The following is a 57,671-nucleotide window of genomic DNA, read 5'->3' as shown; positions in this document are numbered from 1 at the left end:
ATTACTGTGAACTAGTTTTACCCAACTTGAATTGAATCCCCTTGTTGTAGATTTTTATTTTATTATTAATAATTACGGTACATGAAATTATTAATAATAAAATAAAAAAGCTCCCCTGAAAGGAGCTCCTTACATTACAAAACACTTAAGAAATTCTTCTAATAACAGCTCTACTTAAGATTTGGAGTATGGTTATAACTCATCCCTCCCTGTTTGTTACGATAAATCATTGGCCGAAGACTATTCTTTTTCTATATATTATTTCAAATTCTTTAGATTTTTTCTTTTTGTGAAATTCACCTCAAAACAAATTAACTAGATAACAAAACGTAAAATAACAATGCTGCTGCCTCTTGTCGTTTCATACTTTGTTTTGATAGATAATCTGCTGATCCATCTTCATTATATATAACTTCAGGCCCTACTAAACGATGACCTACAATGTTTTTCACGGATTCTATTGCCCAATCATCAGTTTCTCCCTCTAATGTTGCATCTGCAGATGGCGCTCCTAACATTTTTAAATACTGCCAGGTAACCCATGCTGCTTCTTGTCTAGTAATTGCACGGTCTGGATGGAATTGTTCCCCTTCTTTTTCATATAAAATACCAATTTCATATAACTTTTGAATATGTGGTGCATACGGATGATTTTTCACATCAGAAAACACAGGTTCTTTTTTTGAAGGTGGCGTAAAGTAGGCAATTTGAGATAACCAATATGCAAATTCTGCTCGTGTAAGAGAAGATTCTGGAGTAAAATTCCCCTCCTTATTTGCTTGTAATACCTCGTATTGATGTAAAGGATTTATAAACTTAGCATATGGATGATTTTCATCTACGTCTTTAAATCTCTCAGGCTCACTTAACTTCATTGCTGAACTGCCCGAGTTCCAATGTATCATTTCTTTCACGGTACCATTTTTGTGAAGTTTAAACGCCATATAATTTCCTTTTTCATCCTCAAATAGTAAAGGGTCTATTTGTTTTAGCTCCTGTTTACCATATGCTTTATCACTTACATATAACTTTCCTTCACTTATGTTTACATGTGACATTAGGTTTTTTAATCTCAAATCACGGTAAACCCCTTCAAATTTCTTTAATTCTTCTTCATTAGGTTTTAAATATTCAGGCTTTGTCTTATCTGGGAAATATTGATTCATAAAATCATCAAATACTTCAACAGGTAGTGCTGAACTATCTTTATTTGTAACCACAAAAACTCCAATTTTATGTTCTGGAATTAACCACATTAAAGATGAAAAACCTGGTATATTTCCACCTTTACCAAACACATATTGTCCATTATGACTTTGCGGTGAAAAGAACTCAAATCCGTATGTCATATTAGGGTATTTGGGATGTAAAGCAAATTTTGTTTTTTGCATATCTTCTACAGTTTCTTTTTGTAGTATTTGGTTATTTTTAAATTTACCATCATTCAATTGAGCAATCATGAAATTGGCTACATCACTCCCTGTAGAAAACATACTCCCTTGTGGCATATCTGTTGGTCTAGTTTGATAAAATGGGATAACATTACCTTTAGCATCATATCCTGTTGCAAGCTTTTCTTTAATAAAATTAGTCATAACAAAACTACTATTATGCATTTCTAGAGGGTAAAAAATATTTTTGGCCATATATTTGTAAAAAGGTGTGTTTGTCAGATTTTGAACAATATACCCTTGAAGCATAGAGGCAAAATTATCATATGTATATGTATCTCCGGGCTTTCTCACTACAGTGGGCATATTATCTTCTACATAATCTTTAAGCATTGTATAATCATTTTCTTGATAATGGATGTCCTCGGGTCTAGGATCTACGTAATCAAACCCTGTTGTATGGGTAAGTAAATGCTCCATTGTAACTGGTTCACCCATGTTATTTTGGTACTTTAATCCCCCCATATAATTTACTATATCTTTATTTATATCAATTTTTCCTTGTTCAACTAACTGCATGACAGCACTAGCAGTAAAAACTTTTGATATTGACGCTAATCGAAAAACTGTTTTTTTAGGATCGATGGGAGTATTCTTTTCTTTATCGGAAAATCCGAATCCCTTTTGAAATAGAATTTGATTATCCTTTACAACGACAAGAGCTACACCCACTGCGTTTTCTTTTTTCATTTTCTCTGGAATTACTTTATTGGTGAATGCTTCTACATCTTTAGGATTTAATGTTATAGGTGCAACAGTTTCGGCTTTTGAATAATTGCTCCCCAGAAAAAATAACAAAAAACAAACACTTACAGCTATTAACCTTTCAAAATAAATTTTCATTCTTTTATTCCTATTACCCAAATTAATTCCCCCTTTAATACTAGATTTATTGATTAATCAGCTACAGGTTAATCAACCATATTCTACCATTACATGGTTATTTTTTCTAATCTTTCTTCTATTCCGTCATTTGTTAACTGTTTGTCTGAGGAATTAGTCTATATATAATTAGTTCTTATTTATAGAAAATGATTTAGCATACAAAAATCCTAGACAGTCTTTAATATAGATTTTTGTTGGGAAGTTTCCCCTAATATGCTATATACTGAAAACACCCATCCTTTATCATTAATAAAATTGGATGGGTGTTTTGTAACGCTTTAATTATTCTATTCTTACTGAGTATTAGGATATCTAAATGGATCAATTATTACAGTTGAAAAATCGTTCAAAAGCTTACTCTAATTGATTAGGCTATCCCCGCATCCCTTGCGGTTTGAAGCCTTATCGCTTCATTCTTTAAAATAAAAAATGTGAAATTTTATATCCTTATGTAAGACATTTAATATCAAATATATTACATTCACTATGAAATTAGTTTATTTATAGGATTTCTATAGATAAACAAGGCACTAAATTGACTCTTAAGAAGTCATAACATTATATTTATCTAAAAATTGAAAAATATGTGTAGATATATATCATCTTAAATACATATATAATTAATTTCGCAAATTCCATCCGAACCTAGTCCTTTATCTGGACAAAAAAATCGTTCTAGTCAAAACTTTAAATGTGATTTACTCCCATCTTACTTTTGTTAAACTCATATATGTAATAATACATATTTTCTTGATTGGATATTATGATATACTCTCATAGTGAGCTGATACATAATTTCTTTAGATTGGAAAACTAAAATCTCGTTTACCCAATTCGGGGGCGCCTTATGGCGTCTTTTTTTTGCTGTTGAAGTAACAAAACAGGACCTGAATATCATTGTTTAAAAAAATTGCATACTTTAACAAGAATTCCACCTATTAACCCTTATTTTATCCGGCTATTTATTTGTTTCAACATAATAATTTTTCATCTCGTATATGCAATAGACAATGATAGCTAAACTCCAACTGACACCATAGTAATCATGTGTGTAGAAGTCATAACCTGCCTTAATACCTTTCTCCATTACAACTAACGTAAATCCTAACGCCACCCACTTGTTAATTTTCATCTTAATATACGTTATCGCTATAATTATTAAAAATAAAATATTTGTAAGGTAGTTTATCATTAGCTCATATTTTTGAATGTATACTGCCATTATACAAGCAACGATATTAGTCGCAATGCCCAAGGCAACCACGGCTCCCCAAATCCTGTCCGAAATTCCCACCCCTGATTCAGTCCCTTCCTTAATTCATTCCTAAACCTTATTCAAGGTATGCTGTATTATCCTTGTCTGATGAATATTCCATTATCTTTTCATATAGAGCAAACAAAATTTCCACTCATAATTTTTTCTTTCTTAGGCAAACTAAGTTTAAGCCGTTTGAACTAGCGGCTTCACTCTTCTGGTAATGGGGTAGTAAATTTATAGTAATTGACTAACTCATTCAGTCCATTGGCGCTGGCAGGCGACAAAATTGTTGTCTGCCATTTTCATGTACACTTTTTCTGATTCCATTCCAAACCATATGTTTGCTGTACTGCTTTTGAAAACAACTGTATTTGATTTTTGAATAAGTAAAAAAGATACAGCTCAACCCACTTTTGGAATAGGACTTTTTCTTTATACATATACTATTTTTGAGCCTTTTTACCAATACGTGTCCTATTGGTGTCTTGAATTCCTCCTAAAGGGGCGGCAGATACAACTGCATGCCCTTTTTATTTATATCGCTGTTCTATATCCGATATAGTAATTGAAGACTAAAAATGCACTATTACATATTTTTTTCAATCCAGATTATGCTAAAATTTCTTAAGTTGTTTATTTCACAGTTGAATTATGGTTTCATATCTAATTCAGCAATATGTGAGCTGTACCCCAAAAGAAAAGACACTCAAAAGGTGTCTTTTGTTCTTTTAATTTAAAAACATTTTTCTTTTTCAGGAAGATTCAACTATTTCACTAACCTAAACCTCTTATTTAAAGACAATTTGATCATGGTGCTCGAGATTTTCCGTCTATATCAACATGTAAATTGTTCATTTCCGAATCATATTCCCACCACTATATTTGCTTTCTCAAAGATCTTCTGTTTTGTTCTTAATTTTGTCAAAATCCTCATATAGCTATACAAAAAATATATGCTATTATGTTTTTACAAAACTATGCGTTCCCTTAACCCTGTATCCGATCCTGTATTTTGTTACAGGGTCTTTGTTTATTTTATTTACTTTCATTAGCTTATAAGAGTTAATACACCCCATTTCAATTAAAACCGTTTAAATGTTAGTGAGAATTTGAAATGATAAATCTATTAGCTTTTTGACAATTGTAAGCTAATACTAGATTTCTAAATGTATACTACGCTAAACATCAGTTAACACTATAAACATAGTGTTAACTATCTTAATTGAATATTAGTAATAGTAAGTATAAAGATTATCAATTTACTATATCTTACATTTATATAAAAATAGATGTATGTTAAGCTTTTCAAAATCTTTCCCCTAATAAAGATTTGAAGTAGCATTTCATGATTCTCCTTACTGTTAATATGCCTTGAAAAAGAACCCAATAGGGTTCTTTTTCTTCTGATTACATCCTCAGTAATTACTTATTTAACATACAAAAAGGACTGACAATTACTTGCAGTCCTTTTTGCACCTTAATATACACTTGTATTAAGTACTTAACTCTTTATTTAGCATACATTATTATTTATATATAAAGCACTTCAAAATTTAGAAATACACAATAACAAATCTTTCCCAGCTTCCAGCTACATAACTATTAGCTGTTAATTCTCTACCGCCATTTGCTGATATGAATCTACCATTGCTTAGCGCTTGTAATACATATATCCTATTGTCTCCACCATTATATAAGATAAATTTTTCCCATGCCCCAATTGATGTACGATCTGCTACTACTTTACCATTTGGCTCAAACGAAACGTACTTTCCATTACTTTTCGCTTTTAAAGCAAACGTATATAATTCCCCAGTCGGAATTAATTCAAATTTCTCCCATTCATTAACTGCATTACGATTTGCTACTACATTGCCCGATGGCTCAGCAGACACATATTGTAAATTTGCAGCTTGTATAGCAACAGTCCAGCTTCCATTAAATAGACTCACACCTTTTAGTGAACCGGTATTTGATTGGACGGCTGCCAATGCACCATTCGATGGGGTTATCATCATTATCATTAGAACCATTGGCAACACCATTAAAACTAACTTTTTAAAGATCTTATCACCATTTGCATGAGTTATGAACCTCTTCATTCCCATTCCTCCCTTAATACATAGTACTTATATACATCATACCAAATATGTAAATTTTTGTAACAAAAGAGAGTCTTTATCAACAAATACCTTATTATTCTGTTTCTTTTTTATCAAATTTATCATTTTCTAAAAAAAAAGAATCCTTTGCGGATTCCTTTTTGCCTTGCACTCTTTTTCAAATAGTGCGTTTTTGCACCTACTTTTAACTTATAATTCCTATAAAATAAATAAGATTAAATGAAATTTACTGTTATATTTTCATAAAACATCATATTCCCTTATAATTTTACAAATAAAATTTCCCTTTTTGATAACATCATACAACGAGAAAAAGAAATAAAGCTAATGAAAGTAACAGAAACACATTGTTAGGCGGACACAAAGCATGAACAACGCTAATATGCCAAAAGGAAGAGGAATGGTATTAACAATAGTATAATATATGAGTAGAGATAACGTATACAACGATAGGTAGTTCTCTTTTTTTGTCTCTTTGTAGAAGCTATAATAATAGTAAAAAGAGATAGTATTTATAGTATAGATAGATTGAACAGTTGGAGGTGGAAAAATGTTTAAAGTACAAAGTATTATTACATCGTTTGGGGAAGAACGTTGGATGGTTTTACATAACAATGGTGAACCAGTTATTCCAATCATGAAATTTATAAAACATAAGGATTCTTTAGGAAAAGCACCTAATACACTTAAAACGTACTGTTATCATTTGAAAATATTCTGGTGTTTTCTAAACGAAAAGAATAAAGATTACAGAGAAGTGGATATAAGTTTATTAACAGAATTTATTCATTGGTTAAGAAAATCAACAGATGATATAAATACTATCTATTTAAATGACACAAAGAAGTTAGCGCACACTAAAAGAACTGAATCTTCCGTTAACTTAATCACTAATTGTGTTATCGAATTTTTGGACTACCAATGGCGTAGTGGTCAAATCTTATTTAATGTAAAATCCAAAGTTACAAAAGAAGTCCATAATACAAGGCGGAAGTATCGTAAATTTTTAGATCATATAACACATACCCCAACAACCAAAATTAATATTTTAAAACTTAAGGAACCTAAAAGAAAAATAAAAACCATTACTACTAAGCAGGCGGAATTGATTCATATAGCATGTAATAACATGAGAGACGAGTTAATAATTCGTATTTTATATGAAGGAGGATTAAGAGCTTCTGAGTTATTAAGTTTATGGATAGAGGACTTCAATATCAATGATGGTAGTATCACTGTTAGAGAATCTAAAACACAAGCTGGAGAAAAAAGAAAAGTATATGTATCAAATGAAACAATGAATTTATTCCAAGATTATATTATCGATTACCATACTAATGATGTAGATTCTAACTATGTGTTTATTAATTTAAAAGGGAAAAATAAAGGGCAACCAATGCAATATTGGGCTTTGCAAGCTGTTATACGAATACTGTCTAAAAAAACGAAAATAGACTTTACCGCTCATACACTTAGACATACATGTGCAACACATCTTTATGATTTAGGTATGGACGCTGGTATCATTCAAAAATTATTAGGACATGCCCAGGTACAAACTACTTTAAACATGTATATTCATCCATCAGAAGAAACTATAAGAAAGCACTGGGATGAAGCCCAGCGGCATAGGAGAATGAGAAAATGAGTATAGTATCTATTAATTCCAATAAAATACAACGTAAAGCTACGAGTGAACTTAAAGGTTATTGGGCTCTAGATGAATGGACTGTTGAAGCGTTTCCTATACCAGATAGAAGGGGGAAAATTAAAGACAATATAAAATCTGTTGATTTCAGTAAAATTAGCAACGAATTTATTAAAATGGAGATAAAGTACTACTCTTTTTATTCTTTAACCAATGAAATTTGGCATTTATCCAGCTTTATCCACATGCATTTTAGTAAAATGTACTTTCTTTCAAAATTTTTAAGCGGAAAATTTCCTCAAGTCACATCGATAATTGATATTCCTTACACTACATTATTAGATGAGTACAAATTATATCTAGCTGAAAATAATAAGCCGTTAAAACAATCCCATCATCGTGGAGGAGAATTTATTTCACCTTATCTTGGAGTATGTAAAAGTTTATACGATTTTTTCTCTAATTATTATGACGAACGACCTGAACATCAAAAAGATAAATGGAATGTAAAAAGATTAGGAATTCCATATAATATGTCTCGAAGAGACAGATTTCTTAATTTCACCAGTATAAAACTTCCCTTTCGGGAGTTAGTTAAAAAATATGTATATCAAACATTACTTGTCCATCAACAAATTACCTTTGCTACAGCCCAAAATATTTTAAAGAAAATGTATTTGTTTTTTGATTTCATTGTAGAAACTCACCCACAGTGGATAGATTTACAGAATCTTCAAAGGCAGGACATTGAAAATTTTTTATTCTATGTTAGAAATCGTAAGATGGGAGGAAAGAGTTATACGAAAAATCGTGTTCCTAGTAATCGTCATGTATTAGATTGCCTTTCAAATGTCAGAAGAATAATTGAATATATGCAAGGTTTTGAATGGAAAGAAGCACCTAAAACCCCTGTTAACAGATTAATATTTTCCGAAGACTTTCCTCGAAGAGAAAAGAAAAACTATCACGAACATATTAAACATGTACCAGATTTTATATGGGAGCAAGTGTTGGAAAATCTACATAATTTAGATTCTGAAATTGCACGATTAATAGTCATTATGGAAGCAACAGGATTTAGAGTCTCAGATGTATGTCAGTTACAATTAAATTGTCTAGCATATAAGCAAGATGGTTGGTGGTTGGTAGGAGATCAACGAAAAGTAAATGTAAAAGAACATATTGTTCCTATTTCAGAAGAAATTGTGGAAATCGTTAAAATACAACAAGAATATATTAACAATCATGAAAAGAAGCATAACAACTTAAATCAATTTTTGTTCCCTGTTCTTACTGGAAAAAATAGAGGGATGGCCTTTTCACAAAAATCGGTTACCTATGCATTAAATCAACTAGCCGAAAAATATAAAATCCTTGATAAAAATGGAGAAATATTTCTATTTAAGAACCATGCTTTTCGACATAGATATGGGGTCAATCTAATTAATAATGGTATGAATATTCTTCATGTACAAAAGTTAATGGCACATACTAGTCCTGAAATGACATTAACTTATGCAAAAATTTCAGATAACACTCTTCGTAGAGAATGGGAAAAAGTTCAAAACTCAGTGCGTATTGACATAACTGGAGAATTAATACAAGCCAGTCTCCCCGAGCAGGCAGAAGAAAACGGTTTGGAACTAGAATGGATTCGCCATAACATGGACTCTATTCGTTTAGATCATGGATTATGTATAAAAAGTCCTAAGGTTAGCTGTGAATTCTTAGATTATTCGTTAGAAACCCCTTGTATTAAAAATAATTGTAGAAGTTTTCATGTAGATACAACATTTTTAGATTACTATAATGCGCAGATATCAAAGATGGAAGAAGATATTATAAAGTATCAAACTAGCGGTCGTATTCGTTCTATTGAATTGATTCAACCAAAACTTAATAAGTATAAGGAAATTAGAGATTCATTGAAAAATGAAATTGGAATTTTCGGTATGCCGAAACATAAACGAGAATTTATAGGAGAGGAAAGAAAAATTGATGGCTAACAAACATCCGAATACAACGGGGTTATTGAATCATGCCTCTAAAAAAAAGAGGGAAACACAATATAGAGTGAATGAAGTAATACAGTTAATGGTTAAAGAAGGACAAAAAATTAATTTTAATTCAGTTTCAGAAAAAGCACAGGTTTCAAAAGCATATTTATATAGAGAACCCTTAATCAGAAAAACGATTGAAGATTTACGTCAACAGCAAGAAGGCATACATGATTTTAAGAATGTAAAAAGAAGGACATCGTATGCCTCCAAGGATGTAATCATAGAAACTTTAAAGAATAAGATCAACCTTTTAAAACATAAGAACAAACTATTAGAAAGTGAAAATGAGCACTTAAAAACACAACTAAAAAAAGATTTAGGAAAGGTTTATGAAAATTTATAAATATGTGATATCGTCCTATCAGTTTTTAAAATAACACCCTTAATAAAGCAGACTTTGAACATTTTTATTTTAAGAAATAGAATTTAAATCATAATGATACATATTAAAATCTTTTGCAAATACCTCTTGAACCAAATGAATTGTCTCTGCGTCATAAAAACTATTATAAGTAGGTAATCGTGGAAAAACAGGGGTTGTAATATCAGCGTCTGCATAAACTCCTTTGTAAATCATCTTACTTCCTTGATAATGCCAAGATTTTGATAATAGATCTAATGGTGATTTTTTCAATTTATATTCCTCTTCTAGTTTTGAAATCTCTGTGTTGAAATTTTCTAGATAAATATAGTTTGTAACAAACTCCTCTTCCCCTTGTATGTATTGTTGGGTAAAGTGAGGATCTATTTGATCTAATTGGGTCATGTGTGCTTTTAAATAATACAGAAATAGCTTAAATGAAATCGGCTTATTGCAGGTTTCGTCACCATACAGGAATAAGCGAATGGGCTTCCATGCAGGATTCTCAATATTTGGTGGTGGAATTAGAGCAATAAAAGAACTTACTGCTCTTTTATAAGGATTTCTTACTAGTTTATACGTATTTTTCTCCTTAGTTTGTAATCCATTAGCTAATCGTATTAAATAATGTGTAGAGTCCTTATATACTTCTTGCTCATAGTTATGAATGAATGAGTTGTATTTTATCGCTTCTTTAAATAAATTAATTTGATAAAAAACCAGTGCGCTAGCGAGGTACAACCACTTTTTTGGCTCCAAAATAAGATTAGGGGAAAATCTTTATGAAAATGAGGTACACGCCCTTGCTTGAGTATAAAATTAGATAGTTCTGTATAATTCATTTTGAACCTCCATTCTTATATAGCAAAAACATAAAATATTTTTAGTAAGGGATAACTAACTTTAGTCCACTAACACCAATAATGATAGCTAAAAATACTTGAAGAGGTTTAACAGGGATTTTAGTGGAGAATTTACTACCAAGTATGACACCTGGGATAGAACCAATGAGTAAGTGAATTAATAAGAGATAATCTACGTTTCCTAAATTTATATTTAGTATGCTTGCAACCGTCACTAATAAAAACGCATGTGTAATATCCGTGCCTACTAATTCGGATGGTTTCAGTCGATATAAATATATCATTGCAATAGCGAATAAAGAGCCTGATCCCACTGAAGTAAGTCCCACGATAAAACCGAGTATTGCACCAATAATAATTGTTAGGCTCTTTTTTTGTGTCATAGTCTGTTTTTGAAAATAATTTTGTGTAGATTCATTATAGAAAAATGCTTTTATAAAAATAGAGATTGCCGCAATAATTAAAACATAACCTAATATATATTTTATAATTCCCTCTCGATTATAATGAAAAATTGGTAAGAAATGAATTGTTACCACTGCGATAACCGCACTGGGTATACTTCCAACAGCTAGATATTTTACTAATCTAAAATTGATGGTCTTCTGTTTCCAGTGTTGTGATATGCCAAACATTTTAGTGATAGAATTATATACTAGATCCGTTCCAACAGCCACAGAAGGACTTATACCTAATGTTAGAAGAAATGGAGTCAGTAATGCAGCTCCGCCTATCCCTGTTACTCCAACCAATCCCCCTATAATGAAACCCATCATTATAATAGAAATACTCATTATAATTCCCCTTCCATACCAATGGCTTTTCATAGTGGTTATAGTTTTTAAAGAGACTCTATACATAGTGGGGTGATAGGTATATTAGTTAAAAATTAATTTCATTCTTCTTATATCCATATGCTTCAAAATCGTCAGTAAATATTTCTGAAACAAGGTTTAGAGCTTCTTCATCATAAAAACTTCGATAGGTTGGTAATGAAGGGAAGTGTGGGTTTGTAATATCATCATCTGCATAGTTTCCTTTATGAATCATTTGATGTGTCCTATGGTGATTGGAGTTTGTAAGGAGTGATATATCAGAAGAAAGTAATCCATATTCTTTCTCCAACTTTGGAATTATTGTATTAAAATTCTCTAGTTTTATATTTTGTTTGATGACCTTTTCTTCCCCCTCAATATATTGTTGTGAAAAATGTTGATCTAACTGATTAGACTTAGGGCCCATATCTTTTACATAATATAAAAATTGCTTAAATGAAATTCCTTTCGAATCATTTTTATCATTATAAAAATATTTTCTAATCTGTTCCCACTGTTTCAAGGCGTAAGGGTTGTCATAAAGTATTAAAAATGAGCTTACAGCTCTTTTATAAGGGTTGCGTACAAGTTTTATGGTATCCTTACTTAGTTTCAAGAGCTGCATTTCTAAATCTTTGTAGTAATCAATTTTATTTTTGTATATTTCAGATTCATAGTAATGAATGAACGGTGCATATTTCATTGCTTCCTCATATAACCCAATTTGGAAGAAAAACCAATTCGCCAGAGAAGTGCAACCACTTCTGTGACTCCAAAATAAAATTATAGGGAAATCCTTATGGTAGTGTGGAATACGTTCGCCATATTCAATCAATTCTTTAATATTGTCTTTCATAGCAAAGACTCCTTCGTTATTCATGGTATTTCGTACTGATATGAAAACCAAAATTCTACAGAACGCTAAAATACAATGGTAACCATTCATACCATTGTATTTAAATAGCAATGTAAAGGTACTTAAATTTGCATATAAAATCCCAGTGTCTTAAAAATTACCTATATATGTATCTGAATTTTCTGGGCATATCGAAACGTAATAATCGCTTATCAAATTTTAAAATATAGAAATGTGTTATAAGAAGAATTATGTATGAAGATATGTGTACAAAGATAGAGATATTAATATCTCTATAAGAACAAAAAAAATGTCTTGATAAGATGATAAAATGGACGCCATTTGCAGCAATGCCAGAACAATTCGTCGGAATACGTGAAATGGTCAAAGAGAAAAATAAAGTAGCACGTCCCATTTTAACCTCTAAAGAGAAAGAACTGATTGAGAACATGTTATTATGTTCGTTTCTATCTGAAGAAGAGATATTAATTACATATTATGAAGATGGTTATTTACTCACCAACTATACGACCGTTATCGATATAAATCCATTACATAGCTCTATCATCTGTACTGATGCTTTCTATAATAAGATGACAATACAATTTTCAAATATAATAGACGTAAAATAGATTTAGGTGATTATCTTTGGAGTAGTATAAAGGAGAATATAAAATGCAAGGGAATCAGATAAGAAAGAATACAGCGAGAACAATTACTCATAATGATATAAATAACTACCCCTATTTAAATATACCTATGATTATCAATGAGAAAGATGGAATAACTTACGAGGTTTTAAGCGCTGGTTTTCATAATAATGATGCAGTAGCGATGATAACAACAGATGGTTTCGCTACAACTAGGGTAAATACACCGATCGTAACAGTAAAAAACAATGATGGTAGTATCCAAGCATTCCGCTTACCTTTAGAATTGGAATATTGGGTACTTTCATGTATGTGTGCTGCTTCAACAGGGAGAAATCCGTTCCCATGTAAAGTTGCTTTTGGAATCATTGATACTAAATTCCATGTAGAATTCAAGTAAAAAAGGAGCAAATTAAATTGCTCCTTTTATCATTATAAGATTTTTAACTTCTATCCTTAAACACACTATCTAGGATTCTATCTTAGGATCTGAACTTATATCTTAAATCCACCAATTAATTCTTGAAGTTCTTCGGCCATCTGTGCTAATTGTACTGCTGAAGAATTTATCTCTTCCATAGAAGCATGTTGCTCCTCAGATGAGCCGGCTATCGTTTGCATACTTGAAGAATTCTCCTTCACAGCCATAGATATTTGATTAATTGATGTATCGACTTTCATTGCATCACTTGACATTTTATTTGATAATTCTACCATACCATGTACTTTTGACACGATATCATTTGCAGATTTTGAAATTTCATAAAAACTTTGTTTTGTATCATTTGCAACCTGAATTCCCGACTGCACTTCAACTCCTACTTCATTCATAGCTTTTACAGTCTCATGTACATCTGCTTGAATTTCATTAATTAAGCTTCCAATTTCCATTGAAGATTGGGATGATTGCTCCGCTAACTTCCTGACTTCATCGGCAACAATGGCAAATCCACGCCCCTGTTCTCCTGCCCTTGCCGCTTCAATCGCTGCATTCAATGCTAATAAATTTGTTTGTTCTGCAATAGTTTGAATTGCTTCTAATATACTTCCAATTTGCTGCGATTTCTTATCTAATAATTTAATTACATTATCGGATTGAGAAACAGAATGATGTATAGACTGCATTTGCGTTACCGTTTGTTCTACTAATTGTTCACCCTCATTGGCTTTTTGTTTTGTGTATAAGGATGAGGCCGATACTTCAGAAGCATTATCTGCCACGCATTGAATGTTTCGTGTTACCTCACCAATTAATTTCGCTCCCGACGCAACTTCATTATTTTGAACTTCTGCACTATTTGATATTTCTTCCATTTCTTTTGTGATTTGTTCTGTCGCAACACTTGCTTGCTCTACGCTAGCGGTTAGTTCCTCAGATGAAGCTGCCACATGTCCTGCAGATGTATTAATTCGAGAAATTATATTACGTAACGACTCTGCCATTGTGTTGAAACTACCACCTAATTGACCCAGTTCATCCTTTGAACGAATATCTATTTTCTCAGTTAAATCTCCCTGACTAATTCTTTGAGCTGAAATAACTAATTGTCTTAATGGATTAATAATAGATTTAAGAATGAAGAAAATTACAATTCCACCTAACAACAATGAAGCCCCTATTATAGTGAGCGTTTTATAAAAAATAGGATTGGTAGCCTCTTCAATTTCTTTCGTAGGCATTACGCCAGCTATTTTCCAACCTGTTTTTTTGTTTGTCTTAAAGCTTATGTTTCGATCCTCGCCATTAAGAGTATAAGTAATTACTCCATCTTCTTTCTTGTATAGTTCATCTGCTAATGATTTCTCTAATTTCTCACCTGGCTTAAGTGTAGGATGAACAACTATAGTCTTATCTTGACTTACTATAGATACAAAGCCTTGTTTTCCTATTTTTATCATTTTAGAAGTTTTTACGATATCATCAATATTCAAGTCCACACCAATGACACCACTTTTATCAGCATTTTGCTTTGCAATTGCTATTACCATATTTCCTGTAGCCTTTGATTTATAGGGAGACGAAACAATAATCTCTCCATTAGCTTTTACTGCATCCTTATACCAACTACTTTCTAACGGATTAAATCCTTCTGGTACTTTTCCAACGGGGGCATGAATAAATTGATTATTACTAGATGTAGTATAAATTGTTTCTATCTCTGGATGTAACTGTATGTATTGATCAAATTTACTTTGTACATTTTGCAATTGGTCAGCATTATAATCAGCTTGAGTAAGTATCTTTGCAAAATGAGTTACATCTCCATATTTATTTTCTAATTCATCATCAACTATCTTATTTAAAATACTTACATTATCTTTCGCAGTTTGTAGAATTGTTTCATTAAGATCTGTTTTTGCTTTATCATAAGATGATAATCCTACGATAAGACTTGGTATAATTAATATTGCAATAAATGCCATAGACAACTTCGTTTTAAGCTTCATTTGTTCCAATCTTTCTTTTATTTTAAACACTCTCTACTTCTCCCTTTCATTCTTATAACTGATATAGTTTATTTAATTGTTTGCTCCTTTATTTTTTCTACATTCATTTATGGTATTATTCGAAATGAGATTGCCGTTACATCCTTTTACTTACATCTTCTTATATAGCGATTCATTTTTACAAGTGAAGTTGTATCTATCCCCCCTTTCGAATATGTTATTTTTCTATATTAAGCAATGTTAAGACTATGAATTTTCCCCAATAAAATAGATGAAACGTAACCTTCATTTAACAGCTATTATTTGACCGTTATTGGATAAAAAGTTTAATTTAGGGCTATTCAAATCGGATGAAATCCTTACCGTAATAAATTCTCTAAAACGTAACTACGTAAATTTATTCTTTGCCTGATTATGTTTACCAGCCTTTGAACCATTCTAAATGCATCACTTTATGTATGAATCATTTAATGCGGCCGATTTTGTTGTAAGGAATAACTAAACCATAAATTCTAAATAGGAGAATAAAATAAATTGGAGAACTTCATTGTAACACGTATATATAAGTTACAGATATAAAATTTAATAATATATTATTTTTATAATGAATTAATAATTTAATATGGATTTTATTTTACTTCTGCAGAAGAATCTTCCCCTATATGCAATATTACATATACTCTACCTTACGTAGTTTGTTATACTATGCTTGTGGATTTTTCATCCAAAATTCCACCCAAATGCATATTGATGAATATGCCACCCTAATTGCTGAAAGAGGCTGTCCCAAAAGGTGCTTTTTAGCCAAAATGGAATAAAAAGTGAAAGGAAGAAACGTTGATTTTATAACATTTCTGCCTTTTCAATTTCATGTGATCTTACTTCGAAAGAGACTTATGAGACAGCCCTTTTTTTATTTAGGATCTGTTAATATTGATTATTAATAAAAAGTATTAAATAAGGGAAGACACCTTAGAGTTGGTGCTTCCCTTATTTGTTGATTATTCACATTCAAATCTAAAATAGGTATTTTCTAAGCCTATCCTTTGCTTTAATGTTTTGCCCAAAGCATAATTATTTGGTAATTCTTTTTCAATGACACAAATAATATAACCTGCTTTTCCTGTTGTTAAATTAGTTAGTTGTAAGTAGTTATTGTTGTCGTAGATATAAGAAATAATATATTCATAGAAATCATTTTCTTTGTCTTCTCTATTCCTACCAACATTGTACAACCTAACTCTTGCTCCTGCCCAAATTTCCTCCTCATCATCAACATTACTTAAAGGCATCCATTTCGAGTTATTCAATATTTCACCCTTTTCTTAATTCATTCGTTTATACACTAAATGTTGCTAGACACAAACTATCATAATTTCACATTAGAATCCAACTACCAATTGTATTAACATCACTATCATTCATATGTAATCCTAACAAATCGTTTAGTTCTCTAATACGTACTTTATCTTCTACGACAACAAGATTATTATTCATTTACTGAATTGGTGAAAATTCATCTCCATCATAGCCAGCACGGATTTCGCCTCCAATTACTGGGCGCATATACGAGGAAATAGGATTAATTTTTTTGATTCTAATAATACCATGGAGGTTTATAACATGAAAAACATAAAAACAATTGATGGAATTATTACATGAATGGTATGAAGAAATTCGTTTATATCATGTAGTAGAAGCAAAACAAACATATCTAAAAGTAAAAGAAAGTTTAAAAGAAATAGAAACAGACCAATATGTATCATTCTATTATTCCCTGCTGAATTTTAGATATAAAGTTTTGGTAGATGGAATGAGTATTACAAAAGATTCTTTTAATCAAATAGAAAAACTACCTCATATTAAAGATGAATTTTCATTTTTAGCTTACTATTATTATTTCTTTAAGGCAATCCACTCTACAATTATAGCAAATTATACTGAGGCAAAAACATACTATGAAAAGGCGGAAGGACTTTTAAAAGATATACCTGACGAAATAGAAAAAGCTGAGTTTGAGTATAGATTTTCAACATACTGTTATCAATCTTATCAACCATTTGAAGCGATTCAACATGCAGTAAAAGCCAAAGAAATATATTTGAATCATGTAGGCTATAAAATTAATATTGCTTTATGCGACAAGGTATATGGACTGGCTTGTATAGATCTAAGAGAATTTGAAAGAGTGGAAGAATGTCTCAATATGGTTATTGATATTTTTAAGAAGTATGATGAAGAACAATTATTATTACGAGTACGATCCAATTTAGGCTGGTTATATAATATTCAAGATTTATATCCATTGGCGATTAGACAGAGTTCTGAAATTATAAATACCATACCGAACCATTTTAAAGCATTATTTGTCTTAGCAAGAGCATATTATAAGTTAGAAGGCATTGAAACAGCAAGAGCATATATCGAGCAAGGAATGAAATATACAAATGAATCAGGAAATGAGGAATATAAACACCGTTTCGCAGTTTTAAATGAACTAATTACAGAACTGCCTAGAATTAAACTAGAAAAAGTAGTTACTGATGCCATTTCTTATTTTGAAAAAGAGGAAATGTGGGATTGTGTAAAAGAATATGCAGAGATTTTAGCACTACAATTTTACGAGGCAAATAATCATGTTAAAGCGAGCAAGTATTTCTATATTAGCAATAATGCTGATAAGAAACATTTAAGAAAAGGAGCGTTAAAGTAATGAAAAAAATAAAAAAAGTGTTATTCAGTACGATAATAGTAAGTACATTAGCATGTAGCATGATTAGTTTAAATGTATCACAACACTCTTCATTTAATGGTGGAGATACGCCAGCACCAACAAAACTGAGTGTCTCTGGTGGAGTATCTATTAATTAACGTAATCCAGTTTTCTTACTTAAAAAGACAGAAAATTCATACTACAAATACAAAAAAAGTTGAATAAAGTGGATAAAATATTGAACCCCCAGTCCGAAACAGGTTTGTTTCGGACTATTCACGTTACTATAATTGTGCGTAGGGTGATAGACTAAAAGTAGACAAGATTTTCTTGAAGTGACCCCTAAAAGTTAGACACGGTTATTTCATTAGGCAGCTTGATAAAAGTGAGTCCGGTATTGTACTGGGCTCATTTTTAATTTTGCCTTAATCCGTTTCGTATTATAATAATCTATATATTTTTCTAATTCTATTTTAAAGTGCTCTACATTTTCAAATTCTTTTATGTAGAGGAACTCCGACTTCATAATCCCAAAGAAATTTTCTATTACTGCGTTGTCGTAACAGTTGCCTTTTCGAGACATACTCTGGACGATAGCTCTTGATTCAAGTGTACGGACGTATTGTCTCATTTGATAATGCCATCCTTGATCCGAATGCATTAATAGTTGATGGTTTTCAGGTAAACGTTTTAATGCATTCTCTAACATCTCTGAAACAAGTGAATATGTCGGTCTAGAACCAATTGTATAGGTAATAATTTCACCATTATACAAGTCTAATACAGGTGATACATACAGTTTCTCTCCAAACAATTTAAACTCTGTGATATCGGTTACCCATTTTTGATTTGGGGCATCTGTGTAAAAATTACGCTCTAAAATATTAGGTGCAATTCTACCGACTTTTCCTTTATAGGATTTATATTTCTTCATACGCACAACACACTTTAATCCAAGTTCTTTCATAATGCGTTGAACCTTCTTGTGGTTCACTTTCTGGCCACGATTCGTTAATTCATCACGAATGCGTCGGTAACCATAACGACCTTCATTTTCCTCATAAATCGCTTTAATCTCAGCTTTCAAATCGGCATCTACATCTGGACGATTCATTTTCTTTACTAAATCATAATACGTGCTTCGAGGAATAGTAGCTAGCTCCACGAGTGCCTTCACCGAATATTTATGCCTTAATTCATAGACTACTTGCGCTTTGTCTCGTTTCGTGATTTTTCCTTGTTTTGAACTAAGGCATTCAACTTTTTTAAGTACTCATTTTCCATTTCAAGCTGTTGAATACGTGCTTCAAGTGCTTCGACTGACCCGTCAGCTAAAGTTTGTTTTACTTGTTTATTTGAATCTTTTTTCATGGATGGACGCCCCTTTTTTTAGATTGAAGGGCATCAATTCCTTGTGTTTCGAGCTGTTTTTTCCAAACAGAAATCGTTGAAGGGGCAGGAATGTTAAAGATAGCTGCCGTCTCAAATAAGGACATACCGTTTTCAATCATAAAGTTTAGTACGTCTAGTTTAAATTGTTGTGTGTAATTTGTACATCGTTTTAGAAAAGCTTCCATACCATTCTGTTTATATTGGTTTACCCAATTCAAAATAATTGTGTCACTTATACCAATCGATTTACCCATTTCTCGATAACTTTCATTTCCGTTCAAATAACGTAGAACGATTTGTATTTTTTCATCAGCTGTAAATTTAGCCATAGAAAAACTGCACCTCCAATTGTTAGACTGTGTCTAACAATTGGGGTGCAGTTCAGTATAGGAGTGCTCTTTTTTGCGTATATATTTAAATTTCTAGTTATAACTTTTTTGCACTAGAGTCATGTTTCTTATATTTTTTTTACAATTCTACTAAGTTTTTTGTAAAATTCACCTTTCGTTTTTATGTGCTTAAACTGATTTGGATTAATATTTGCTTTTTGTGAGATTGCTACAATCTCTTCTTTTGTAATTGAATCTTTAGTATTTATAGATGCTATGTTTGTATATTTTCCATCTTCAGTTTTTGGAATTTCTAAAATCCCTTTATTCACAAGATCCACTACAGCCTTATGCTCTGAAGAATGTGTATTCACGCCAGTAATTTTCCAATTATGCATAACTTTTGGTGTGTAAACACCGTTCTTCACCTCTTTTAAATATGTAATAGCAAGGTTACGAATGGTTCCACCAGTTTCCCCGAATGCATTCTCTTGTTTAGATGACCAAATTTGTTCAAACTTACGCCCCTCTAAAGCTCCACCTTTCGCCTGAAGAGCCTCCATTCTATACGCATTCATTCCCAGCGTCATAACATCATTCGTTTTGATTGGTTTATTTGTACGAATAGAACGTAAATTTGTTATTCTACTTCCATATGGTTTTGTTAAGTCAATTTCGTATTTTACGCCTCCAAAGAAATCATTCGTACTGTATTTAGACGCACGACGGGTTTTATCAAAGCTAACTGTTACATCTCCAGGACGAGATGAATTAAAGTACCCTGCTGCCCATTCCATATAGTCTTTTAAGTCTTTCCCAGTTACCTTATATACCGTTATTTCACCCAAAGCATATTGATAATTATATGCAATATCTTTTTTCTTAATAGGACCTACATCCAAACGGGCATTATCGTTATCAATTTGATGGGCGACTACATCTGCTTTGCTGTAGTAAAGCATGACTTCATGAAAGAAATCTGATAAAGGTGTCTCTTGAATCTGCACACTTGGAATACCTTTTATTTCATTTTCAGGAACAAGGTTTCTACCCTTTAATTGAGCGACTACAACATTTGCATCTCCCCTCGCATACTCGTGAAAAGGTGTAAGTGTGTCTTCAAGTGTAGGATCAGATACTACTATTGTTCCATCTGTATTTTTTACAGGTATAGCGGTAGCAGTTTTATCTTTTAAAACCAGCTTTCCATCTTGCTTTGTAAAAGTCAGGTCAATACGTGAGATATGCGTTCCATATTTATCTGGTTCTGTAATAATAACGCCATTTACAATTTCTTTTTTAACAAGCTTATGCATATGAGCCGCAAAAATAGCGCTTAGTTCCGGACAAGCATTCGCAATATCTTGAACACCAGTACCCGGGATTCCATTCTCATTTTCTAGTCCCATATGCATAACGCCTACCATTACATCTACTTTACCTTCTAACTCTTTAATGGCCTTCTTTGTCTCTTCTACTGGATTTTTCACCACTAAACCATCCAAATGATCTGTCCCTTTTTCAAAATCACTAATCATTGGTGTATTCATACCAATAATCCCGACTTTAATTCCACCTTTTTCAACAATTGTATATGCAGGAAGAAAACGCTCTCCATTTTCCTTATAAATATTTCCTGCTAATGTCTTGCCCTTATATTGCTCACTAACTTTTTTCAATGTATCTAATCCAAAGTTAAATTCATGATTTCCAAATGCCCAAGCATCATATCCCATGGCATTCATCGCTACCATCATTGGCGATTGTGGCTGATCATTGAATAACTCTACTGAGTTTCCTTGAATAGTATCCCCAGCATCTACTAATATAGTATTTGGATTTTCTTGACGTACCTTCTTTATAACCGTATAGAGTTGCGTTAAACTTCCACTCGTATTTGCACCATCAAGCGCATAATCCCAAGGCATAAATCTACCATGAATATCTGCAGTACCTAACAAAGTAATATTAACATCAGATTCCTCAGCTTTTGAGATAGATGGTTTGACTGTTACTGCTGTTCCAAGAAGTATTAGAATAAAAAAATAACATAAATAGTTCTTCCATTTCATTTTTTGCATAATAACAATATTTCTCCCCTTTTGTACTGTCATATAGTTGCTTGAACCTTAAAAATGTAACTTATTATTCAGAAAACTTCAACTACAAAAAGTAATTTTGCGGGTGATTCTGCATGAAAAACAAAAAATGATATAGAAAAAGCACTGCCGAATTGTTCAGCAATACTTTTCTATTAAACGTACTATAACAATGAGTGTCTATTTTCTTTTATTCATGAGTACTATAGGTTCATATATGTTCACTTTAATTTCAAGATACGTTCTATTTCCTCTACACTCAACTTACTTGCTTTTGCAATAGTTTCAAGTGGTACACCAATTTCATGCATTCCTCGGATCATTTGCATCTTACCTTGTTCAATGCCTTTTTCCATGCCCTCCTGTTCTGCATGTGCTAGCTTAGCTTGTTCATCTAAAAGCAATTTCTCGCGAGCTTCATATGCTGTTCGGAAAGAAGAATCATGGCTCATATTTTCCCATTTATTAATTGCTTTTTGTAAAATTGGATCTTGATTCATCGCAATCTCCTCCAATGCAATGTTTGAGTTAAATGTTCACCTTCATGCGCTGGTAGTAATAACATCCAACGAACAAATGTATTTTCCCAAGGGTTTACTTTTTCTTCACACCATTGTTTTACCAATTTTGGTATCTCTACAAAATGGATTTCAATGTCGCCACTTAATAGTTTTTGCATTTTTGTATTCCATAATTGTCTAATGGTATGAAATGCATCATTCTGAGAAATTGAACTACCCTCACTTTCACTTCGTTTATTTTAATAAGTAGGATCAATAAAAAAGTAGTGAATTTACACTACTTCGTTGTATATAAATTATTTGAATTCTTTTCTATATAATTTAAATAGAATACATTTCTCTCAAAATAGACAATGATATTTACTTTCCAACTTCACAAAGTAATTTTATCTCCTTAATTTGTTCTATGTGGCGCTGTTCATGTAAATAGATCAGTTCTATCCACTGCTCAAGAAGTAATTCTCCAAGAGCTAGATGCATCACTGATTTTTTCGCTAATATAGATTCATCTTCTATTGTACTTAGGAAACGCATTAATTCTTTTCTCGATTTGTTTAACAAATCGACCATTTGCTGTACTTCAAATGTCTCTATGCTTGGTTCAATCATTTCTGGTGCTATAAATTTTATTGATCTATCTAATAATATAGATTGAATTTCTTTACGCTCATTTTGTGTACTATCCATCTTTTTTAATCCAGATGAAATGACCTTTATAACCCTTTCATCTAATAACATTAAGTGATGACATACTTGTGCTATACTCCATTTATCCTTATCTGGTTTCTTATTAAATTGAGTATCACTTAACAAAGTAATTTCCTCAAATAAATGATTTCGCGTATCATAAAACTTGTCATTAACAAATGTATTCATGTTAATTCCCCTTTCATCAAAAGCAAAATAGATTAATTCCTACTCTTGCATTATTCTCTATGAAAAAATATTATCCTTCACTACCTATTGGTTATCATATCTGTTGTTGCTTGTGACAATTTAACAGCAAAACTTGTACCGAAACGAAATTTAAACCAAAACAAGAAACGAATAAAAGCAATCTTTGCAATATAAGTTTGTATATAATTCCATTCAAAGGCTTAAAATATCGAAGTGTCTATTCATAAATCCATTGTTTTTAATCTCATCTCAAAAAGGAGCTGTATTATATGGATAAAGAAAAGCTAGTAAGCGAACAGATTGCTCGCGTCCCATCGGATGCCCTAAATACCCCTAGTAAGGAACAAGAACAAATGCTAGAAACATCACCTCAAGTGGAACATAATCCAAACAATAACAATAAAGATAATAACCAAGACCTATACGGCACAGACTTCCCCATTTCAAATGTAGATAGAACAACAAACAAAAAGTAAATAACTAACAAGTCAGAAACACAGGCCAAAATAAAAGATTTTTTTTACATAATCTCTGAAAGAATTCTCTTACTTTAAATGTTCGCAGGACAATAATCTGGCGATAACAGTATGAGAAATTTTTCTTTCTGCCTACAAATAGCAAAACGAGCACCTTATCACTATGAATAGGATTGCTCGTTTTTATTTTCGTCTATTCCTTTGCTGGCCAAATTTTCGCGTTTGGTTCTAATAGCCACTTGTGGTCTTCCTCCATGATACGATCATTCCAAGGATTATTCTCAAGATGTCGAATCATCCAACAAAAATACATGGCATATCCAGGCGCCGTTGCTTGTGGATGGTCTAGCTCACCCGGAATTGTAATAAAGCTATTATGTACAACGCGATATGCATCCTCACCAACCATTGCACATCCAAATCCCTGTGGTTTGTTAAAGCGATAATAATATACCTCCGGTTGATCATGGTGATGTGGCGGATAACTAGACCATCTCCCTGGATAAGAAATAACCTCGCCTACTACCATATTAGAATATACTGCATTGTTATAGTCAAAAATCGTACGAATAACACGCTGCGCCGTTCCCTCCCATACTCCATCTCCCGCTACAACACTTTGACACTCATTTGGAGTATATAACTTAGACGCAAATTCTTGATCATTATCTGTTTTTTGAACAAGCACTTCACTATCTGAAAGAGCAGTAATTGTAACCTTCACATTTTTAGATACATGTAAACACCAAGGGTTTTCTTCAAACACAGAATGTCTTTGAATAACTTGTTCCATTCCTTCCCACTCTAAACGTATTGCCCCTTCCAGTAAAAGAACCGCTGTTTCATTCTTATTATCAAATAGCAACTCTTCTTTCCCATTAGACATCTTATATATGCCTATATCCATTAACATATCACTGCATTGACCGTTCATTTCTGTTAATACATTATATCCTTCAGTTAATTCACCTAATTTTCCTAACATGGCTTTCTCCCCCTTTTATTTAATGGCTACTCAATCATTCTCTACTTTTTTCAGTTCACTACATTCCGAGTTTCGTCTAACTATTACTGAAGAAAGCTTTTCTATTTATACTCTGTTTTCACTTCCGAATATTTGCATATGAATTTTAACATTTTCGTATGCAGCCTCAATAACATCCTGGTGGTACGTAAAGTAATCTGAATACGGATTATTTAGGACGGCAGTGTTAACAGCAGTAATTACATTCTGAAATGTGGCTGTTGCTACATTTATTTTTCGAACACCATGTTGAATACATCGCTTGAAATCCTCTGGACTAATGCCAGAGCCGCCATGTAAAACGAGCGGGATATGGACTACTTCATTAATCTCTTGTAGGCGGTCTAATCGTAAATTAGGATCGCCATTGTACATACCATGCGCATTTCCAATTGCAACCGCTAACGCATCAACGTCTGTTTCTTCAGCAAATCGTTTTGCTTCTGTAGTGCTTGTCAGCAACATTTCAATATCTTCTGATCCGTCCTCACTACCACCAACTCTACCAATCTCAGCTTCTACCGTCGCTCCATACTGTTTCGCAAGTTCTACAATTTCTTTTGTCTTTTGGATATTCTCTTCTAACGGATAGTGAGAGCCATCAAACATAACCGAACTAAAACCAATTTCTAACGTCTCTTGAATCTTATTAAATGTCATACCGTGATCAAAGTGAACTGCTACTGGAACAGTTGCTTGTTTCGCTGCAGCTACCATCAATGGACCAATCATATGAATTGGTGAATGATTCAAACGAACTTCCGCAATTTGTAGAATAAGCGGCGAACTTAACTCTTCAGCTGCTTTAATAGCTCCCATTACCATTTCCATATTCGCGACACTAAAAGCTCCAACTCCATAATTCTCTTGATATGCTTTCATTAAAATATCTTTCATTTGAACTAATGGCATTACATACTCCCCTATTTCAATATTATTTATTACATGTAAAACCAACCTTCACGTCTTTTTACCCCTTTTGTAAGGAGACATGTTGATTACCATACCATTTACTTATGGATAATCTTAAAATGCTTAAATTACAGACCGGCTTTTTCTCGTATAAATTCCCGGGCTTTTAATGCGTATTCAAAAGGATTCGCTAAAGCTGGGTCTTGCTCTGCTTCTACCACAAACCACCCTTGATAATCAGAGTTTGCAAGGATAGTAAACACTTCATCAAATTCAATTACGCCATCCCCTGGAACTGTAAATGCCCCATTCTTCACTGCCTGTAAGAAGCTCAATTCGTTTTCCTTTACAATATCTACTACTTCTTGACGAATATCTTTTAAATGTACGTGTTTAATACGAGGTAAATATTTCTTCAAAATATAAAGTGGCTCTTCTCCTGAAAAAACAAGATGACCTGTATCAAAAAGCAGAGATACAAGCGCTGAATCAGTTATATCCATTAACTTTTTAATTTCTGCCGTTGTTTGAACACCCGTACCCATATGGTGATGGTATACAATATGCAGCCCCTTTTCCTGAGCTAATTTACCGAGGTGATGTAATCCATCCGCAAGCTTATCCCACTCTTCTTCTGTAAAAACAGGCTTATTTTTAAATAGTGGTACATCCATTAAACCTTGAATACTATGCCCTTGCTCTGAAACAACGATAACTTTTGCACCCATGTCGTGTAAGAAATCCCTATGCTTAATAAATTCTTCTACCGTCTCTTCAAGCGGCTTCGTTGTTAAAAACGTACTAAACCATGCACTTGCAATCTCCAAGTTTCGTAATTCCAAAGATTTTTTTAATACAACCGTATTTCTCGGATATTTATTCCCTACTTCACTTCCATTAAATCCAGCTAGTGCCATCTCACTAATACATTGTTCAAACGTATTTTCTGCCCCTAACTCCGGCATATCATCATTTGTCCAAGCAATTGGTGCAATTCCAAGCTTAATTGTATTTTCTTTAAACATCCCCTTGTCTCTCCTCTTATTAAAATGTGATAGAATTTCGCCAACTTCTCTTATCTATTCTTTAAAAAGAGAGCTTCTTAAACCATATGCATGTAGATAAAAAGCTCTCTTTGTACCCTAATCTAATAAGACCTTGCCTGTTGCAAGTTACTTACTTTACTCTCGTACGCAGCTTGTACCCTTTGACTTTTAGATACTTCTGCAATACCTACATGCCACCATGACTCGTATCCATTTGTCATTGTTTTTGGCAGTACTTTAATATCAATTAATGTAGAAACTGTTTGTTTTTTCGCATCTATAAGTGCTTCCTGTAATTGTTCTAGTGATGTAACATGATATGTTTTCACACCATATCCAGCTGCGCTAGCTGCAAAATCAATTTTCATAATTGTCCCGTCTAATTTACGAGTTTCCTGGTTTCGATAGCGAAACTCTGTTCCAAAGCTCCCCATTCCATTGCCCATTTGTAAGTTATTAATGCAACCAAATCCGGAATTATCAAACAATAAGACGTTAATTTTTTTGTTTTCTTGAAGACTTGTGACAAGCTCAGAATGAAGCATCTGGTAACTACCATCCCCTACCATTGCATATACTTCCTTCGATGGTTCAGCTAGCTTTGCACCTAGTGCGCCCGCAACCTCATAGCCCATGCAAGAGTATCCATACTCCATGTGATATGTATTTGGTTTTCTTGATGCCCACATTCTTTGTAAATCACCTGGAAGACTTCCTGCCGCTCCAACGATAATTGCATCTTCATCAAGTAATGTATTGATTTGTCCAATGACTGCAGTCTGTGTTAATTGTGAACCAAGTGCGTCTACATACTCATTTAAATTTTCATCGAAATGACCTTCGACTTCTGGTGTGAAATCTTGACCTGTAAAGCAAATATTATGTAGACGTGATAATTCTGTTTCCCAAGCCTCTTTTGCATCAGCAATTTCTACTGTATAACTAGATCGATAATCCATTACTTGCAGTTCATCTATTAGAACAAGAAGCGCTTCTTTCGCATCCGCTATAACCTTTAATGCATCCAGCTTATTCGCATGGAATTCTGAAATATTGATGTTTAAAAACTCAACTTCCTCATTTTGAAATAATTGTTTCGATGCCGTTGTAAAATCAGTAAATCTCGTCCCGATTCCAATAACAAGATCCGCTTCCTTTGCAATTGTATTAGCTGCTATATTTCCTGTTACCCCAATGCCGCCTAGATTATATGGATGACTACTTTCAATTGCACTTTTTCCAGCTTGTGTTTCTCCAAATGGAATGTGGAATGTTTCAGCAAACTGTTTTAGCTCTTCTGCCGCTTCTGCGTATCTTACACCACCACCACAAATCATAACTGGCTTTTTCTTTCTCTTAATCATTTCCACTGCATCCGCTAAGCTGGCTTTTGTAGGTAGACGACGTTCAATACGGTGAACACGCTTTTGGAAGAAGTAATCTGGAAAATCCCATGCTTCCCCCTGGACATCTTGTGGTAAACAAATTGTTACAGCCCCTGTATCTGCCGGATTCGTTAAAACACGCATCGCTTGAATCATAGCTGTCATCAATTGTTCAGGACGATTTATCCTGTCCCAGTACTTACTTACTGCCCGGAAAGCATCATTTGTAGAAATAGATAAGTCATGTGTTTGTTCAATTTGTTGAAGAACAGGATCGGGTTGTCTCGTTGCAAATACATCTCCTGGAAGTAATAAAACGGGAATATTATTTGCAGAAGCTGTTGCTGCAGAGGTAATCATATTTGCTGATCCAGGACCAACAGAAGAAGTACATGCCATAATTTGTTTTCTATGTTTTTGTTTTGCAAAAGCCATCGCAGCATTTGCCATTCCTTGTTCATTTCTCCCTTGATATACTTCTAATTCCCCTGCATCTTCTTCTAAAGCTTGACCTAGGCCTACTACATTCCCATGACCAAAAATCGTAAAGATTCCCTTAATAAACTTTTGTTGCTTTCCATCAAACTCTACGTATTGCTGATTCAAAAATTTCACCAATGCTTGCGCCGTCGTCATTCTAACAGTTTGCATATGATTTGCTCCTTTCTATCTCTAACCGTCATTCTGCATATGAAAAAGGAGTATTAGGAATTTGATAGACTCCTAATACTTCCTTCTTATGCTTTACTACTTTCCTTACTTTTGCTTACAAGCAACTAAACAGATTCTACTTCTCTCTTAAAGATTACTTTTCCCAACGAGATGTAAGCATTTTCTTTCTAGTATAAAACTCAACGCCGTCAGTACCGTTCGCATGAAGATCACCATAGAAAGAGTCTTTCCAGCCAGAGAACGGGAAGAATGCCATTGGCGCCGGAACCCCAACATTCACACCTAACATACCTGATTCAATAGTTTCACGGAATTGACGTACACTTGCCCCACTATCTGTATAAATACAAGCTCCATTTGCAAAGCGAGACTCATTTGCAATTTCAATCGCTTCATCTAATGATTTCACACGAACAATCGATAAAACAGGAGCAAAAATCTCATCTTGCCAGATTTTCATTTCTTTTGTAACATGGTCAAAAATTGTTGGACCAACGAAGTAACCAGCTCCTTTTACAGCTGTATCTTCGCGTCCATCACGAACTAATGTAGCGCCCTGTTCTACACCTGAATCGATGTAACCAATTGTGCGCTCTTTATGGTTATCACGAATAACTGGTCCTAAAAATACATCTTCATCAAGACCATTGCCGATGACGATTTTATTTGCTTCTTCTACGAGTCTTTCAACTAATTGATCTGCAATTTCTTCTTCTACTGTTACAACAGAAGCAGCCATACAACGCTCACCTGCTGAACCGAATGCGGCACTAATAATTTGCTTTGTTGCTAGTTCAAGATTTGCATCATTTAATACAATGGAATGGTTTTTCGCACCTGCTAATGCTTGAACGCGTTTTAAGTTTTCTGTTCCTTTTTTGTATACATATTCTGCGACAGGCTGAGAACCTACAAATGAAATTGCCTTCACTAATTTATGTTCAAGAAGTCCGTTTACTACATCGTGAGCACCATTTACGATATTTAATACACCTTTTGGTATGCCTGCTTCTGCAGCTAATTCTGCTAACTTTGCTGCTAGAAGTGGTGTACGCTCTGAAGGTTTTAATACAAATGTATTACCACAAGCAATTGCAAGTGGGAACATCCAGCATGGAACCATCATTGGGAAGTTAAAAGGTGTAATTCCTCCTATAACACCAATTGGGTAACGATACATACCAGACTCAATACCTGTTGCAATATCAGGTAACTGTTTTCCCATCATTAATGTAGGAGCACCCGCAGCAAACTCCACGCACTCAATACCACGAAGAACTTCACCGTAAGCCTCGTTATAGCTTTTTCCGTTTTCAATCGTAATTAGTTTCGCTAACTCTTCCCAGTTATCTACTAGTAACTGTTGATATTTAAATAGAATACGAGCGCGTTTTGGTACAGCCGTTTTAGACCAAGATTTGAACGCTTCATTTGCTGCTAATACAGCTTGTTCAACATCTACTTTTGTTGAAAGTGGTACTTGAGCGATTACTTCTCCTGTTGCAGGATTATATACAGCTTCCATCTTAGTTGAAATGGATTCTACCCATTCGCCGCCAATGTAGTTTTTTACAATTTGTGCTGTTTGTACTGTCATATTCATTCTCTCCCTTTTATGTAATGTAGAAGCGTCCAAGAGGATACGCCCTTACTTGATTATTGATTCATGACGTTTCTATACCAATTCCTCAGCCGTTTCCATGAATGCAGAAATCTCTGCCCTTGTTGGCATTGCATCAGAACAGCTATGTTTAGAAATAACAATTGAAGCAGAAGCGCCACCTAATCGCATCGCTTGAGGAACTTCAAGCCCTTGCATGAGGCCATAAATAAACGCAGAAGCATACGAGTCACCAGCGCCAAACGTCTTTAACACCTTTGTTTTAAAGATACCGCCACGGTGAGATTGACCATCTCTCGTATAAGCGATTGAACCATCTCCGCCGTGTTTAATTACAACGATTTTCGCATGATGAGAAAACCATCTTTCAGCTGTAACTTGGTCATTAGATTGTTCATAGTTTAATAGTTTTTCCATCATATCGAACTCTTCACGCGTCCCAATAATGACATCAGATTTTTCAGCCGCTAGATTGTAATACACAGCCGTTTCAGCCTCTGATTGCCATGTATACGGGCGGTAATCAACATCAAAAAATACGACTACATCATGTTTACGCGCATATTCTAGCACTAAAAATACCGCCTCGCGAGAAGGGCTTTTTGCTAAAGCTGTACCTGAAATTAAGAGTGCTTTAGACTGTTTAATATAGTCCTCAGATACCTCTGTTGGATCAAGATTTAAGTCTGCGACATTGTCGCGGTACATTAAAATACTGCAATCTTCAGGGCTTTTAATTTCTGTAAATGCTAGACCTGTTACTGCACCTGTACGGTCGATACATATCTGATCTGTATTAATCTTATTGTCCTGTAGATACCTTGTAATAAAGCGGCCCATTTGATCGTCAGACACTTTACCGATAAATCCTGTCTGTAAGCCGAGACGCGCCGCACCAATCGCAATGTTGGCAGGAGAACCGCCCACATACTTAGTAAACGTTCTTGTTTCTTCCATAGGACGTTGTGTTTCATTGGCATTTAAATCAACGCATAAACGTCCAATTGCAATTAGTTCTAATGGACGATTTTCTTTAAAAATAAGTGGATTCATTGTTACTACCTCCCATGCTTTATCGTTTTCCGACAAATTACTCTTTATCTATCTAGAAGTAAGCGCTCTCTTTATTGATTTAATGCAGGCTGTTTATGTTCAATTTGTACAGGTTTTCCTGTTAGTAAGGATTCCTTCGCAGCCTTCGCAATTCGCTCTGCTTGTAATCCATCATTACCACTGCAAATAACAGTTTGCCCTTCTATAATTGACTTTGTAAATTGTGTTACTTCCTCAATGTAAGCTTGCGTGTAGCGCTCTAAGAAGAAATAAAGCGGCTTATCTTTTACAATACCTTCTGTTTTTGACACTTGTACTGTTGTCGGGCAGCAATTATCCGCAGCAACCGCACCTTTTTCACCAAACACTTCAACACGCTGGTCATATCCATAAACAGCTTGGCGGCTATTATCAATTACTCCTAAAGCTCCATTTGCAAATTTTAATGTGACAATTGCTGTATCTACATCATTTACTTCCTGAATGGATGGATCAATTAATGTTGTTCCATATGCAAATACTTCAACGACTTCACTATTCATCACATAGCGAGCCATATCGAAATCATGAATCATCATATCCATAAACAATCCGCCTGAAGAGCGAACGTATTCTATACTTGGCGGTTGTGGATCGCGTGACGTAATTTTTAAGATATGCGGCTGTCCCACTTCACCTTGTTGAATCAGATCGTAAACTTTCCTGAAGTTCGGATCAAAACGACGATTAAATCCTACTTGAAGAGATACTCCCTGTTCTTTTACCACTTCTAATGCTTCTAATGTTTCTTCTACTGAGAAACTAACAGGTTTTTCACAGAAAATATGTTTTTTCGCAAGAGCTGCTTCTTTAATAATTTGCGCATGTGTATTTGTTGGTGAACAAATAAAGACAGCATCAATTTCTGGATCTGCTAATAAATCCTGATAATTTGTAGTCAGAGTGGAAATCCCTTTATCTTGAGCCCACTTTTCTAGATGACTAATTACTACATCTGAGACCGCTTTAATTTTCACCTGTGGCATAAGCTGCAAATTATCAACATGTAGTTTCCCAATTCGCCCAGCACCAATAATCCCAATCTTTAAAATGTTCATATGATTTCTCCCTCTATATTAAAATTTAAGAAACGAAATGAAAGTCTATAGGGTTTAGCGTATCAAGTTAGTTAAGCGCTTTCCCTATTTTTCTTCATTATACACATTCGATTCTAAATTGAAAACATTTTTATTTTTTTGAATACTCCTCTTTTCATCCGAATTTTGCATTCCCTCAATATACGTATTACATAAAAATAAAAAATAAGAATTAGAAATAAACACTCTAAAAAGCTACAAATATACTCTTTTAAAATACTGATATAACAAAGATAACGAAGCCTTTTAAATAGTAATCCCCCATCTATAAGGTATTTCTTTCTTTTCATACGCACTATTATTTTATTGTCCAATAAGTAAATAGAAAGACTCTATAAAAGAAAGTTGTAAATTGTCAAAAAATTTAATTGACGACCTCTTAATGTAAGCGTATACTTTTTTTATCAAAAAGAATTAAGCGCTTAACCAAAATAACTTATCGGTGGTGGGAGAATGAACGCTATTAGTTCAAACAAAACATTTATGGACAGGATAGGGATCCCTTCTAATTTAACTTGGGGATACATAGGGATTATTGTTTTTATGATTGGGGATGGTTTAGAACAGGGATGGTTATCCCCTTATCTCGTTGAAAAAGGATTGACGCTAGAACACGCTGCATTTTTGTTTACTATTTACGGTATTACTGTATCTGCTTCTTCTTGGTTTTCAGGGGTATTTGTACAAATGTGGGGTCCAAGAAAAGTAATGACATTTGGTTTAGTATCATTTATTTTAGGATCAATCGGTTTCATCGGTATAGGAATTCAACATATGAATTATCCAGTAATATTAATTTGTTATGCCCTACGAGGGTTTGGTTATCCTTTATTTGCTTATTCCTTCCTAGTTTGGGTATCATACAGTACCCCTCAACAAATGCTTTCAAGAGCAGTTGGCTGGTTCTGGTTCGTATTCCAGCTGGGGCTTAGTGTGATAGGAGCCTTTTATTCTAGTTATATGGTTCCGAAAATCGGAGAAATTGCTACATTATGGAGCGCTTTACTTTTTGTTGTCGTCGGGGGATTATTCTCAATTGTTGTAAATAAGGACAGATTTAAAGCACAAATCGTAAGCGCTAACAAATCAAGCGAATTGCTAAAAGGCATTACCATTGCATTTGAAAATCCTAAAGTTGGGATAGGCGGTATTGTAAAAATTATAAACTCGGCTGCTCAGTTTGGATTTGTTGTTTTCCTACCTACTTATATGATGAAATATAATTTTACGATGACTGAATGGCTTCAAATTTGGGGTACTCTATTCTTTGTAAATATGGTGTTTAATATTATTTTTGGTATTGTTGGAGACAAGTTTGGTTGGGTAAATACAATTAAATGGTTCGGAGGAGTCGGTTGCGGAATTGTAACTCTTGCACTCTATTATGTACCACAAATGGTAGGACATAATTATTGGGCTATATTATTTGTTGCTTGTTGCTATGGAGCAACACTTGCGGGTTATGTACCTCTTACCGCATTAGTCCCATCTTTATCTCCTGAAAATAAAGGAGCGGCAATGTCTGTCTTAAATCTAGGTTCAGGATTATCAGCATTTGTTGGACCATTAGTAGTAACTGCCTTCATCGGGCCATTAGGTGTTGGTGGCGTGATGTGGATCTTTGCTGGTTTGTATTTCTTTGGTGCATTTTTAACTCATTTCCTTACTATTCCAAAAGAAAATGAGATGGAGCAGGATTTAAATGCGAAAAGCGGTGAGCAATTCTCTGTATAAATCCTAAATTAAAAGAAGGTCATCCTAACTATACTTAGTTACGATGACCTTCTTTTGTTACATTCAAATAGACTTATAAAAACCCTATCATGTAATATCCTTTACTGAGGAACGCTCTACTAACTGAGGAATAATTGTAATTTTTTGCTTAGCATGCTCCTTCATTTCCATCGTTTTTAGCAGTTGTTCAAACGTACAGGCTGCCATTTGTTTAATTGGCTGCTCAATTGTTGTTAACCCTGGATCTGCAATCTCAGCATAGATTGTATTATCAAATCCGATTATTGATAAATCTTCCGGAATTGAAAGTCCTTGTTTTCTTGCTTCATTCATAAGGCATATAGCAATCAAATCTGTACAAGCAAAAACCGCTGTAGGCCTGTTAGGCAAATGAAGTAATTCCTTACTTGCACGTTTACTATCTTCCACTGTCGAATAGCAGCTAATGATAGCCTCATCATCTAACGAAATTCCTGAATCCGTAAGAGCTTGTTTGAAACCATTCAATCTCCCTAAGCTACTTTTTCTATCCTTCTCCATCATAATCGTTAAAGATGTATGGCCTTTCTGCGTTAAATAACTTCCAGCTAGATACCCTCCCCTCATATCATCAGTTGTCACAACATGAGTCGTGATGGAAGGATGATCTACAGTGAATAATACAAGTGGCAAATCTCGATTTACGATTTTTTTTACAAGTTTATAATCATTTAGCTCCGTTGCAATAATAATGCCATCTACTTGCTTTTTAAATAGTAAATCAATGTATTCGTGCTCACGTTTTGTTTGATGGTCTGTACTACATAAAATGAGTGTATACCCTGATTCTCGTGCACTATTTTCAAAAGCTCTTGCTACTTCAGCAAAAAAAGGGTTTGAGATATCTGGGACAAGTACCCCAATCGTATATGTTTTTTTACCTGTTAACGCTGCCGCTACACTACTTGGTTGGTAATCTAATTCATCCATTACCTGATTTACTTTGTTTATTGTTTTTTCACTAATACGTCCAGTTTGATTAATTACCTTGGATACAGTCGCTATTGATACACCTGCTTTTTCCGCAACATCATAAATTGTTGGTTTCACTTTAATTATCCCTTCTTAATCATCTTTTTCTATATTTTATCATAAATATATTTTGCTTCTTGGTATACAAAAGGAATTCTTTTAAAATTTGTAAGTATTTCTATCTTTGAGCGTAGTACTTCATATTTACAAATTAATCAGCCTTGATGAAACACCAGTAGAAAAATATTTGACTAATTTACTTATTAGACATTTAGAGAGAATCTGCATGAATTATAAGATGTTTAGGGCTATCAATCGTCTAGCTAGTCGTAACTCAACATTGGATACATTTATGATATTTATTTCACAAAAGACTCGATTCCTGTACATTTTCTTATTAGCCTTAATGTGGTTTAGAAACAATTCCTATAAAAAATCATTTTATTTGCAGGGTTATCAGTAGGATTCGCATTATTTATAAACTGCTTTATCCAGCTCTTTTATTTTAAACCACGTCCATTTGTTATACATCGTGTGCGTTTACTTATCCCATCAAAGAATAATTCCTCATTTCCTAGTAAACATACAGTCTTAGCATTTGCCATAGCGTCCTCCGTTTTACTTCGTGAACGTTTATTTGGCTCAATCATGTGGTTCTTAGCAATTTTGACAGGTTTTTCACGTATCTGGCTAGGTCATCATTATCCATTTGATATCATAGGAAGTGCCTTCATAGGAATCTTAACCAGTATAGCTATTGGCAATGCTACATATATATTTAATTCTTTTGTTACCTGGATTATAAATGTATTAGGAATACAAAAAAAGCGATTCTTTTCACATTAAAAAGAATCGCTTTCCAAGTTCATATTTTCAATTACATTACATAAAGAATTGAGAGACTATCACTTAAAAGCATTAACGACAACTTCAGCCGCCTCTTTAATTAGTTGATTATCATAGGTAGCCTCTTTCTCATCTTTACTAGATAAAATTGCGATAATAATTGGTGCTCTATTTGGTGGCCAAACGATAGCAATATCATTTCGTGTTCCATAACTTCCCGCTCCTGATTTATCTGCAACTACCCAATCAGTTGGCACGCCTGCACGAATAAGTTTGTCTCCTGTAGCATTCCCTTTCATCCAATCTGTAAGAATGTTACGCTTTTGATGCGGAAGCGCATTTCCGACCGTAAGCTCTTTAAGATTCGTAGCAATTGCTTTCGCTGTACTAGTATCACGAATGTCTCCTGGAATAGCCTCGTTTAATTCTGTTTCAAAGCGATCAGACATAGTAACCCGATCCCCCATCTTTCTAAGCGCTTTTTCATATCCTTTCGGTCCGCCTATTTTATGAAATAAAATGTTCCCTGCAGTATTATCACTGTAACGAACAGCAGCCTCCGCAATTTCTCCTAGTGTCATTCCAGTATCTACATGTTTCTCTGTAACAGGTGAATAATCCACTAAGTCTTCTTTCGTATAAGTAATAACTTCATCTAATTTCTTAGTAGAGTTTTGCTGCAGTAATACTCCTGCCGCTAAAGCCTTGTAAGTTGATGCAAAAGCAAACCTTTCGTTAGGTCGATAAGCGATTGTTTGTTTTGTACCAGTATTAATCGCATATACACCTAATCGAGCATCAAATTTTTTCTCAAGTTGAGAGAACTCTTTATGCGTCGCCTGATTTTTATGTTTTATTTGCCCTTTCTTTTCTTTCGCTTCAACTTGCAATGGCCCTCCTGTAAAAGCTTCGAGGCTTGTAAAACTTAAACCTAATATACTAACGCATATTCCTATTTTTAGCATCCTCTTGTTTTTCAAAATCATCATTCCTTTCAAGTTCTTAACCATTTTTTACGTACACATAATAGACAATCACCAAAACAAATTTGTTCCATAAACTTTTAAAAATTTTTAGCTAGTATGAGAGTCATTAGCAAAATAAGAGATAGCCACAATGATCGTCGCTATCTCTTATTTCCAATCTCATTTTTCTTTTATAAAGACCTTTATATAAACAGTATGTCTTTCCATAAGAAAAGCGTATACGTTTTTCTAATTTTGATTCGGAACATCTGTATGAGTAGTTTCACCATTTATACGTTGCTGTTTTAAATCAAAATATACATCTAAAACTTCTTTTCCAATTATAGAATTAATTCCACTTTTATCGTTACGAAGCCACGGAACTACTACTGAGAATGCTACTTCTGGATTATCATATGGAGCATATCCAACTAACGTTAAGTTGTAGCATTCCATACGTTCTCCTTTTGCATTTCTACCAATTGGATGATCTCCACCATATACAGTTTGAGCTGTTCCTGTCTTTCCTGCTGGTTTATATGAAGCATTTTTGAAATACTTCACGCCAGTTCCATCACCTTCTTGGAATACCCATCTAAAGCCTTCTTTTATTCGATTAATATGTTCTGTCTTCATATCAATTCGATTTAATACGACAGGCTCTATTGAGCGAATAACTTTGCCAACCTCTTCTTTTATTGATTGCTCTCGTATTTCTTTTACAATTTGAGGTTGCATTCTATAACCGCCATTAGCAATTGTTGAAATATATTGCGCTAATTGCAATGGCGTATACGTATCATACTGACCGATAGAAAAATCTAGTAAAAAACCAGGCTGGCTATCTACTTTTCTAGTTTGTCCAATTATTTCATTCGGTAAATCAATACCCGTAGGAACTCCTAAGCCAAATTGCTTAAAATAATAGCGCATCGTATTAAATGCTTCTTGTTTTATATCCAATGAACCATTTGGTACGTAGTTAACGCCCGCAATTTTTAAAGCTGTTTGGAACATGTATACATTCGAAGATACTTGTAGAGCTCGTAAATCATTAATATTACCAAATCCGGATACATTCCACGATTTCTTAGCTTGTGTACCTTTAAATTTCATCGGTGCATCATAAAATTGATCTCCTGGTTGTATTGCCCCTGTCTCATATCCAGTTAATAAAGTTGCACCTTTTACAGCTGACCCTAGTTCATACGAAGTTGTCATATTACCTAATGCCAAATCCTCGATTTCCATTTTCCCTTCTTTTTCTACAATCCTTTTGCCTGCCATAGATAAAATCTGTCCGTTATTCGGATTTGTCATAACAACAAAAGCTCGGTCCAATAGTGGCTCTGAACTCTTAAAAGCCCTCAAATTTTTCTCTAAACTTTCTTCCACTTTCTTTTGTAATTCCATATCAATCGTTAATGTTAAACTATTACCACTTTTTCCTTTAGAAATTATTTCTGTATTTATAATATTTCCTGATTTATCTGTAATATTTTTCACTTCTTCTTTTGTACCATGTAACACATCTTCATATCGTTGTTCAATATAACTTTTCCCTACACGATCATTACGGTTATATCCGCGTACTAAATAAAAATCTAAATTTTCTTTTGGCAGACCTTCTTCGCTACTCGTAATATTACCTAACACGGAACGAAATAAATCACCATTTACATAATTGCGCTCCCAATCAACTGTTGCATCTACCCCAGGAAACTCCGCAAGATTTTCACTGATTTGCGCATACTCTTGATTTGTTACATCTTTTTTTATAATTTGTGGTGTCAGTTGATAACCTGAATTCATTTTACTTTTAATAGCTAACACCTTTAAATCTTGTGCTGTTAATTCTGCCAATTCTACTTCTGTAACTCGACTTCGTCTTAACTCTTCTATTTTTTTATCTAACTCTTTTCCCTCTATTCCCTTTTCTTTAAACTTTTCTATATCTTTTTTCGTAATCATTGTCTCCGCACGTTTCGTATTCAACTGCATCCAAAAATCTTTTTTATCGATATCTGTTAATTTGTTTATATCTTGTTCAGGCATTTCAAGTACTTTTGCCAAGTCTTTTGCTGTTTTTAAAATAGCTTCACTCGTAATTCCCTTTACCCTTGTATACGTAATTGTGCGAAGAGATTTATTATTAACAACTGTTTTTCCTTCTCGATCTAGTATTTGTCCACGTGGAACTGGGATACTAGTTGTTGTATTTTGATTGTTTTCCACTTGGTTCTTATAAGCCTCTCCCTCTACAATTTGCACTTTTCCTAGTTGAACAATAATAGCTGAGAATAGTAAAAATATGCAAAGGAACATTATATTTAATCGAATAGATATATATGTCTTCTTATTTCCTTTTTGCTTTTCCATAAATCCTCCATATATTTGCTTATATATTACGTAACGATGGCCGATTATAAATATCGTTTCAACTTTTTCAATAAACCATTGTAAGCATCCATTTCTTTTCGTTTTGCTGCGTAATTCAAAACTCTCCTTTCTTGTTTTCTCTCTATTTTTTGTCGTTTGCATTAGAAATGCTACACTGTATAACGACTCATCTTAAAAGTGAAATTTCATACTATTTATTCCTTTCTTCATGCTGTAATACTTAATAGACAACCTAAATAATTAAGTTGTTCCACATTTACAAAAAAAATAATTAACTATAATATGGAATAAGCTAAAAAGGGAGGGCTTTATGTTACATACAAAAATAAAAAGATGGAGATTTATAGCGATTCTTTCTATTGTAGGTTTTACATTAATAATTTTGTTTAAAAGTCATTTCTTTTCAATTACTATCGAAACTTCTTCAGCCGAAAGAGGACAAATACTTGATAAAAATGGTGTAATACTAGCTACAAATAAGAAAGTTAAGTCTCTATATTGCACTTTTAATGATGAAAAGATATCAAAACTAGATACATCAAACACATTAGCTTTTTTCCATCAATTTTCAAGCGGGTTTCAACATGACATTTCTGCAAAAGACATAAAATTACACTTACAACAATCTTGTAAACAGCAAACTATGAATGATATACCGTTATACTCTGACATAAATGAGAGTGAACTTACATTCGTAAATAAGAACAAACCCAATAATGTAATAATTAAAAATGAAGTGATCCGATATTATCCCAAGCATGAAATTGGTTCACAAGTAATTGGTTATGTAGAAAATGACCTTAATTCAGAGTATATGCCTGTTGGAAAAAGCGGGGTTGAGCTGCAATATGAAAATGATTTAAAAGGAAAACCGGGTAAAACTCTTATTTTTAAAATAAATAACAAAAAGTTCTTATGGAATATTCAAAAAGTACAAAAAGGAAAAGATGTCCAATTAGCTTTAGACTCTAAGTTACAGCAAAAAACAGAGGAAGCATTAAGATCTCAAATTAAGAAAACACCTGATGCTAAAGCTGGTTATGCTGTAGTGAGCGATGCAAAAACTGGCGCAATTTTAACTATGGTCAACTCGGCAGTTTTTGATCCAAATATATTACATACACATGTATCTTCTAGAAAAGAAAACATTAAATCACTTTCGCAAAATAAAGCAATTCAAAAATTAAAGTACGATGAATCTTATATAAATATGGCCTCTACTATAAAGCCACTTTCTATTTTAATTGGATTAAATGAAAAGCTCTTTCAACCTGAAGATACTTATTTAGATAAGGGTAGTTTTCATTATGATAATCAAAATAACATTGTGAATGCACCTGGAACGCCAACTGGGGAGATTACACCGCGGCAGGCTATCATCAATTCATCTAACACATTTATGACAGCAAAAGTAGCACTACCTTTATTCAACGAAAATAATGGTAATATAGAAAAAGTAGCAAACATATGGACCGATTATTTAATGCAATTCGGTCTTCGTTCTAAAACAGGGATTGATTTACCATTTGAAGAAGACGGACAATATGAGCTTCATCCATCTAATAAATTTGAAAATGGAATCTCAGCTTTATTAAATGCCTCTTGGGGAGGAAATGAAGTACACACTCCTCTTCAACTTGCTCAATATGCAGCGACTTTAGCTAGTAAAGGTGACAAATATAAACCTCACATCGCAAGTGCTATTATTGGTCCAAATGGTAAGGAAACAAAAAAGTTTAAACCCATTTTAGAAAGTTCAAATCATTATCCGATGAACTTTTGGAATGTCGTGCAAGGTGGAATGAGTCAAAATATAGAGGAGATTAAAAAGCTGCCCTTTGACGTCGCAGGTAAAACAGGAATTACAGGTTTTCCGAATGAGCAAGCAAAAATGATCAACCATTCTCTTTTCATTGCATATGCTCCTACCGAAGATCCAAAAATCGCCATTTCTGTCGTTATTCCTGGTAGTAATTCAGAAAAAAACATCGCTGCTCTCGTTACATCAGAAATTTTAGAGTCTTGGAATACACTTCAAAAAGAGATTAAAAGCAAAGAGGAAGGTTCACTTTAATGAACCTTCCTCTTTTACCATATAGAATCAATATTCGTTATTTTCCATTTACCTTCACGATCCTTTTCGAACATGAAAGTATATTTAATATCAGTTAAAACATACTCTTTTTGTACATATCCAGTATTACCGTTTATTGTCGATACTTTTATATATCCATCATTCTGCACTTTTTCCGGAATCCAAGCTTTTACCATTTCATTAGATACTTCATATAAAACTCGTGATTCTCGTTTTGGTTCAGCTAAAATTTTTGTTTTATTTCCAGTAATAGTTGCATATATAAAATGTGCTTGCTTTGGTTCATTACTTTCTGTCAATCCACTTGGTACTTTGTATGCTTGTTTTGTATCATTTGTAAATTCTCCCCCCATTGTAAGGGCAACTTGCAACTCATGAAAAATATCTTCATCAAACTTCAATTCCTCCTTCTTATAACTCTTCCCTTTAAATAAAACTTCATCATTTAACGCTCTATTCAAGTCGTTTTCATTTTTTGCATTTGTACTTTGATATAAATCATTCATAAATTGTCTTAATGTTGGATCTTTCGCAGACTCATCTTTCGTTTTAGGCTTAATTTGAGTGCTGCTTTGGACCGGTGATTTATTATCATCAAGCCAAGGTTGTTGAACAATAACTAATAACATTGTACAAACGAAAACAACTACAATAGGCAGCGCTTTTTTACGAAACGTTTTTTTATGTTTTACAAGATCCACTTCATTATTTTCATATATAGACTGCTTTATTTTATAAATAAATTCCTCTTCATTTTTACGATTCTCCATTGGACCTTTTTTTAATTTACTATACCAGTTGGGATTTTGTTTATTGTTCATCACTACTACCCTCCCCAATTAATTTTGAAACCTTACTTCTCGCTCGGCTTAATCTAGATTTTACAGTTCCAATAGATACTCCTAGTGTTTCAGCCATTTCTTCATAAGATAATTCATATTTCGCGTCTAAAATTATTATTTCACGGTGTTTTTTAGGTAGTTTTAATACAACATCCCACACTTCATTCATTTCCTCTTGATTAAAAAATTCTTTTTCTGCCGATGGGGATTGTTTATCATCACTAAAAAACCCTACTAAAGATATCCTTTTAAAATAGGAGGATTTCAAATAGTTTATTGCCGTATTTCTTGTAATTTTTAATATCCACGTTTTAATAGATGACTCCTTTCGAAATGAATTCCAGTTTTTAAATACCTTTATAAATACATCCTGCGTGATATCATCTGATAAGTGTGGATCTTTCGTAATAATAAATGAATAATTCCATACATCTTGCCAATAATCGTTTATAACATAGTCAAGCTCATCATGATTACATTTTTCAATAAACTTCTGTTCCATTTCCACACCTCGAACTTATTTGAATAAACATAAAACTACCCTCGCTTTTATTATGGTTTCAATATATAGACAAGATACAAGTTGTATTTGTTCCATTGTTTATCTTTTTTCAATTAAAAAATCCTACTAAAAATGTAAAAGTGTGCAATTACTTTCATAAAATAATCAGCTATATATTCTCTCACATGACAGGCTCTAAAAAAGCAAGTAATGCATACAATGTTAAAAATACACTCATAAAAATCTGATTATTATTTGTGCATTTCACGCAATATTCTACTTGTATTACCTTTTTTTCTTAGAGCACACTTATTTGTGTGCTCTATTTATGTTTTACTTCATAACTGTTTTGTTAAAGTTTTAAATTACCCTCACTTGTCCATTTCAATTTATTTACCTCTTCTATTTACTACTAACGATGGTAACCTTTCAAAAATGAAAATAAAAAGGAGATATCAATTTTCTACAGACACAACAAAAAAGCATTCTGGATTAGGAAGAATGCTTTTTTGTTGTACTTAATTTATACATTTTATTTTGAATCAAAACCCCTGCGCTGTATGGGACAGGGGATCCATTCGTTCTAAAGCTTATTTAGAAGAATCACGTACAGGTATACTACTATAAATCACTTCAGCAACTTTCACATATCCTTTTGAGTTTGGATGAATTAAATCCTTAGACCAAACCGTATCATCATTAACTAAATGATGATTCCAAAAGTCAACATGATGAAGCTTATACTCTTTACTCAGTGAACGTATAACTTCGTTTGCCTCTAATAATTGTTCTTTTACTACTTGCTTTTTTTTAGATGATAAAGGAAGCCTAACTGTAAAATCTGGAAGGTTTCCTATAATAATATCAGCATCTGCTTTACTTAATGTATCTATCATAAATTCCATATCGTTCTTATATTCTTGATGATTCCAACGTCCTTTTAATACATCGTTTGCACCTGCGATTAGACTTACCAAATCTGGATTAAACGTTAATGCTTTTTCCAATTGCTGTGACCGAATTTCTTTAGTTACTAACCCACGCTTTGCAAAATTAGCATATTCTATATCGTTTACACACAGTTGAACAAAATGATCTACCCAGCTTTTTAATGCTATTCCCTCAACTTCATCCCCTATGCCCTCGGTAAAACTATCACCCATCGCTACAAATCGCTTCCACATATGTACTCCCCCTTTTTGTTGTTCATATCTACACTATATAATAGTTCACAGCGTATATCTATTTTCATTGGAATTTAATTGAATAATGAATCTCATTTCATCCTGTGTAACTTTATTAAACTATCCTTGTACCAGGTTACCTTAAATTAAAAAATCAAAATAAACACCATTCTTTTTTCATACTAGCAATTGCTAATGATTCATCTGTATTTTTTTATATAAAATCTTTCCGGAATTTAGATGAATTTTTCTTAATCTAGACTATTAATTTTTTATAATAAAAAACTACATCCTATATAGAATGTAGTTTATTTCACAGACTTATCTATTTTTTACTTCCTTTTTATAAAAATCATATAATAGTTCAATAGATGAGCTAGATAATATGGGCATTGCCTTCTCAACTAATTCTCTATTCCAATCAAACCAACGCATTTCCATCAGCATATTCATTTCTGTATCATTAAACCGCTTCTTTATTTCCTTAGCAGGATTTCCACCAACTATTGTATACGGCGGAACATCTTTACTTACGACAGTTCCTGCTGCAACGATTGCACCTTCACCAATTGTAACGCCAGGCATTATTATAGCATTCATTCCAATCCAAGCGTCACTTTTAATGACTGTATCACCCTTCGGTTCATATGAATGTTCAATTTGCTCAGCGAATGGATATACTGTAATCCATCCTGAGTGATGATTATGATTACCACCCATTAAAATGACTACTCCACTGGCAATACAAACATAATTCCCAATAATGAGTTTATCAAGATGCCATCCCATCTGTTCAATTGGATTGAAAAGTGCTCGGGACTTAGCATCCCCCCACAAATACCTTACACAGCCATCTTCAAAATTTTGATGACCATAATAACCTGAATAATAGGAGTACTCTCCTACCTCAATGAGTGGATTTGTAACTATATCTTTTAAATACTTCGTTTCTGACCAATGATTATATAATGGATACTTCATACCTTTATTCCTCGCTTCTAAGTATTGTAGATCTTTATAATTCACTTAGAAGCTTAATACGACTGCTACATTTTTTAGCTTTCTCAAACGACGAATCATTATATTCAAGCCTTTCTGTTATAATAAAAAAATCATAACGTGTTAAATTACATAAGTCAAATTGCAACATGATGTACTGAAACTTAAAGTGTGAATTGAAATTTAAACATTAAAACAATCGAATTTTCAAATAACAAATCCCAATTACATATCATAAAGGTTTCTTAACTATACATCTAACTTCTTTCCTGTATTAGCTGTAACTTCCTCGATATAGTCTTATTACATTTTAATTTATCTGATAAATCAATAAATGTTAATATGATTATAGAAGATATTATTATCCATTAGATTTCACAGCTAGTTTTTCACAAAACGATTTCTGAATCCTTAAGTAAATAGGAGGTTTAGAACATGAAACTTTTAAGACAATCAACAATTATTGGTGCATTGACTGTTGGAGGATTTTTATTTTCGAATACAATTGGTACGCTCCCACCTGTTTCTGCTGAATCGCAACTTATACAAAAGGAATCGCAATTTTTAGATAATTGGCGTTGGCAAAGCTATTTTTTATTACATCATAATGCAGATTTTATAGAAGAGTTAGCAGTTGGTGACTTAAAACATGGAGATACATTCGATGTTACTATATATACTGGTGGTAAAGATACTGGTATTGTAAAAATATATCAATTGAGCGGGAATGAAAATGATGAAATAAACTTACATAGATATAAAACCATTTATGACTCGGGTTTGAATCATAATTATGGTAGATTTGTAACACCTATTACTAAGGCTTATAATCCTGGAACATATGTAGCTGTTATGAAACTTGGAGAAAATTATTATTATGGAGGCAGCTTTAAAATCTCAAAATAATTAAACCTCATCAAAAAATATTGGATACTATTTTTATTGAGTAAAAACCATTTTAAAAGCTCCGCTACCTTATATAAGATAGCGGAGCTTTTTAATTATTCACCCTTTTTAAGGTTAAAAAAATGCTTACTCTCTTTATAAATTAGCATTTTATTCAATAACTATTTCGAGTTCTTTAAGTTCTACAAATAAAATATGCAATAGTGCATATTTTATTTGTTCACTCTTTAAAAATGCGATAATTTATCTATAAAAATATTTAAAATTAATATTAGAAGGAGAATATTACATGTCTTTCTATTCTTGGTCTCCTCTTATTTTCTTAATAGTTGTTGCAATTATCATTTCTATTCAAAAGGCTAAGAAACAATAATTTATTATTTGGAGGTGTAATAATGTCATTTGCAGCATGGAGTGCAATTTTTATGACTTTAATCGGAGCAATTTCTGGAGCGGTCTTTGGTACGATCTCCTCTAGAAATAAAACCAAAAATTAAATACTAACGCAAAAATAAATTTCTAATAAAACTCTATACAAAAAAGTAGCCTATAAAATTTTATAGGCTACTCTTCATTTTATGAATATTATTTAGCTAATTCTTTCGTACCCTTCATTACATCAACGAAGAAGCCCCAGTTATTCACAACAGAAGAAATACTAATATGTTCATCTGGAGTGTGAACGTTAAATATATCTGGACCGAATGAAATTGCATCTAATTCAGGCATCTTTTGAACGAATACACTACATTCGATTCCTGCATGTACAGCAAAGATTTCAACATCTTTATTGTATTTTTCTTGATGCACTTTTTCAAACAAATTGCGAATTTGTGAATTCGGATTGTATGGCCATTCTGGATACTCTGACTCGATTTCAAATGTTGCACCAACTAAATCGGCGATACATTTAATCTCATCTGCAACATGTTGTTTTAAACTACTTACAGAACTTCTCACTTCGTTACGTAATTTAATTTCATTTTGTAACGTTTCAATAACGCCTAAATTTGTTGAACTTTCTACAAGACCTTTAATATCCATACTCATACTTTGAATGCCGTTTGGAATTAAGAATAATGATGAAATAAGTTGCTTTTGTGTCTCTTTAGCAAATACTTTTTCTACTTTCTCATCCAATTTTGTAAGTGTAACGTGAACATCTGGATCAACAGCACGCATTTCTTCTTGTAATACTCTCGTCCAAGATTCTAGTTTTTCTTCTACTTTCTCTACATCTTCTGTACGTAATACAACTGTAGCTACACTTTCACGCGGAATTGCATTTGTTTTTAATCCGCCGTGAATTTCACTTATGTCAAATTGAATATTTGCTGATAAATCGCGTAATACTCGTCCTAATACTTTATTCGCGTTACCACGTTGTTTATCAATTTCCATACCAGAATGTCCGCCTTTTAAACCACCAACATATAGACGGTATGCATCTGTATCCGCCGGCGCTTCATCCCATATTACTGGAATTGTTTCAACAGCTTTCGCACCACCTGCACTACTTACAAGTAATTTATGATCTTCTTCAGAATCAATATTAATAAAAATCTTACCATCAAAGTGATTTGCCTCAACAGCAAAAGCCCCACCCATTGTTGTTTCTTCTTCAGTAGTAATAACTACTTCAAGTGCTGGATGCGGAATGTCTTTTGAATCTAATAAAGCCATTGCATACGCAACTGCAATACCATTATCAGCACCTAAAGTCGTTTGATTTGCATATAACATGTCCCCAATGATTCGTAATTCAATTGGATCTTTTTCAAAATCATGTACAGTTGCTTGATTTTTTTCACACACCATATCCATATGACCTTGAATGATTATTGCTGGTACATTTTCATAACCAGCAGTTGCTTCTTTTTTAATAATGACATTCAATGCTTCATCTTGAATCACTTCTAAGTTACGCTCTTTTGCGAAGCCTACTAAATAATCACTAATTTCCTTTTCATTACCCGATCCTCTAGGAATCTTTGAAATTTCTGCAAAATGATAAAATACAGGGTGCTTTGTTAATTGTTCTAAAGTAGAATACATTTTTAAGCTCCTCTCAAAATGACAAAATAATATGTAAGTCTTTTATCATTATACCATGATTCATTATTTTCACTTTCTATTTCATACTTTAATATCTGCTCGTTAAACATTTAAATTACATATAAAAAGAGAAAGAAAATGCACTATGCATTTTCTTTCTCTTTTTTTGCTCTCATATATTTTGAAGTACTATTATTCATTAATTTCTCTAACCGATTTATATTTTCCGTTAATGCACCTTTCACAAGAGAGAAATCTGTATTGGGTGCTTCTTTTTTTTCTTTAAAAAACGAAGACTTTTGTACATTTACTTCAGCCATCTCTTCTCCCCCTTTTCAAAAAAATACAACCTTTTATTTATATTATATAGCAAATGCAGACAGGGTGTACACGTATCATTTTCTTTTTAATTCTTCTTCTAATTCTTCTACTTGCTGCATCGTATCCCCTTTAATTAACGAGAAATCTGATGTACCTTCAACTCCTAGCTGGCATTCTCTCTTTTTTATTTTTGTTAATTATCATAAAATTACCAATATTAATCTACTATTTAATAATAATATTTGATATTATAAAAAAGTAGATTTTAATGGAATTATAATCTAATATATCTTTGGTTAAAATAATTTTTCACACATAATAGATTTAAAAACAACACAGTCTATTTACACTATTATGCGTCTAGATACAACAGAAAAGAATGAGGTTATTTCTGACAATGGACTCTTTGTTATTGAATCACCCAACACTCAATGGCTATTAACTCGTAATATAATAAATGATTCCTTTGATATAACCTATTTAACCAAAAATCTTTTCGAAAATGAAATAGCAAAACTAATAAAAGATTAATCCTTTAAGACGGGAGTATATTTATATTGAATAAACAACAGCATTCTAGCAAAAAAAAGGAAGGCTTTTTCGAAAATAGGATATTACCCATCATCACTGTTCTTTCAGGTGTCATTCTACTAGTGTACAAAGGGTTAGAATTTATTTCAAAGTATGTATTAATTTTAATCTTATTTACACTAATTATTGCTTCGTTATACTTATTGTTTATGAAAGAAATAGTTGGTGCTGTTATTGGACTCCTTTTTGCGGCCCTTGGGTATTATATGTATAAAATCATTTTTAAACAAAAAAGAAATAGCAGATAAGCAAATCATAAAGAGTGTATATAAAAGAGAATGCTTTTACGCATTCTCTTTTATATACTTATATGGAATTGCCTCTACAAATTTTTCTAATCGATCCACATTTTGAGTCAATGCACCTTTCACAAGAGAGAAATCTGTATTTAGTTCTTCTTTTTTTTCTTTAAAAAATGAAGACTTTTGTACATTTACTTCAGTCATCTCCTCTCCCCCTTTTCAAAAAGATACAATCTTCTATTTATATTATATCGTAAATGTAGACAGCGTGTACAAGTATCATTTTCTTTTTAATTCTTCTTCTAACTCTTCTACTTGCTGTAATGTATCTCCTTTTATTAACGAGAAATCTGTTGTATCTTCATTATCTTCTTTAAAAAAATCATTGTCATAATCTTTTATCACTACAATCACCTCTACGTGCTAGTGTAGGAATGATTGTCCGATTTTATACAAGTTTGTCTAAATTCGCATTACCTTTATGTATAAGTGAAAAGGACAGAAAAAATTTCTGTCCTTATTTACTAAAATAACTATGATGTATTGTTAAATTATATACATTTTCAAAATCTCGATCTTGCAGATTATTTTTCTTCCCATCAATAACAATAAAAACATCACTCACTATTTTTGCTGGTATAATTCCGACATTTTCTACTTGCACCGCTTTCTGCTCATTCAATTGCTCAATGTGTTCAAACGGAACGATAATACTAAATTGCGAGCGGATACCGCGAAAGTTCGTATTTAATTCCTTTGCCGCTTCAAATACAACAATCTTCGCCCCAATCTTTTCCCCATATGAATCTAAAAATGCGTTTAAACTTTTTGTATATTCTTCTTCCGTATGCCATTCCATCGTACCGAACACTGCTGGATTGACATTTTGAATAATTGTTGTGTATATTTCTCCTCTTGCTTTAGAAGCAATTAATGACCGTTTTATCGATTGAACAGTCTTGCCGATATCGCTAAATTTCGCTCCCCATATTTCTGAAATATTAGGTGTTAAAATAAAGGCAATATCAACGAAAATAACCATTGCAGTGAACATTAAAAGATTTTTCCAGAGGGTTAAATCAATTCCTTTTATCATGAAATACACGGTGACTGATACTATAAACAACCCATACCAAGTCTTTCTAATTCGTTGCTTCTTCTCCTCGTACAACTCTTCATTTCTCCAGTAAAAGAAAATAAGTACTAGAAAAACGATTGCTAAAATAAATAAACCGATTCGAATGTTAGAGATCACCAATGACATCACCCTCCATTCAAAAACTACTCACGATATCATTACATGCATAAGCAGCTCTCTTTATGACAAAAGACGTGGACAAGCTTCTAAACTTAGCAATATCGCATATACATTAGAAGGTACCACGTCTTTTATCCTGAATCTACATTGTATATGTAGACAAGCATGCGTTTCAAATTTTCATGTTAAAAAGAAATATGTTTCGGAATTTCCCCTTCAGGTACTTCTCCATCCATACTTAAGTAATAATGACGAATTGGACGTAAATCTTCGTCTAATTCATACACAAGCGGAATGCTCGTTGGAATATTTAATGAAACAACACCATCACTTGAAAGGTTATCTAAGTATTTCACTAGCGAACGAATCGTATTACCGTGCGATGAAATAATTACCTTTTCTCCATTTTTTAATGACGGCGCAATTTCTGAATGCCAATAATCAAGTACTCTTTTCTCCGTATCCACTAAACATTCTGTCAATGGAAACTCACCTTTTTTAAGTGCTTTATATCTTGGATCATTCATTTCATATCTAGGATCATCCTCAGTAAGAGCCGGTGGTCTTACATCAATACTTCTTCTCCAAATATGAACTTGCTCCTCACCATATTTTTGCGCGGTTTCATCTTTATTTAACCCTTGCAATGCACCATAATGTCTTTCGTTTAGCTTCCAAGATTTATGTACTGGCACCCAGGCAAGATCCATCTCATGAAGTACAATCCATAACGTCCGAATTGCTCGTTTTAATACAGATGTATAAGCTACATCAAAAGTATATCCGTTTTTCTTTAATATCGCTCCTGCTTCTCTCGCTTCACTTAATCCATTCTCTGATAAATCTACATCTGTCCATCCAGTAAAGCGATTTTCAAGATTCCATAAACTTTGTCCGTGACGAATAAGTACAAGTTTTATCATAATAATTCCCCTTTCGGAAATGTGAATTTTATTGTTCCATTGCGTACACGTATAAAGTATCTAGTAATGTATCTTTTTATCCATTCACTCTATGATCAAACCATAGTTGCCAAATGTATGGATAAAATTTGTTCTTTTTCAAACTATAAAAACAGATATATTTCTTATTATTTTTGATCGATTACAACTTCTCGTTTTGATATCCAAGCATCAAAACCTGATCGACTATTTGCCATTTCATTCATAACTTGATGCCAATTTTCTTCACACGATTCACCAAATTTTGAAAAAATAGCACTCATTTGTTCTCTTTGAACATCGCTCAGTTTTTTCTCTAAATCTACACCTATTTCTGTTAAAGATAACTGTTTCACACGGCGATCATGTGTAGCTTCATTACTCTCAATTAAGCCCTTTTCCACAAGTTGTCGTAATGGTCCGTGAAGAGCTTGTTTACTTATTTCTAGTAGTGATAATAACTCATTTACACTTATCCCTGGAAAGCGTGCGATAAAAAATAAAATTCGATGATGTACTCTTTGAATACCATACTCTTTTATAATTTCATCTGGCTTTTCAGTAAATGTTTTATATGCAAAGTAAAATAATGCTAATGCTTCATTCATCTGTTCTTCTTTATGTTGTGTCATCTACTTTCCCCCTGTATGTAAATTATACCACATTCTCGTAATGAATTTTTAAATCCATACTCTAGAGCTACTTTCGTTTATTACAAGACAGCAAAACAACGAGGAGATGATTCACTTGAAAACGCAATATACTGTTAGTACTTATTTATTAGACCGACTAAGCGAATTAGGAATTGGACATATTTTTGGTGTCCCTGGTGATTATAATTTGGCTTTTTTAGATGATGTAATAGCACATGAAAATGTAGAGTGGATTGGCAATTGTAATGAATTAAATGCGGCATATGCTGCAGATGGATATGCTCGTATAAAAGGAATCAGTGCTCTTATTACCACCTTTGGCGTTGGGGAATTAAGTGCCATTAACGGAATTGCTGGTTCATATGCTGAAAATGTACCCGTTATAAAAATAACAGGTACGCCAACAACAACTGTAATGGAAAATGGAGAGCTCGTTCATCATACGTTAGGCGACGGAAAGTTTAATCACTTTTCCAATATGTATCGAGAAATTACCGTTGCACAAACTAATTTAACCCCAGAACATGCTGCTGAGGAAATTGACCGTGTGTTACGTGCATGTTGGAATGAAAAACGCCCTGTTCATATTAATTTGCCGATTGATGTGTATAATAAACCAATTAATAAACCTACAGAACCAATTTTACATAAACCGATTTTAAGTAATAAAGAAACACTGGATAAAATGCTTCTACATGCCATTTCAAAAATAAATAGTGCAAAGAAACCTATTATTTTAGCTGATTTTGAAGTGGATCGTTTTCATGCTAAAGAATATTTATATCAATTTGTAGAAAAAACAGGGTTTCCTATTGCAACGTTAAGTATGGGAAAAGGAATATTTCCAGAAAAACACCCTCAATTTATAGGGATTTATACTGGTGATGTAAGTTCTCCATACTTGCGTAAAAGAATTGATGAATCTGACTGTATTATTAGTATTGGTGTGAAGTTAACTGATACTATTACAGGTGGCTTCACACAAGGTTTTACGAAAGAACAAGTTATTGAAATTCATCCCTACACTGTGAAAATTACAGATAAAAAATACGGGCCAGTTGTAATGAAAGATGTTTTACAACAGTTAAGTGATGTAATTAAGCATCGAAATGAAGAAACGCTTGATATTAAGCCATTTATTTCAGAATCACTACCTATAACAGAAGAGTTCAATCCAAAAGCACAAATGGTTACACAAAAACGTTTTTGGCAACAAATATATCATTTCTTACAAGAAAACGACGTCTTACTTGCAGAGCAAGGAACACCTTTCTTTGGTAGTGCCGCTATCCCTTTACCAAACAATACTACATATGTAGTGCAACCATTATGGGGATCGATCGGCTATACGTTACCTGCTCTACTTGGTACACAGCTCGCTAATTTATCGCGGCGCAACATTTTAATTATTGGTGATGGTTCTTTCCAATTAACTGTCCAAGAGTTATCGACCATGCTTCGTCAAAATTTAAAACCGATTATATTTTTAATTAATAACAATGGTTATACTGTTGAACGTGCAATTCATGGTCAAAACGAACCGTATAATGACATACAAATGTGGGAGTACACAAAACTAGCGAAAGTATTCGGAACAGAAGAAAAAAGCCTAACATGTAAAGTAGAAAATGAAACAGAGTTACAAGAAGTCTTAACTAAAATAAGTATTGATAAGGATCAGCTTACCTTTGTTGAAGTTGTAATGAGCCAAGGGGATCAACCTGAACTGCTAGCTAAACTTGGGAAGAGATTCGGCCAGCAAAATTCTTAATATAAAAAGCATAACCTAATTATATAAAAGGAAAAGGATGGAAATTGCCACCCTTTTCCTTTTATATATACTATTTTAAGAACCTTCTTCGACTAACGTCTCGTGTGACAAGTCAAAATTCTTAATCAACCTTTAACTTTATAGCTTTTGTAGCAATAAATGTTTTAATATGCTTATCTAATATCCTTGTTCCACCAAAATCATCCTCATAAAAACCTGTTATAATAAAACCCGCTTCAATTTGGCCTTGGATTTGATCTTCCAGTGTATGCGCATATTCTATTGTTTGATTTGAATCGATGTAATCTTGAACTTCATCCTCTGGTAAATAATCCAATGTCGATGAAGGGATTGAATGTTTTACATCAAGAATACCTTTTTGTTCTTGATTATCATCAAAAATCCATAGTAACGGATTTGTAAATCCAGAAATGAGAATACCTTTATTCTTTAAAACCCTTGAAACTTCATTCCATACAAGATGTACATCTTTTACAAATAAATTAGAAACAGGATTTACAACAATATCAAAATATTCATCCTCAAAATCACTGAGGTCTGACATATCTCCTTGAACTGTTTTTAAATTTAACCCATCCCGTTCTGCTACCTTTTTATCTTGTTCCAACTGCTTTCTTGATATATCAGTAACTGTTACATCCGCCCCAGCAGCAGCTAGAACAGGTGCTTGTTGCCCTCCACCTGACGCTAAGCAAAGTATCTTTAATCCATCTAATGATTTTGGAAACCAATCTCTAGGAACTGATTTTTCTGTGGTAACTGTGATTTCCCATTCACCTGATTTACTTCTTTCAATAACCTCGCTACTTACAGGTTGTGTATATCTAGAACCTTCTTCAACCTTTTTATCCCATGCATTACTGTTTTGTTGAGTTGTATCCATTATAACTATTCCCCCTAGCTATCTTGTTACATTTTAAGTGTAAGATCATTTACTATTTATGCTTTTTTTCTATTAACCTAACCAATAATTAATACATATTTTTCTATATTTATATTAACAGATAAAAAGTAGTAAGAAAAATAAAATATTCTAAATAGAAAAAATACAAATTCATTTAAACAAATAAAAAGGCATTCCAAACTTGTTGACGGTTGGAACACCTTTTTATTTGTTATTTAAATTTTCAACCTCTTAACTACACCCATTAAACAAATCAATTACAATTTATTCCGCAAGCGTTAACTGCCAAGACACACCATACTTATCATTTAACCAACCAAATTTTTTACTAAACGGATAGGCACCTAAAGGCATAAGTACTGCTCCATCCTCCGCTAGTTTATTAAAAGCTGTTTCAATTTCTTCTTCCGTATTACAAGTTACATAAAGAGACATAGCTGGCGTAAATGTAAAATTATGATTTACATAACTATCTATGCACATGAACTCTTGCCCGTGTAATGTAAACGTTGCATGAATGACAGTACCCTCTTTACCAGGTCCGTTTTCATCGTAACGAGAGATACTTACAATTTCTGATTGATCGAATAGCGACGTGTAAAAATTCATCGCTTCCTCAGCTTTTCCTTCAAACATTAAAAACGTAGTAATTTTTTGATTTGTGTTACTCATTTAGAGACAACCCCTTGTTATGTATTTATGCAAAATATACATCGATTAACAAAAACGAACATACATTCTTATGAGTATATTGTCTATAAAAACGATGAGTTTGTCAATTATCTACTTTCTTATTTCTTCTTAAATAATGCTGTCCAAAGAAATGATTCTCCAAACATAGTATTTGGTTGTTCAATCTGTTCCATCTTTCTAATTTCAATCACTTCAAATCCTTTAAATATCTCTCTTAATTTTTCTTCCGAATAAGCAAGACCTCCTTGTAAACTCCATCCTCTATATACGTCCCAATCTGTTATTTCTGATCCATTTCGCTCATCTAAATCACCTGCCGCGAAACACGTTAACCCGAAATAACCACCTGATTTCAATGCGTTTTTAATTAAATCCACATAATTTACTCTTCTATGTGGTGGAATATGATGCAAACAGCCCGAATCGTATACAAAATCAAATTCATTTTGAACCTCTAAATTGAAAATTGAATCACAAATAAATTCAATTTCTACTCCTTTTGCTAAAGTCCTCTCTTTCGCCCAGTTAATGCCTTCTATAGATAAATCTACTGCTGTTACATCAAACCCTTCATTTGCTAGATAAATTGCGTTTCTACCCGGACCACATCCAAGTTCCAGTACTTTTCCTTTTGAAACCCGCTTTTTTTGTATATACGAAACTAGATTCTCATCTGGAACATTTTCAAAAAACGGAACATCTTTTTCTCTATTCGCATAAAATTCATTCCAAAATGGTTCTGCTGGTCTTAATAATGAATCCAGCATTTTAATAATATCTTCTTGAGTGTGCAACGTTTCATTTTCCATTTGTACCCCTCCAATTTTAATATTCAGAAAATTATTATATATCTTTCAGAACTTTAAGACAAAGAAAAAACTCCTACATTCAATAGGAGTTTTTCTCTTTAAAATCCAAGTACAGCTAACCATTTTAACAACTTCTTTTCTCGCGCTTTTAAATCATGGTTCCTAAGCTTACCTAACTGTATTTCACTAACAATTTCTCCGTCCGCCATAAAAAGAACCCTTTCTGTTTTCGCTGCTACCTTTACATCATGAGTCACTAACATAATAGTAGTTCCATCACGATTAATATTTAATAAGATTTGCATTACTTCTTCTGTTGATTTTAAATTTAGAGCACCAGTCGGCTCATCTGCAAAAATAACATTTGGATTATTAATGAGCGCTCTACAAATAGAGACTCTTTGTAATTGCCCCCCAGATGCTTCGGTTATATAATGTGACGCTATATCACTTATCCCCATATTCTCCATTAGCTCTAGAGCACGTTTATTTACTATTTTCTTACTCTCACATTTCGCTAAATATGCTGACAAGATGATATTATCAAATAGATTCAAGTTTCTAAGAAGGTTGCTCTGCTGAAAAATAAATCCTATTTCAGTCAGGCGCAATTTGGCTAACGCTTCTTCTTTCATACAAGATATTTCTTTACTACCAATTTTCACACTTCCTGATGACATTTGATCCATTCCACTAATATTATATAGTAACGTCGATTTCCCAGAACCAGAAGGCCCCATAACCGATACAAATTCTCCCTCATAAACTTCTAAATCTATATTTTTTAGAACGTGATAATTTGCATTTCCATCTATTGAATATGTTTTGTTTACTTGCTTTACTTCTACAATTTTTTTCAAGTGATACACCCCTACTCCCCATTTGGCTTTACATCGTTTGTTTGCTTCATAGTAAAACTACTGAAAAGCGTTGTTGCAGTCACACATATACATAATATAGCTGGACATATTACATAAGAAACGATAGGATTCACGACAAACTTTATATGAGCAGCTCCCATAAAAGACCCTAACCAACTTACTAACATTTCACCAAACGTAGCAGCTATACATGTCCCTATCACAATGCCTAATAATACAATGACGATAGAACGTGTTATATACTGTATACGAATATCTTTACTAGAAAAACCAATATTTTTCATAATTAAAATTTGCGAAGAATCTTTTGCTAATAACATTTTAAAAAACATTGCAGTAATTAAAACTGATAT

At 33.1% G+C, this 57,671-nt stretch carries 48 protein-coding genes and 4 pseudogenes (1 of these 52 only partly in view); 14 read left to right on the top strand and 38 right to left on the bottom strand.

Going from position 1 to position 57,671, the window contains the following annotated elements; genetic code table 11:
• Positions 1 to 311: 311 nt before the first annotated feature.
• From MR070_RS08230 to MR070_RS08220, 3 genes are all read right to left on the bottom strand, one after another.
• Positions 312 to 2,294, bottom strand: a complete 1,983-nt coding sequence (locus MR070_RS08230) for a serine hydrolase domain-containing protein (protein ID WP_313933805.1) — start codon at positions 2,292 to 2,294, stop codon at positions 312 to 314.
• Between the two features lie 1,000 nt (positions 2,295 to 3,294).
• Positions 3,295 to 3,630, bottom strand: coding sequence for a hypothetical protein (locus MR070_RS08225; RefSeq protein ID WP_033686313.1), 336 nt, complete (start codon positions 3,628 to 3,630; stop codon positions 3,295 to 3,297).
• Positions 3,631 to 5,147: 1,517 nt separating this feature from the next.
• Positions 5,148 to 5,696 carry a fascin domain-containing protein gene (locus MR070_RS08220; RefSeq protein WP_242261030.1) on the bottom strand — a complete coding sequence of 183 codons (549 nt, stop codon included), beginning with the start codon at positions 5,694 to 5,696 and terminating at the stop codon, positions 5,148 to 5,150.
• A 571-nt stretch (positions 5,697 to 6,267) separates the two neighbouring features.
• Between MR070_RS08220 and MR070_RS08215 the strand changes: the two genes are divergently transcribed.
• Genes MR070_RS08215 through MR070_RS08205 form a run of 3 tightly spaced genes read left to right on the top strand, consistent with a single transcriptional unit; the run spans position 6,268 to position 9,768 of the window.
• Positions 6,268 to 7,365: a tyrosine-type recombinase/integrase gene (locus tag MR070_RS08215; RefSeq protein WP_242261029.1), complete on the top strand. Its 1,098-nt coding sequence runs from the start codon at positions 6,268 to 6,270 to the stop codon at positions 7,363 to 7,365.
• Positions 7,362 to 9,371 carry a tyrosine-type recombinase/integrase gene (locus MR070_RS08210; RefSeq protein ID WP_242261028.1) on the top strand — a complete coding sequence of 670 codons (2,010 nt, stop codon included), beginning with the start codon at positions 7,362 to 7,364 and terminating at the stop codon, positions 9,369 to 9,371. The genes MR070_RS08215 and MR070_RS08210 overlap by 4 nt, the downstream gene beginning before the upstream one ends.
• A complete protein-coding gene (locus MR070_RS08205) occupies positions 9,364 to 9,768 on the top strand; it encodes a DUF6262 family protein (protein ID WP_242261027.1) in 405 nt (134 codons plus the stop codon). The genes MR070_RS08210 and MR070_RS08205 overlap by 8 nt, the downstream gene beginning before the upstream one ends.
• Positions 9,769 to 9,837: 69 nt before the next feature.
• Here the strand turns inward: MR070_RS08205 and MR070_RS08200 are convergent.
• The 3 genes and pseudogenes from MR070_RS08200 to MR070_RS08190 form a co-directional block, all read right to left on the bottom strand.
• Positions 9,838 to 10,628: pseudogene (locus MR070_RS08200) on the bottom strand (sulfotransferase family 2 domain-containing protein).
• 41 nt (positions 10,629 to 10,669) lie between these two features.
• The gene (locus MR070_RS08195) at positions 10,670 to 11,443 is read right to left on the bottom strand and encodes a sulfite exporter TauE/SafE family protein (protein WP_242261026.1); all 774 of its coding nucleotides are present in this window, start codon (positions 11,441 to 11,443) and stop codon (positions 10,670 to 10,672) included.
• An 88-nt stretch (positions 11,444 to 11,531) separates the two neighbouring features.
• Positions 11,532 to 12,320, bottom strand: coding sequence for a sulfotransferase family 2 domain-containing protein (locus tag MR070_RS08190; RefSeq protein WP_242261025.1), 789 nt, complete (start codon positions 12,318 to 12,320; stop codon positions 11,532 to 11,534).
• 323 nt (positions 12,321 to 12,643) lie between these two features.
• On the opposite strand from MR070_RS08190, the gene MR070_RS08185 reads away from it, so the two are divergent.
• Both MR070_RS08185 and MR070_RS08180 read left to right on the top strand, forming a co-directional pair.
• On the top strand, positions 12,644 to 12,952 hold the full coding sequence (locus tag MR070_RS08185; protein WP_242261024.1) for a YolD-like family protein: 309 nt from the start codon (positions 12,644 to 12,646) through the stop codon (positions 12,950 to 12,952).
• Between the two features lie 43 nt (positions 12,953 to 12,995).
• The gene (locus MR070_RS08180) at positions 12,996 to 13,370 is read left to right on the top strand and encodes a hypothetical protein (protein WP_071715171.1); all 375 of its coding nucleotides are present in this window, start codon (positions 12,996 to 12,998) and stop codon (positions 13,368 to 13,370) included.
• Between the two features lie 95 nt (positions 13,371 to 13,465).
• Here the strand turns inward: MR070_RS08180 and MR070_RS08175 are convergent, their stop codons facing one another.
• Both MR070_RS08175 and MR070_RS08170 read right to left on the bottom strand, forming a co-directional pair.
• Positions 13,466 to 15,448 (bottom strand): methyl-accepting chemotaxis protein, encoded by a 1,983-nt coding sequence (locus tag MR070_RS08175; protein WP_242261023.1) that lies wholly within the window; start codon positions 15,446 to 15,448, stop codon positions 13,466 to 13,468.
• 971 nt (positions 15,449 to 16,419) lie between these two features.
• Complete coding sequence (locus MR070_RS08170; protein WP_242261180.1) at positions 16,420 to 16,710, bottom strand: hypothetical protein; 291 nt, start codon at positions 16,708 to 16,710, stop codon at positions 16,420 to 16,422.
• Positions 16,711 to 17,063: 353 nt separating this feature from the next.
• On the opposite strand from MR070_RS08170, the gene MR070_RS08160 reads away from it, so the two are divergent.
• Complete coding sequence (locus MR070_RS08160) at positions 17,064 to 18,131, top strand: response regulator aspartate phosphatase (RefSeq protein WP_242261021.1); 1,068 nt, start codon at positions 17,064 to 17,066, stop codon at positions 18,129 to 18,131.
• Complete coding sequence (locus MR070_RS08155) at positions 18,131 to 18,289, top strand: Phr family secreted Rap phosphatase inhibitor (protein WP_000721404.1); 159 nt, start codon at positions 18,131 to 18,133, stop codon at positions 18,287 to 18,289. The genes MR070_RS08160 and MR070_RS08155 overlap by 1 nt, the downstream gene beginning before the upstream one ends.
• A gap of 209 nt (positions 18,290 to 18,498) precedes the next feature.
• Here MR070_RS08155 and MR070_RS08150 read toward each other — a convergent pair.
• The 4 genes and pseudogenes from MR070_RS08150 to MR070_RS08135 form a co-directional block, all read right to left on the bottom strand.
• Positions 18,499 to 19,852 (bottom strand): annotated as a pseudogene (locus MR070_RS08150) (IS3 family transposase).
• A gap of 128 nt (positions 19,853 to 19,980) precedes the next feature.
• Positions 19,981 to 21,933, bottom strand: a complete 1,953-nt coding sequence (locus MR070_RS08145; protein ID WP_001171054.1) for a bifunctional metallophosphatase/5'-nucleotidase — start codon at positions 21,931 to 21,933, stop codon at positions 19,981 to 19,983.
• Between the two features lie 239 nt (positions 21,934 to 22,172).
• Positions 22,173 to 22,678 (bottom strand): annotated as a pseudogene (locus MR070_RS08140) (Rpn family recombination-promoting nuclease/putative transposase); the annotation flags it as partial.
• A gap of 154 nt (positions 22,679 to 22,832) precedes the next feature.
• The gene (locus tag MR070_RS08135; RefSeq protein ID WP_242261020.1) at positions 22,833 to 23,348 is read right to left on the bottom strand and encodes a DinB family protein; all 516 of its coding nucleotides are present in this window, start codon (positions 23,346 to 23,348) and stop codon (positions 22,833 to 22,835) included.
• 290 nt (positions 23,349 to 23,638) lie between these two features.
• Here MR070_RS08135 and MR070_RS08130 point away from each other — a divergent pair, with 290 nt between their 5' ends.
• Positions 23,639 to 23,845 carry a hypothetical protein gene (locus tag MR070_RS08130; protein WP_242261019.1) on the top strand — a complete coding sequence of 69 codons (207 nt, stop codon included), beginning with the start codon at positions 23,639 to 23,641 and terminating at the stop codon, positions 23,843 to 23,845.
• Positions 23,846 to 24,038: 193 nt separating this feature from the next.
• Here MR070_RS08130 and MR070_RS08125 read toward each other — a convergent pair whose 3' ends face one another.
• From MR070_RS08125 to iolG, 7 genes are all read right to left on the bottom strand, one after another.
• Positions 24,039 to 24,830 carry a 5-deoxy-glucuronate isomerase gene (locus MR070_RS08125; protein WP_000900834.1) on the bottom strand — a complete coding sequence of 264 codons (792 nt, stop codon included), beginning with the start codon at positions 24,828 to 24,830 and terminating at the stop codon, positions 24,039 to 24,041.
• Positions 24,831 to 24,935: 105 nt separating this feature from the next.
• A complete protein-coding gene (locus MR070_RS08120) occupies positions 24,936 to 25,781 on the bottom strand; it encodes a class II fructose-bisphosphate aldolase (RefSeq protein ID WP_242261018.1) in 846 nt (281 codons plus the stop codon).
• Between the two features lie 128 nt (positions 25,782 to 25,909).
• Complete coding sequence (iolE, locus tag MR070_RS08115; protein WP_242261017.1) at positions 25,910 to 26,806, bottom strand: myo-inosose-2 dehydratase; 897 nt, start codon at positions 26,804 to 26,806, stop codon at positions 25,910 to 25,912.
• Between the two features lie 122 nt (positions 26,807 to 26,928).
• Positions 26,929 to 28,863: a 3D-(3,5/4)-trihydroxycyclohexane-1,2-dione acylhydrolase (decyclizing) gene (iolD, locus tag MR070_RS08110; protein ID WP_242261016.1), complete on the bottom strand. Its 1,935-nt coding sequence runs from the start codon at positions 28,861 to 28,863 to the stop codon at positions 26,929 to 26,931.
• Positions 28,864 to 29,017: 154 nt separating this feature from the next.
• Entirely contained in the window at positions 29,018 to 30,481 is a 1,464-nt protein-coding gene (locus tag MR070_RS08105; protein ID WP_242261015.1) for a CoA-acylating methylmalonate-semialdehyde dehydrogenase, read from the bottom strand.
• 78 nt (positions 30,482 to 30,559) lie between these two features.
• Positions 30,560 to 31,558: a 5-dehydro-2-deoxygluconokinase gene (iolC, locus tag MR070_RS08100; RefSeq protein ID WP_242261014.1), complete on the bottom strand. Its 999-nt coding sequence runs from the start codon at positions 31,556 to 31,558 to the stop codon at positions 30,560 to 30,562.
• Between the two features lie 71 nt (positions 31,559 to 31,629).
• Positions 31,630 to 32,655, bottom strand: coding sequence for an inositol 2-dehydrogenase (gene iolG / locus MR070_RS08095; RefSeq protein ID WP_242261013.1), 1,026 nt, complete (start codon positions 32,653 to 32,655; stop codon positions 31,630 to 31,632).
• 492 nt (positions 32,656 to 33,147) lie between these two features.
• On the opposite strand from iolG, the gene MR070_RS08090 reads away from it, so the two are divergent.
• A complete protein-coding gene (locus MR070_RS08090; protein ID WP_242261012.1) occupies positions 33,148 to 34,428 on the top strand; it encodes an MFS transporter in 1,281 nt (426 codons plus the stop codon).
• A gap of 87 nt (positions 34,429 to 34,515) precedes the next feature.
• On the opposite strand, the gene MR070_RS08085 is transcribed toward MR070_RS08090, so the two are convergent.
• Positions 34,516 to 35,517, bottom strand: coding sequence for a LacI family DNA-binding transcriptional regulator (locus MR070_RS08085; RefSeq protein ID WP_000805151.1), 1,002 nt, complete (start codon positions 35,515 to 35,517; stop codon positions 34,516 to 34,518).
• A 208-nt stretch (positions 35,518 to 35,725) separates the two neighbouring features.
• Here MR070_RS08085 and MR070_RS08080 point away from each other — a divergent pair.
• Positions 35,726 to 36,337: pseudogene (locus tag MR070_RS08080) on the top strand (undecaprenyl-diphosphatase).
• Positions 36,338 to 36,344: 7 nt separating this feature from the next.
• Here the strand turns inward: MR070_RS08080 and bla are convergent.
• Both bla and MR070_RS08070 read right to left on the bottom strand, forming a co-directional pair.
• Entirely contained in the window at positions 36,345 to 37,295 is a 951-nt protein-coding gene (bla, locus tag MR070_RS08075) for a class A beta-lactamase Bla1 (RefSeq protein WP_396021576.1), read from the bottom strand.
• A gap of 204 nt (positions 37,296 to 37,499) precedes the next feature.
• On the bottom strand, positions 37,500 to 39,629 hold the full coding sequence (locus tag MR070_RS08070) for a peptidoglycan D,D-transpeptidase FtsI family protein (protein WP_242261178.1): 2,130 nt from the start codon (positions 39,627 to 39,629) through the stop codon (positions 37,500 to 37,502).
• A 331-nt stretch (positions 39,630 to 39,960) separates the two neighbouring features.
• On the opposite strand from MR070_RS08070, the gene MR070_RS08065 reads away from it, so the two are divergent.
• Positions 39,961 to 41,724, top strand: coding sequence for a peptidoglycan D,D-transpeptidase FtsI family protein (locus tag MR070_RS08065; protein ID WP_242261011.1), 1,764 nt, complete (start codon positions 39,961 to 39,963; stop codon positions 41,722 to 41,724).
• Between the two features lie 14 nt (positions 41,725 to 41,738).
• Here MR070_RS08065 and MR070_RS08060 read toward each other — a convergent pair whose 3' ends face one another.
• The 4 genes from MR070_RS08060 to MR070_RS08045 form a co-directional block, all read right to left on the bottom strand.
• Positions 41,739 to 42,566, bottom strand: a complete 828-nt coding sequence (locus tag MR070_RS08060; protein ID WP_242261010.1) for an SH3 domain-containing protein — start codon at positions 42,564 to 42,566, stop codon at positions 41,739 to 41,741.
• Positions 42,556 to 43,089, bottom strand: a complete 534-nt coding sequence (locus MR070_RS08055; protein ID WP_000435495.1) for an RNA polymerase sigma factor — start codon at positions 43,087 to 43,089, stop codon at positions 42,556 to 42,558. The genes MR070_RS08060 and MR070_RS08055 overlap by 11 nt, the downstream gene beginning before the upstream one ends.
• Positions 43,090 to 43,679: 590 nt before the next feature.
• The gene (locus MR070_RS08050; protein ID WP_242261009.1) at positions 43,680 to 44,273 is read right to left on the bottom strand and encodes an SGNH/GDSL hydrolase family protein; all 594 of its coding nucleotides are present in this window, start codon (positions 44,271 to 44,273) and stop codon (positions 43,680 to 43,682) included.
• A gap of 321 nt (positions 44,274 to 44,594) precedes the next feature.
• Positions 44,595 to 45,254, bottom strand: a complete 660-nt coding sequence (locus MR070_RS08045; RefSeq protein ID WP_242261008.1) for a CatB-related O-acetyltransferase — start codon at positions 45,252 to 45,254, stop codon at positions 44,595 to 44,597.
• 453 nt (positions 45,255 to 45,707) lie between these two features.
• On the opposite strand from MR070_RS08045, the gene MR070_RS08040 reads away from it, so the two are divergent.
• On the top strand, positions 45,708 to 46,178 hold the full coding sequence (locus tag MR070_RS08040) for a DUF5065 family protein (protein ID WP_000771842.1): 471 nt from the start codon (positions 45,708 to 45,710) through the stop codon (positions 46,176 to 46,178).
• Between the two features lie 585 nt (positions 46,179 to 46,763).
• Here MR070_RS08040 and pepD read toward each other — a convergent pair.
• Positions 46,764 to 48,233: a beta-Ala-His dipeptidase gene (gene pepD / locus MR070_RS08035; protein ID WP_242261007.1), complete on the bottom strand. Its 1,470-nt coding sequence runs from the start codon at positions 48,231 to 48,233 to the stop codon at positions 46,764 to 46,766.
• A gap of 143 nt (positions 48,234 to 48,376) precedes the next feature.
• The gene (spoIISB, locus tag MR070_RS08030; protein ID WP_063223876.1) at positions 48,377 to 48,553 is read right to left on the bottom strand and encodes a stage II sporulation protein SB; all 177 of its coding nucleotides are present in this window, start codon (positions 48,551 to 48,553) and stop codon (positions 48,377 to 48,379) included.
• Between the two features lie 558 nt (positions 48,554 to 49,111).
• Here spoIISB and MR070_RS08025 point away from each other — a divergent pair.
• On the top strand, positions 49,112 to 49,393 hold the full coding sequence (locus MR070_RS08025) for a hypothetical protein (RefSeq protein ID WP_001041553.1): 282 nt from the start codon (positions 49,112 to 49,114) through the stop codon (positions 49,391 to 49,393).
• Positions 49,394 to 49,429: 36 nt separating this feature from the next.
• Here MR070_RS08025 and MR070_RS08020 read toward each other — a convergent pair whose 3' ends face one another.
• The 5 genes from MR070_RS08020 to MR070_RS08000 all read right to left on the bottom strand — a co-directional run bounded on the left by MR070_RS08020 (position 49,430) and on the right by MR070_RS08000 (position 52,218).
• Positions 49,430 to 49,591 carry a hypothetical protein gene (locus MR070_RS08020; protein ID WP_242261006.1) on the bottom strand — a complete coding sequence of 54 codons (162 nt, stop codon included), beginning with the start codon at positions 49,589 to 49,591 and terminating at the stop codon, positions 49,430 to 49,432.
• A gap of 75 nt (positions 49,592 to 49,666) precedes the next feature.
• A complete protein-coding gene (locus MR070_RS08015) occupies positions 49,667 to 49,792 on the bottom strand; it encodes a hypothetical protein (protein ID WP_000588712.1) in 126 nt (41 codons plus the stop codon).
• Positions 49,793 to 49,904: 112 nt separating this feature from the next.
• Positions 49,905 to 50,642, bottom strand: coding sequence for a type II toxin-antitoxin system SpoIISA family toxin (locus MR070_RS08010; protein ID WP_041184221.1), 738 nt, complete (start codon positions 50,640 to 50,642; stop codon positions 49,905 to 49,907).
• A gap of 188 nt (positions 50,643 to 50,830) precedes the next feature.
• The gene (gene gpmA / locus MR070_RS08005) at positions 50,831 to 51,568 is read right to left on the bottom strand and encodes a 2,3-diphosphoglycerate-dependent phosphoglycerate mutase (RefSeq protein ID WP_242261005.1); all 738 of its coding nucleotides are present in this window, start codon (positions 51,566 to 51,568) and stop codon (positions 50,831 to 50,833) included.
• A gap of 167 nt (positions 51,569 to 51,735) precedes the next feature.
• On the bottom strand, positions 51,736 to 52,218 hold the full coding sequence (locus tag MR070_RS08000) for a MarR family winged helix-turn-helix transcriptional regulator (protein WP_242239275.1): 483 nt from the start codon (positions 52,216 to 52,218) through the stop codon (positions 51,736 to 51,738).
• A 106-nt stretch (positions 52,219 to 52,324) separates the two neighbouring features.
• Here MR070_RS08000 and MR070_RS07995 point away from each other — a divergent pair, with 106 nt between their 5' ends.
• Positions 52,325 to 54,010 (top strand): alpha-keto acid decarboxylase family protein, encoded by a 1,686-nt coding sequence (locus MR070_RS07995; protein ID WP_242261004.1) that lies wholly within the window; start codon positions 52,325 to 52,327, stop codon positions 54,008 to 54,010.
• A 121-nt stretch (positions 54,011 to 54,131) separates the two neighbouring features.
• Here the strand turns inward: MR070_RS07995 and MR070_RS07990 are convergent, their stop codons facing one another.
• From MR070_RS07990 to MR070_RS07970, 5 genes are all read right to left on the bottom strand, one after another.
• Positions 54,132 to 54,914, bottom strand: a complete 783-nt coding sequence (locus MR070_RS07990; protein WP_044791803.1) for a class I SAM-dependent methyltransferase — start codon at positions 54,912 to 54,914, stop codon at positions 54,132 to 54,134.
• 285 nt (positions 54,915 to 55,199) lie between these two features.
• Positions 55,200 to 55,607, bottom strand: coding sequence for a VOC family protein (locus MR070_RS07985; protein ID WP_087931797.1), 408 nt, complete (start codon positions 55,605 to 55,607; stop codon positions 55,200 to 55,202).
• Positions 55,608 to 55,726: 119 nt separating this feature from the next.
• Positions 55,727 to 56,437 carry a class I SAM-dependent methyltransferase gene (locus tag MR070_RS07980; protein WP_242261003.1) on the bottom strand — a complete coding sequence of 237 codons (711 nt, stop codon included), beginning with the start codon at positions 56,435 to 56,437 and terminating at the stop codon, positions 55,727 to 55,729.
• A 98-nt stretch (positions 56,438 to 56,535) separates the two neighbouring features.
• Positions 56,536 to 57,297 carry an ABC transporter ATP-binding protein gene (locus MR070_RS07975; RefSeq protein WP_044791806.1) on the bottom strand — a complete coding sequence of 254 codons (762 nt, stop codon included), beginning with the start codon at positions 57,295 to 57,297 and terminating at the stop codon, positions 56,536 to 56,538.
• Between the two features lie 11 nt (positions 57,298 to 57,308).
• On the bottom strand, positions 57,309 to 57,671 hold the final stretch of the coding sequence (locus MR070_RS07970; RefSeq protein WP_044791808.1) for an ABC transporter permease. The gene runs 1,977 nt beyond the window's last position; the window shows 363 of its 2,340 coding nt (coding positions 1,978-2,340); the start codon falls outside the window, past its right edge; the stop codon is at positions 57,309 to 57,311.

This window comes from Bacillus cereus group sp. BfR-BA-01453, assembly GCF_022662915.1.
Lineage (GTDB): Bacteria > Bacillota > Bacilli > Bacillales > Bacillaceae_G > Bacillus_A > Bacillus_A paranthracis.
Note: the sequence above shows the minus strand (reverse complement) of the source record. Positions and strands in the feature narration are given on the sequence as shown.

What these genes read in the sequence shown, in the direction of transcription:
- MR070_RS07980 (WP_242261003.1), bottom strand. Translation starts at nt 56,437, where the DNA reads ATGGAAAATGAAACGTTGCACACTCAAGAAGATATTATTAAAATGCTG.
- MR070_RS08145 (WP_001171054.1), bottom strand. Translation starts at nt 21,933, where the DNA reads ATGCAAAAAATGAAATGGAAGAACTATTTATGTTATTTTTTTATTCTA.
- MR070_RS08090 (WP_242261012.1), top strand. Translation starts at nt 33,148, where the DNA reads ATGAACGCTATTAGTTCAAACAAAACATTTATGGACAGGATAGGGATC.
- MR070_RS07985 (WP_087931797.1), bottom strand. Translation starts at nt 55,607, where the DNA reads ATGAGTAACACAAATCAAAAAATTACTACGTTTTTAATGTTTGAAGGA.
- MR070_RS08230 (WP_313933805.1), bottom strand. Translation starts at nt 2,294, where the DNA reads ATGAAAATTTATTTTGAAAGGTTAATAGCTGTAAGTGTTTGTTTTTTG.
- iolE (WP_242261017.1), bottom strand. Translation starts at nt 26,806, where the DNA reads ATGTTTAAAGAAAATACAATTAAGCTTGGAATTGCACCAATTGCTTGG.
- MR070_RS08210 (WP_242261028.1), top strand. Translation starts at nt 7,362, where the DNA reads ATGAGTATAGTATCTATTAATTCCAATAAAATACAACGTAAAGCTACG.
- MR070_RS08190 (WP_242261025.1), bottom strand. Translation starts at nt 12,320, where the DNA reads ATGAAAGACAATATTAAAGAATTGATTGAATATGGCGAACGTATTCCA.
- MR070_RS08060 (WP_242261010.1), bottom strand. Translation starts at nt 42,566, where the DNA reads ATGAACAATAAACAAAATCCCAACTGGTATAGTAAATTAAAAAAAGGT.
- MR070_RS08070 (WP_242261178.1), bottom strand. Translation starts at nt 39,629, where the DNA reads ATGGAAAAGCAAAAAGGAAATAAGAAGACATATATATCTATTCGATTA.
- MR070_RS08065 (WP_242261011.1), top strand. Translation starts at nt 39,961, where the DNA reads ATGTTACATACAAAAATAAAAAGATGGAGATTTATAGCGATTCTTTCT.
- MR070_RS08135 (WP_242261020.1), bottom strand. Translation starts at nt 23,348, where the DNA reads ATGAATACATTTGTTAATGACAAGTTTTATGATACGCGAAATCATTTA.
- MR070_RS08205 (WP_242261027.1), top strand. Translation starts at nt 9,364, where the DNA reads ATGGCTAACAAACATCCGAATACAACGGGGTTATTGAATCATGCCTCT.
- MR070_RS08050 (WP_242261009.1), bottom strand. Translation starts at nt 44,273, where the DNA reads ATGTGGAAGCGATTTGTAGCGATGGGTGATAGTTTTACCGAGGGCATA.
- iolG (WP_242261013.1), bottom strand. Translation starts at nt 32,655, where the DNA reads ATGAACATTTTAAAGATTGGGATTATTGGTGCTGGGCGAATTGGGAAA.
- MR070_RS08180 (WP_071715171.1), top strand. Translation starts at nt 12,996, where the DNA reads ATGCAAGGGAATCAGATAAGAAAGAATACAGCGAGAACAATTACTCAT.
- MR070_RS08160 (WP_242261021.1), top strand. Translation starts at nt 17,064, where the DNA reads ATGGAATTATTACATGAATGGTATGAAGAAATTCGTTTATATCATGTA.
- spoIISB (WP_063223876.1), bottom strand. Translation starts at nt 48,553, where the DNA reads ATGGCTGAAGTAAATGTACAAAAGTCTTCGTTTTTTAAAGAAAAAAAA.
- MR070_RS08130 (WP_242261019.1), top strand. Translation starts at nt 23,639, where the DNA reads ATGGATAAAGAAAAGCTAGTAAGCGAACAGATTGCTCGCGTCCCATCG.
- MR070_RS08195 (WP_242261026.1), bottom strand. Translation starts at nt 11,443, where the DNA reads ATGAGTATTTCTATTATAATGATGGGTTTCATTATAGGGGGATTGGTT.
- MR070_RS08020 (WP_242261006.1), bottom strand. Translation starts at nt 49,591, where the DNA reads ATGACTGAAGTAAATGTACAAAAGTCTTCATTTTTTAAAGAAAAAAAA.
- MR070_RS08220 (WP_242261030.1), bottom strand. Translation starts at nt 5,696, where the DNA reads ATGAAGAGGTTCATAACTCATGCAAATGGTGATAAGATCTTTAAAAAG.
- gpmA (WP_242261005.1), bottom strand. Translation starts at nt 51,568, where the DNA reads ATGATAAAACTTGTACTTATTCGTCACGGACAAAGTTTATGGAATCTT.
- MR070_RS08045 (WP_242261008.1), bottom strand. Translation starts at nt 45,254, where the DNA reads ATGAAGTATCCATTATATAATCATTGGTCAGAAACGAAGTATTTAAAA.
- MR070_RS08215 (WP_242261029.1), top strand. Translation starts at nt 6,268, where the DNA reads ATGTTTAAAGTACAAAGTATTATTACATCGTTTGGGGAAGAACGTTGG.
- pepD (WP_242261007.1), bottom strand. Translation starts at nt 48,233, where the DNA reads ATGTATTCTACTTTAGAACAATTAACAAAGCACCCTGTATTTTATCAT.
- iolD (WP_242261016.1), bottom strand. Translation starts at nt 28,863, where the DNA reads ATGCAAACTGTTAGAATGACGACGGCGCAAGCATTGGTGAAATTTTTG.
- MR070_RS08000 (WP_242239275.1), bottom strand. Translation starts at nt 52,218, where the DNA reads ATGACACAACATAAAGAAGAACAGATGAATGAAGCATTAGCATTATTT.
- MR070_RS08105 (WP_242261015.1), bottom strand. Translation starts at nt 30,481, where the DNA reads ATGACAGTACAAACAGCACAAATTGTAAAAAACTACATTGGCGGCGAA.
- MR070_RS08055 (WP_000435495.1), bottom strand. Translation starts at nt 43,089, where the DNA reads ATGGAACAGAAGTTTATTGAAAAATGTAATCATGATGAGCTTGACTAT.
- MR070_RS07990 (WP_044791803.1), bottom strand. Translation starts at nt 54,914, where the DNA reads ATGGATACAACTCAACAAAACAGTAATGCATGGGATAAAAAGGTTGAA.
- MR070_RS08155 (WP_000721404.1), top strand. Translation starts at nt 18,131, where the DNA reads ATGAAAAAAATAAAAAAAGTGTTATTCAGTACGATAATAGTAAGTACA.
- MR070_RS08040 (WP_000771842.1), top strand. Translation starts at nt 45,708, where the DNA reads ATGAAACTTTTAAGACAATCAACAATTATTGGTGCATTGACTGTTGGA.
- MR070_RS08170 (WP_242261180.1), bottom strand. Translation starts at nt 16,710, where the DNA reads ATGCCTTTAAGTAATGTTGATGATGAGGAGGAAATTTGGGCAGGAGCA.
- MR070_RS07995 (WP_242261004.1), top strand. Translation starts at nt 52,325, where the DNA reads ATGATTCACTTGAAAACGCAATATACTGTTAGTACTTATTTATTAGAC.
- bla (WP_396021576.1), bottom strand. Translation starts at nt 37,295, where the DNA reads ATGGTTAAGAACTTGAAAGGAATGATGATTTTGAAAAACAAGAGGATG.
- MR070_RS08120 (WP_242261018.1), bottom strand. Translation starts at nt 25,781, where the DNA reads ATGCCATTAGTTCAAATGAAAGATATTTTAATGAAAGCATATCAAGAG.
- iolC (WP_242261014.1), bottom strand. Translation starts at nt 31,558, where the DNA reads ATGAATCCACTTATTTTTAAAGAAAATCGTCCATTAGAACTAATTGCA.
- MR070_RS08185 (WP_242261024.1), top strand. Translation starts at nt 12,644, where the DNA reads ATGATAAAATGGACGCCATTTGCAGCAATGCCAGAACAATTCGTCGGA.
- MR070_RS08125 (WP_000900834.1), bottom strand. Translation starts at nt 24,830, where the DNA reads ATGTTAGGAAAATTAGGTGAATTAACTGAAGGATATAATGTATTAACA.